The sequence below is a fragment of the Acetobacterium sp. genome (assembly GCF_030652775.1).
Taxonomy (GTDB): domain Bacteria; phylum Bacillota; class Clostridia; order Eubacteriales; family Eubacteriaceae; genus Acetobacterium.
Map to the genome: position 1 here is coordinate 1 of NZ_JAUSPS010000012.1, position 57,671 is coordinate 57,671.

The 57,671-nt window shown below is 44.8% G+C and carries 53 protein-coding genes and 3 tRNA genes; 49 read left to right on the forward strand and 7 right to left on the reverse strand.

All coding sequences use genetic code 11. The features are described from left to right. The 3 genes from dnaJ to Q7J41_RS02230 all read left to right on the forward strand — a co-directional run. A partial coding sequence (gene dnaJ, locus Q7J41_RS02220; RefSeq protein WP_304884805.1) for a molecular chaperone DnaJ occupies window positions 1-1,070 on the forward strand: 1,070 nt, incomplete at its 5' end. Window positions 1,071-1,322: 252 nt separating this feature from the next. Further along, window positions 1,323-2,255: a cysteine synthase A gene (gene cysK / locus Q7J41_RS02225; protein ID WP_304884806.1), complete on the forward strand. Its 933-nt coding sequence runs from the start codon at window positions 1,323-1,325 to the stop codon at window positions 2,253-2,255. Next, entirely contained in the window at window positions 2,252-2,686 is a 435-nt protein-coding gene (locus Q7J41_RS02230) for an Rrf2 family transcriptional regulator (RefSeq protein WP_026396114.1), read from the forward strand. The genes cysK and Q7J41_RS02230 overlap by 4 nt, the downstream gene beginning before the upstream one ends. 74 nt (window positions 2,687-2,760) lie before the next feature. Here Q7J41_RS02230 and Q7J41_RS02235 read toward each other — a convergent pair whose 3' ends face one another. The 3 genes from Q7J41_RS02235 to Q7J41_RS02245 are packed head-to-tail and all read right to left on the reverse strand — an operon-like array spanning window position 2,761 to window position 4,873. Beyond that, window positions 2,761-4,017, reverse strand: a complete 1,257-nt coding sequence (locus Q7J41_RS02235; RefSeq protein WP_304884808.1) for an S-methyl-5-thioribose kinase — start codon at window positions 4,015-4,017, stop codon at window positions 2,761-2,763. Window positions 4,018-4,051: 34 nt separating this feature from the next. Beyond that, on the reverse strand, window positions 4,052-4,498 hold the full coding sequence (locus Q7J41_RS02240) for a EutP/PduV family microcompartment system protein (protein WP_304885092.1): 447 nt from the start codon (window positions 4,496-4,498) through the stop codon (window positions 4,052-4,054). A 24-nt stretch (window positions 4,499-4,522) separates the two neighbouring features. After that, window positions 4,523-4,873, reverse strand: a complete 351-nt coding sequence (locus Q7J41_RS02245) for a BMC domain-containing protein (protein WP_026396110.1) — start codon at window positions 4,871-4,873, stop codon at window positions 4,523-4,525. 234 nt (window positions 4,874-5,107) lie between these two features. On the opposite strand from Q7J41_RS02245, the gene prmA reads away from it, so the two are divergent. The 15 genes from prmA (at window position 5,108) to Q7J41_RS02320 (ending at window position 18,383) form a co-directional block, all read left to right on the forward strand. Continuing rightward, on the forward strand, window positions 5,108-6,046 hold the full coding sequence (gene prmA, locus Q7J41_RS02250; protein ID WP_304884810.1) for a 50S ribosomal protein L11 methyltransferase: 939 nt from the start codon (window positions 5,108-5,110) through the stop codon (window positions 6,044-6,046). Window position 6,047: 1 nt separating this feature from the next. Next, the gene (locus tag Q7J41_RS02255) at window positions 6,048-6,794 is read left to right on the forward strand and encodes a 16S rRNA (uracil(1498)-N(3))-methyltransferase (RefSeq protein WP_304884812.1); all 747 of its coding nucleotides are present in this window, start codon (window positions 6,048-6,050) and stop codon (window positions 6,792-6,794) included. Between the two features lie 16 nt (window positions 6,795-6,810). Continuing rightward, window positions 6,811-8,148 carry a tRNA (N(6)-L-threonylcarbamoyladenosine(37)-C(2))-methylthiotransferase MtaB gene (gene mtaB / locus Q7J41_RS02260; RefSeq protein ID WP_304884814.1) on the forward strand — a complete coding sequence of 446 codons (1,338 nt, stop codon included), beginning with the start codon at window positions 6,811-6,813 and terminating at the stop codon, window positions 8,146-8,148. A 92-nt stretch (window positions 8,149-8,240) separates the two neighbouring features. Next, window positions 8,241-8,585 carry a histidine triad nucleotide-binding protein gene (locus Q7J41_RS02265; RefSeq protein WP_304884816.1) on the forward strand — a complete coding sequence of 115 codons (345 nt, stop codon included), beginning with the start codon at window positions 8,241-8,243 and terminating at the stop codon, window positions 8,583-8,585. A gap of 106 nt (window positions 8,586-8,691) precedes the next feature. Then, window positions 8,692-8,874, forward strand: a complete 183-nt coding sequence (gene rpsU / locus Q7J41_RS02270) for a 30S ribosomal protein S21 (RefSeq protein WP_013379247.1) — start codon at window positions 8,692-8,694, stop codon at window positions 8,872-8,874. Window positions 8,875-8,885: 11 nt separating this feature from the next. Continuing rightward, complete coding sequence (locus tag Q7J41_RS02275; protein ID WP_304884831.1) at window positions 8,886-9,329, forward strand: GatB/YqeY domain-containing protein; 444 nt, start codon at window positions 8,886-8,888, stop codon at window positions 9,327-9,329. 269 nt (window positions 9,330-9,598) lie between these two features. Further along, on the forward strand, window positions 9,599-11,989 hold the full coding sequence (locus Q7J41_RS02280; RefSeq protein WP_304884833.1) for a cation-translocating P-type ATPase: 2,391 nt from the start codon (window positions 9,599-9,601) through the stop codon (window positions 11,987-11,989). Between the two features lie 187 nt (window positions 11,990-12,176). Beyond that, window positions 12,177-12,253: transfer RNA gene (locus Q7J41_RS02285), tRNA-Pro, on the forward strand. Between the two features lie 21 nt (window positions 12,254-12,274). Then, window positions 12,275-12,351: transfer RNA gene (locus tag Q7J41_RS02290), tRNA-Ile, on the forward strand. 36 nt (window positions 12,352-12,387) lie between these two features. After that, window positions 12,388-12,463 (forward strand) — tRNA-Phe (locus Q7J41_RS02295). Between the two features lie 502 nt (window positions 12,464-12,965). After that, window positions 12,966-13,634, forward strand: a complete 669-nt coding sequence (locus tag Q7J41_RS02300) for an L-fuculose-phosphate aldolase (RefSeq protein WP_304884835.1) — start codon at window positions 12,966-12,968, stop codon at window positions 13,632-13,634. A 187-nt stretch (window positions 13,635-13,821) separates the two neighbouring features. Continuing rightward, a complete protein-coding gene (locus Q7J41_RS02305) occupies window positions 13,822-15,126 on the forward strand; it encodes an amidase domain-containing protein (protein WP_304884837.1) in 1,305 nt (434 codons plus the stop codon). Window positions 15,127-15,279: 153 nt separating this feature from the next. Then, the gene (locus Q7J41_RS02310) at window positions 15,280-16,650 is read left to right on the forward strand and encodes a M23 family metallopeptidase (protein WP_304884839.1); all 1,371 of its coding nucleotides are present in this window, start codon (window positions 15,280-15,282) and stop codon (window positions 16,648-16,650) included. Window positions 16,651-16,912: 262 nt separating this feature from the next. Continuing rightward, window positions 16,913-17,476 (forward strand): hypothetical protein, encoded by a 564-nt coding sequence (locus Q7J41_RS02315; protein ID WP_304884841.1) that lies wholly within the window; start codon window positions 16,913-16,915, stop codon window positions 17,474-17,476. A gap of 214 nt (window positions 17,477-17,690) precedes the next feature. After that, the gene (locus Q7J41_RS02320) at window positions 17,691-18,383 is read left to right on the forward strand and encodes a RecX family transcriptional regulator (protein ID WP_304884842.1); all 693 of its coding nucleotides are present in this window, start codon (window positions 17,691-17,693) and stop codon (window positions 18,381-18,383) included. Window positions 18,384-18,429: 46 nt separating this feature from the next. On the opposite strand, the gene Q7J41_RS02325 is transcribed toward Q7J41_RS02320, so the two are convergent. After that, window positions 18,430-19,281, reverse strand: coding sequence for a pyridoxamine kinase (locus Q7J41_RS02325; RefSeq protein WP_304884845.1), 852 nt, complete (start codon window positions 19,279-19,281; stop codon window positions 18,430-18,432). Window positions 19,282-19,378: 97 nt separating this feature from the next. Between Q7J41_RS02325 and Q7J41_RS02330 the strand changes: the two genes are divergently transcribed. From Q7J41_RS02330 to Q7J41_RS02375, 10 genes are all read left to right on the forward strand, one after another. After that, entirely contained in the window at window positions 19,379-20,776 is a 1,398-nt protein-coding gene (locus tag Q7J41_RS02330; RefSeq protein ID WP_304884847.1) for a PLP-dependent aminotransferase family protein, read from the forward strand. 111 nt (window positions 20,777-20,887) lie between these two features. Beyond that, window positions 20,888-21,271: a competence type IV pilus major pilin ComGC gene (locus Q7J41_RS02335; RefSeq protein WP_304884849.1), complete on the forward strand. Its 384-nt coding sequence runs from the start codon at window positions 20,888-20,890 to the stop codon at window positions 21,269-21,271. Between the two features lie 15 nt (window positions 21,272-21,286). Continuing rightward, a complete protein-coding gene (locus tag Q7J41_RS02340; protein ID WP_304884851.1) occupies window positions 21,287-21,784 on the forward strand; it encodes a prepilin-type N-terminal cleavage/methylation domain-containing protein in 498 nt (165 codons plus the stop codon). Then, window positions 21,774-22,184, forward strand: a complete 411-nt coding sequence (locus Q7J41_RS02345; protein WP_304884853.1) for a hypothetical protein — start codon at window positions 21,774-21,776, stop codon at window positions 22,182-22,184. Before Q7J41_RS02340 ends, Q7J41_RS02345 begins: the two co-directional genes overlap by 11 nt. Next, complete coding sequence (locus Q7J41_RS02350) at window positions 22,177-22,680, forward strand: prepilin-type N-terminal cleavage/methylation domain-containing protein (protein ID WP_304884855.1); 504 nt, start codon at window positions 22,177-22,179, stop codon at window positions 22,678-22,680. Before Q7J41_RS02345 ends, Q7J41_RS02350 begins: the two co-directional genes overlap by 8 nt. Continuing rightward, window positions 22,677-23,102 carry a hypothetical protein gene (locus tag Q7J41_RS02355; RefSeq protein ID WP_304884857.1) on the forward strand — a complete coding sequence of 142 codons (426 nt, stop codon included), beginning with the start codon at window positions 22,677-22,679 and terminating at the stop codon, window positions 23,100-23,102. Before Q7J41_RS02350 ends, Q7J41_RS02355 begins: the two co-directional genes overlap by 4 nt. 4 nt (window positions 23,103-23,106) lie before the next feature. Next, window positions 23,107-24,081 carry a hypothetical protein gene (locus Q7J41_RS02360; protein ID WP_304884860.1) on the forward strand — a complete coding sequence of 325 codons (975 nt, stop codon included), beginning with the start codon at window positions 23,107-23,109 and terminating at the stop codon, window positions 24,079-24,081. Continuing rightward, window positions 24,071-24,637, forward strand: a complete 567-nt coding sequence (locus tag Q7J41_RS02365) for a PilN domain-containing protein (RefSeq protein WP_304884862.1) — start codon at window positions 24,071-24,073, stop codon at window positions 24,635-24,637. Before Q7J41_RS02360 ends, Q7J41_RS02365 begins: the two co-directional genes overlap by 11 nt. A gap of 3 nt (window positions 24,638-24,640) precedes the next feature. Continuing rightward, the gene (locus tag Q7J41_RS02370) at window positions 24,641-25,342 is read left to right on the forward strand and encodes a hypothetical protein (protein WP_304884865.1); all 702 of its coding nucleotides are present in this window, start codon (window positions 24,641-24,643) and stop codon (window positions 25,340-25,342) included. 100 nt (window positions 25,343-25,442) lie between these two features. Beyond that, on the forward strand, window positions 25,443-26,801 hold the full coding sequence (locus Q7J41_RS02375; protein ID WP_304884867.1) for an HdeD family acid-resistance protein: 1,359 nt from the start codon (window positions 25,443-25,445) through the stop codon (window positions 26,799-26,801). A gap of 186 nt (window positions 26,802-26,987) precedes the next feature. Here the strand turns inward: Q7J41_RS02375 and Q7J41_RS02380 are convergent, their stop codons facing one another. Then, the gene (locus tag Q7J41_RS02380) at window positions 26,988-27,608 is read right to left on the reverse strand and encodes a MarR family transcriptional regulator (RefSeq protein WP_304884870.1); all 621 of its coding nucleotides are present in this window, start codon (window positions 27,606-27,608) and stop codon (window positions 26,988-26,990) included. A 236-nt stretch (window positions 27,609-27,844) separates the two neighbouring features. Here Q7J41_RS02380 and Q7J41_RS02385 point away from each other — a divergent pair, with 236 nt between their 5' ends. From Q7J41_RS02385 to Q7J41_RS02430, 10 genes are all read left to right on the forward strand, one after another. Further along, window positions 27,845-28,939: a BMP family ABC transporter substrate-binding protein gene (locus Q7J41_RS02385; RefSeq protein ID WP_304884872.1), complete on the forward strand. Its 1,095-nt coding sequence runs from the start codon at window positions 27,845-27,847 to the stop codon at window positions 28,937-28,939. Window positions 28,940-29,002: 63 nt separating this feature from the next. Next, window positions 29,003-30,541: an ABC transporter ATP-binding protein gene (locus Q7J41_RS02390; protein WP_304884874.1), complete on the forward strand. Its 1,539-nt coding sequence runs from the start codon at window positions 29,003-29,005 to the stop codon at window positions 30,539-30,541. Further along, window positions 30,526-31,590 (forward strand): ABC transporter permease, encoded by a 1,065-nt coding sequence (locus tag Q7J41_RS02395; protein ID WP_304884876.1) that lies wholly within the window; start codon window positions 30,526-30,528, stop codon window positions 31,588-31,590. The genes Q7J41_RS02390 and Q7J41_RS02395 overlap by 16 nt, the downstream gene beginning before the upstream one ends. Then, on the forward strand, window positions 31,591-32,523 hold the full coding sequence (locus Q7J41_RS02400; protein WP_304884877.1) for an ABC transporter permease: 933 nt from the start codon (window positions 31,591-31,593) through the stop codon (window positions 32,521-32,523). Between the two features lie 173 nt (window positions 32,524-32,696). Beyond that, complete coding sequence (gene aroB, locus Q7J41_RS02405) at window positions 32,697-33,764, forward strand: 3-dehydroquinate synthase (RefSeq protein WP_304884879.1); 1,068 nt, start codon at window positions 32,697-32,699, stop codon at window positions 33,762-33,764. Between the two features lie 189 nt (window positions 33,765-33,953). Next, window positions 33,954-35,255 (forward strand): 3-phosphoshikimate 1-carboxyvinyltransferase, encoded by a 1,302-nt coding sequence (gene aroA, locus Q7J41_RS02410; protein WP_304884881.1) that lies wholly within the window; start codon window positions 33,954-33,956, stop codon window positions 35,253-35,255. Beyond that, on the forward strand, window positions 35,233-36,312 hold the full coding sequence (gene aroC / locus Q7J41_RS02415; RefSeq protein ID WP_304884883.1) for a chorismate synthase: 1,080 nt from the start codon (window positions 35,233-35,235) through the stop codon (window positions 36,310-36,312). Before aroA ends, aroC begins: the two co-directional genes overlap by 23 nt. Before the next feature lie 11 nt (window positions 36,313-36,323). Beyond that, window positions 36,324-36,620, forward strand: a complete 297-nt coding sequence (locus Q7J41_RS02420) for a chorismate mutase (protein ID WP_304884886.1) — start codon at window positions 36,324-36,326, stop codon at window positions 36,618-36,620. Between the two features lie 2 nt (window positions 36,621-36,622). After that, window positions 36,623-36,952: a hypothetical protein gene (locus Q7J41_RS02425; protein WP_304884888.1), complete on the forward strand. Its 330-nt coding sequence runs from the start codon at window positions 36,623-36,625 to the stop codon at window positions 36,950-36,952. A 199-nt stretch (window positions 36,953-37,151) separates the two neighbouring features. Further along, a complete protein-coding gene (locus Q7J41_RS02430) occupies window positions 37,152-40,580 on the forward strand; it encodes a pyruvate carboxylase (protein WP_304884890.1) in 3,429 nt (1,142 codons plus the stop codon). A gap of 207 nt (window positions 40,581-40,787) precedes the next feature. Here Q7J41_RS02430 and Q7J41_RS02435 read toward each other — a convergent pair whose 3' ends face one another. Then, a complete protein-coding gene (locus Q7J41_RS02435; protein ID WP_304884893.1) occupies window positions 40,788-43,037 on the reverse strand; it encodes an Ig-like domain-containing protein in 2,250 nt (749 codons plus the stop codon). A gap of 623 nt (window positions 43,038-43,660) precedes the next feature. Here Q7J41_RS02435 and Q7J41_RS02440 point away from each other — a divergent pair. The 9 genes from Q7J41_RS02440 to Q7J41_RS02480 all read left to right on the forward strand — a co-directional run bounded on the left by Q7J41_RS02440 (window position 43,661) and on the right by Q7J41_RS02480 (window position 55,120). After that, on the forward strand, window positions 43,661-43,963 hold the full coding sequence (locus tag Q7J41_RS02440) for an STAS domain-containing protein (protein WP_304884895.1): 303 nt from the start codon (window positions 43,661-43,663) through the stop codon (window positions 43,961-43,963). A gap of 10 nt (window positions 43,964-43,973) precedes the next feature. Continuing rightward, entirely contained in the window at window positions 43,974-45,695 is a 1,722-nt protein-coding gene (locus tag Q7J41_RS02445; RefSeq protein WP_304884897.1) for a GH3 auxin-responsive promoter family protein, read from the forward strand. Further along, the gene (locus Q7J41_RS02450) at window positions 45,692-47,368 is read left to right on the forward strand and encodes a GH3 auxin-responsive promoter family protein (protein WP_304884899.1); all 1,677 of its coding nucleotides are present in this window, start codon (window positions 45,692-45,694) and stop codon (window positions 47,366-47,368) included. The genes Q7J41_RS02445 and Q7J41_RS02450 overlap by 4 nt, the downstream gene beginning before the upstream one ends. Window positions 47,369-47,371: 3 nt before the next feature. After that, complete coding sequence (locus Q7J41_RS02455) at window positions 47,372-49,111, forward strand: ABC transporter ATP-binding protein (RefSeq protein ID WP_304884901.1); 1,740 nt, start codon at window positions 47,372-47,374, stop codon at window positions 49,109-49,111. Further along, a complete protein-coding gene (locus tag Q7J41_RS02460) occupies window positions 49,108-50,880 on the forward strand; it encodes an ABC transporter ATP-binding protein (protein WP_304884903.1) in 1,773 nt (590 codons plus the stop codon). The genes Q7J41_RS02455 and Q7J41_RS02460 overlap by 4 nt, the downstream gene beginning before the upstream one ends. Window positions 50,881-50,911: 31 nt before the next feature. Then, window positions 50,912-51,835 carry a RimK family alpha-L-glutamate ligase gene (locus tag Q7J41_RS02465; protein ID WP_304884905.1) on the forward strand — a complete coding sequence of 308 codons (924 nt, stop codon included), beginning with the start codon at window positions 50,912-50,914 and terminating at the stop codon, window positions 51,833-51,835. Next, window positions 51,829-52,746, forward strand: a complete 918-nt coding sequence (locus Q7J41_RS02470) for a RimK family alpha-L-glutamate ligase (protein WP_304884906.1) — start codon at window positions 51,829-51,831, stop codon at window positions 52,744-52,746. Before Q7J41_RS02465 ends, Q7J41_RS02470 begins: the two co-directional genes overlap by 7 nt. Before the next feature lie 126 nt (window positions 52,747-52,872). Next, window positions 52,873-54,540 (forward strand): metallophosphoesterase, encoded by a 1,668-nt coding sequence (locus Q7J41_RS02475; protein ID WP_304884908.1) that lies wholly within the window; start codon window positions 52,873-52,875, stop codon window positions 54,538-54,540. Window positions 54,541-54,643: 103 nt separating this feature from the next. Beyond that, window positions 54,644-55,120, forward strand: coding sequence for a DNA-deoxyinosine glycosylase (locus Q7J41_RS02480; RefSeq protein ID WP_304884910.1), 477 nt, complete (start codon window positions 54,644-54,646; stop codon window positions 55,118-55,120). 28 nt (window positions 55,121-55,148) lie between these two features. On the opposite strand, the gene Q7J41_RS02485 is transcribed toward Q7J41_RS02480, so the two are convergent. Next, a complete protein-coding gene (locus Q7J41_RS02485; RefSeq protein WP_304884912.1) occupies window positions 55,149-56,312 on the reverse strand; it encodes a GGDEF domain-containing protein in 1,164 nt (387 codons plus the stop codon). Window positions 56,313-56,788: 476 nt separating this feature from the next. Between Q7J41_RS02485 and Q7J41_RS02490 the strand changes: the two genes are divergently transcribed. Both Q7J41_RS02490 and Q7J41_RS02495 read left to right on the forward strand, forming a co-directional pair. Continuing rightward, on the forward strand, window positions 56,789-56,959 hold the full coding sequence (locus Q7J41_RS02490) for a type II toxin-antitoxin system HicA family toxin (protein WP_186893716.1): 171 nt from the start codon (window positions 56,789-56,791) through the stop codon (window positions 56,957-56,959). Between the two features lie 48 nt (window positions 56,960-57,007). Then, window positions 57,008-57,427 (forward strand): type II toxin-antitoxin system HicB family antitoxin, encoded by a 420-nt coding sequence (locus Q7J41_RS02495; protein ID WP_304884914.1) that lies wholly within the window; start codon window positions 57,008-57,010, stop codon window positions 57,425-57,427. Window positions 57,428-57,671 lie beyond the last annotated feature (244 nt).

Sequence of the window (57,671 nt, forward strand, 5' to 3'; positions counted from 1 at the left end):
ATAAAAATCCGGGGGATAGTGCGGCTGAAGAAAAATTCAAAGAAGCCAATGAAGCCTATGAAATTCTAAGCGATGCCGATAAAAAAGCCCGCTATGATCAATATGGTCATGCCGGAGTTGACCCCAATGCTGGATATGGCGGCGGTGGCAGTTATGGCGGCGGCGGTGGCTTTGGCGGCTTTGAGGATATCTTTGGGGATATTTTCAGCGCTTTTGGCGGCGGCGGCGGATTTAGCGGCGGTCGGGGCGGTCGACGTTCCAACCGTGGCTCGGATATGAAGATCAGTATCAATCTGTCCTTCCACGAAGCTGTTTTCGGCGTGGAAAAGAAAATAAAGATCAAACGCAGCGAAGAATGCGGTAGCTGTGGTGGCACTGGTGCCGAAAAAGGATCAACCTCAAAAACCTGTGATCAATGCGGTGGCTCTGGTCAGGTTTATGTAAGACAGCAGACACCATTTGGTACGGTTCAACAGGTTCACACCTGCGACAAGTGCCATGGTGAAGGAAAAATCATTGATAAACCCTGTCACACCTGTCATGGATCAGGACTTGAATCCAAGGAACGAACCATCAGCATCAAAATTCCCGCCGGCGTCTATGACGGCTCAATTTTACCGTTAAGAGGTCAGGGCAATGCCGGGCCAAACCATGGTAGCACCGGGGATTTGCTCGTTTATATCAGTGTCCGTGAAGATCCGTTATTTAAACGCAGCGATGACGATGTTTACTATGAACTGCCCATTACCTATGCTCAGGCAGCCATGGGTGACAGCATTGTGGTGCCGACCATTGACCGTAAGATCAAGCTGAAAATACCAGAAGGTACCCAAAATGGCAAAGTTTTCCGGTTAAAAGGAAAAGGGATACCCAACGTCAATGGCCGAGGCCGAGGGGATCAGTTTATTACCATTAAGGTGGAAGTGCCTCGCAAACTTAACCGTGAACAGCGTCATGCCTTAAATGAGTATGCTAAGTTAGCTGGTGAAGATGCCCATCCAGAAGGGAAACGTTTCTGGTTGCGGGTAGAAGCCGAGGAAAAGGAAAGTCATCCTAAAAAAGATGCCTGATTGCTTTTAGGTTGCCTAATACCGACCAATTGTTAATCTGCTGTCCGCTCTGATGCGTACAACATGATGTAACAATTGTCGGTACTACGTTTGTATTTATCTAAAGTCTTAAATGCCGGAGAAATCCGGCATTTTTTTGTTGACAAAGAAATGCGTGAGGCATATAATGAACTTACTAAAACATATCGAAATGATATGAATTAAGAGAAGACGGATAAAAATAAAAAATTAAGAATAAAATGAGGTAGGAAGATGTCTAAAATAGCAAAAAGTTTAACTGATCTGATTGGAAATACTCCTCTGTTGGAATTATCGAACTACGAAAAGAGCCTGGAGCTGGACGCTAAGCTGGTAGCCAAGCTGGAATATTTTAATCCCTTATCATCAGTGAAAGATCGCGTTGGGTTTGCGATGATTGAAGCCGGTGAAAAAGCCGGGCTGATCAAAACAGGCACCGTGATTATAGAACCAACCAGTGGCAACACCGGAGTTGGTCTGGCATTTGTGGCGGCCGCCAAAGGCTACCGGATCATTTTAACGATGCCGGAAACCATGAGTATGGAACGTCGTAACCTGTTGTCGGCTTTGGGCGCCGAGCTGGTCTTGACGCCAGGGGCAACGGGCATGAAAGGCGCCATTGCCAAAGCCACTGAATTGGCCGAAACGATCCCCAATGCCTTTATTCCCCAGCAGTTTGAAAATCCCGCCAATCCGGAAATTCACCGTCAGACAACGGCTGTTGAAATCTGGAATGACACCGACGGTGAAGTGGATATTTTTGTTGCTGGTATTGGCACCGGGGGCACTATTACCGGGGTGGGTGAAGTACTCAAAGAAAAGAAACCCGGTGTTCAGATTGTTGCCGTGGAACCGGAAGCTTCGCCAGTGCTTTCCGGCGGCAGCCCGGGACCCCATAAGATTCAGGGAATAGGCGCCGGCTTTGTACCGGGGGTATTAAATACGGCCATTTATGATGAAATCATTAAGGTCAGTAATGACAATGCCTTTAAGACATCAAAAAACGTTGCCCAAAAAGAAGGATTGCTGGTGGGGATCTCTTCTGGAGCGGCGCTTTATGCGGCCACGGAACTGGCAAAACGGCCTGAAAATAAAGGAAAGACCATCGTGGTGTTGCTGCCGGATACCGGCGAACGCTACCTGTCAACGGGGTTATACACGTCATGAAAATATCAACAAAAGGGCGATATGCCCTGCGTCTGATGCTGGACCTGGCAATTAACAATACCGGGGAATATATTCCCATCAAACGGATTGCCGAACGTCAGGAGATTTCAGAAAAATATCTGGAGCAGATCATTACCCAGATTTCCCGAGCCGGTTTTGTCAGGAGTGTCCGGGGATCACAGGGAGGTTACCAACTGGCTAATCCGCCGGAAGAATATACCGTTGGGATGATTTTACGGCTGATGGAAGGGGAATTGTCCCCAGTAGCCTGTTTAGATGAGCCTGGTAGCTGTGATCGGGCTGATCGCTGCGTTACCGTTGATGTCTGGCGGCAAATAAAAGATGCCGTTGAAAATGTGGTCGATAATATTACCCTGGCTGATCTGGTGAAGTCTTATAATGAAAAGGGCACCTGCGAGTATTTCATTTAATCGCGCAGATTTATAAACAAAAAAGACCGAAGGTTTCACGGGTGTGAAACCTTCGGTCTTTTTGTTGTTAATGATTAACCGAGGTTTTTTAGTAACTGGGTGTAGTCGGTAATGTTGGTATATTTTCGATGGTTTTGCAATAACTCTTTGGAAATCTCCAGCCCCAGGAGCGAGGGAACCAATCGGCTTGCTTCCGGAAGACGGAGGAGATCGTGACAGATTCCCCGATTGGCTAACCGGGACATCACATTGACCCCGGTATAGGAGAGGGCATTTTGCAGCTGATCGATGAGATAAGCATCAACATCCAGGGTTTTTAAGCTGTAGCTTTCCTCCCGATGGGCTTCCACCAGCTGGCGGAATTCTTTTTGAAAGGTTGTATACAGATCTATGATGGTGTCCAGCAGGTAGGCCTGAAAATCGGCTTTTTCGGCGGCGGTTTGGGACTCATCGCCAAACCAGGAAATATAGTTTAGGGTAAAGCTAGCGGTTAGACGGCCAAAGTCCTGAGCCAGTGGCCCGAAACCGGCAAATTCGCCATCAATGATGCGCACGTCCGCGGCGCTAATCATGATGTTAGAACTATGAAGGTCGGTATGGATCAGACATTCCTTGTCATTCATGAATTTATTTTCCAGACGTTTGAATTCGGTCTGAACCTGGGGGTTATCGACCAGTTCAGCTCTTTTATCATCGGCGCCAGGAATCATCTCTCGTTCCCAGGAAATACCAATGTTTTCATGGAAAAGGAAGGGCACCAGGGCAGTATATTCAGGATTGACAAAAAAACGTTCAACCTCGGATTTTTTATAATTGGTGAGATGAAGATTGGATGAGAAAAATAGATTGCGGGCAAAAAAAACGCCAATCTTATCGGTGAAATGAGTGTGTTTAACCATCCGGCAAAGTTCAAATCTAAGCAGGCTCAAATCCATTAAATCTTCCATAACGATGATCCGGTTGGCTTCGTCAAAGAGATAAATTTCAGGACTGATGCCGGGATAAACGGAGTTCCAGAAAATAAGCGTGGCAATCTCAGAACGCATCCGCCCCAGATCCAGGGTCCAGCCAGCATCGGTTTCGTCTTCGACGCTATTGTTTTTTTCGTCTTCGATCCGAAATCGCGGCATCGAGAGCATCTGTTTCATAATCACAGATTTTCCGGATTGATCATAAACGTGATAGATTAAATTAACAAAGCCCTCGATACTTTCCTTAACGGCGTGTAGATCCACCACGGTCAGGTTAGCATCGGCGGAAAAGATTTCCTTTTCTTTAAGGTAGTCGGCAACGCCTGCCACTGTTAAATTGCCATAGCTGTCATAGGTCATTTTTTCACTTCCTTAATATGATAGTCTCTAAAATTTATTTATTGCGGTGGGGTTCCATATAATGATGGATGGCGGCTTCCAGCTCTGGGATACCTTCCCCGGAATAGGAGCTGATGACATAGATGTGTTTAGGATTGATGCCGGCATAAATAAGAAGATTCCGACTCCGTTTGATATTACATTCGGGCAGATCGGTTTTAGTGATCACCCCAATGGAGGGAATGTTGTAAGTATGGATAAAATTCGGTGGAAAGGCGTTTTGGGAGTCCATGCAGGAGCAGACCAGAACGACCAGTCCGGCATCCATCGTAATATTGATAGCCTGACGTGAAAAAAACGGGAGCTCGATGAACTCTCCCGGGGTATCAATAAAATCGTCGTAGTAACTGACCATCTGCGTTTTGGAATATTTAAGTTCTTCTTCGTTGAGTCGTTGCATCAGGGTGGTTTTTCCGCTGCCAATTTTTCCGATCAAGGCCACCCGTTTTCTATTGCTGGCCATCTATTAAGAGTAGGTGATTTTAGGAATGTCGAATCCTAAAATGTGGTTAAGGGTATTGAGGATTTCAGTAACGGCAGCTTTCACATCAGAGACTCGACCGGTGATTACCAGGGAACCGCTGAAACGATCAAGAAATCCGATTTCGACCGGGGCGGCTTTGGTAGCAGCATCAGCGGCGATAATGGCAGCTTCGCTGGGAGTGATGGTCAAAATGCCAATGGCATCGGCAGCTTCGTCATCCAGACCCAGTTTAATATAGATATCATTTTTAGGTTTGGCAATAATATGTGCCAGGGTTACCTGTTTACCAGGAACGTATTCCTGGATCGAGCGATTCTTCTTTTCAGTTTCCATCTTGGTCACCTTTTCTATGTGTATTTTGATGTTAATTAAATTTATTATAGCATTAATCTGGAACCCGTTACATCCATTAACGATATTTTACAGAAAGCCGGCAAAAAATTTCTGTACCAACTAATTACTCAAAAAATCTATTTCTTTTATAAGCAAGATGAGTTATAATGATCAATTGTTAAACACGCGGAAAAAGTGGTATAATACCACAACAATTAAACTGGAGGTAAGGGAATGCTTTGGAAAGAAGTTCAAATCACAACAACATTAGAAGCTGAGGAAGCGGTGGTCAATGCTTTTTATGACGCAGGGGCGGATGGCGTGGCCATTCAGACATTGCAGGATGCGCTTTTAATACAACAAGATCCCAAGGTTAATTTTGTGGATGAATCGCTTCTCGAATTAGATCCCAATGTTTCGATTGTGCGGGGATATTTCAGTGAGGTGGAAGATACGGAAGAAGCGGTGCATAAACTGATTACCTCAGTGAAAATGCTGCCCACCTTTGGTCTTGATCCCGGCGCCTGTGAAATGATGATTACGGAAGTGGAAGAGGAAGACTGGGCCAACTCCTGGAAAAAGTTTTACAAACCCACCAAGGTCGGCAAGAGCATTGTCATCAAACCAACTTGGGAAGACTATGTCCCGGAAAATGATGAGATTGTCATTAATATCGATCCCGGGATGGCCTTCGGCACCGGAACCCACGAAACGACTCAGCTCTGTGCCATTAAACTGGAAGAGTATATCAAACCCGGAGATGTCGTGTTGGATATCGGCTGTGGTACCGGGGTACTCTCTTTGATCGCCGGAAAGCTGAAAGCGAAAAAAGTGGTAGCAGTGGATTTTGACACCCTGGCGGTAAAAATTGCCCGCGAAAATGCCGAGCTTAACGATTTGGGCAACATGGTTGAAATCCGCGAAGGAAACCTGCTGGATGTCATCGATGAAAAAGCCGATGTCATTGTGGCCAATATTCTGGCAGCCGCAATTGTGGAACTGTCGGGCATTATCAAACCCTACCTGAAAGAAAATGGCATTTTTATTTCGTCAGGAATCATTATCGATCGGTTGGCAGATGTACTCAATGCCCTGGAAGCAGAAAACTTCAAAATCGTTTTTGTTCAACAAATGGGTGAATGGGTCGGGGTGGTCGCCCAGAAGAGGGACTAACATGCATCGATTTTTTGTCGAACCCGATCAGATTTCAGAGGCGTCCATCGTTATTGCCGGCGAAGATTTTAAACACATCACCAAAGTCCTGCGGTTGGGTAAAAACGATGTCATCGAGGTCTGCGATGGCCAGGGCAGCGACTACCAGGTTGTCTTGAACAGCCCAGGGGATCAGACGGTTTCCGGTAGCATTGCCAGGCAATATCCGTCCCGGGGAGAAACCCCAGAGCTTGTTATCACGCTTTTTCAGGGCTTGCCCAAGGGTACAAAAATGGAAGCGATTATTCAGAAATGCGTGGAACTCGGCGTTTATGAGGTGGTGCCTTTTTCTTCGCAGCGGGCGATTTCGCAGATTAAGGATAAAAAAGATAAGAAAATCGAACGCTGGCAGCGAATTGCCTATGAGGCGGCCAAGCAGTCCAAGCGGGGGATTATCCCGGCGATCAAATCACCGCAAACCTTAACGGCGATACTAACAGAAGCTACCCGCTTTGATTTGATGATTTTAGCCTATGAGGACGAAAACATGCTGACTTTGAAGGCGGCACTGGAAGAATTTGAAATAAATAACGGCGTCAATAAACCACTAAAAATTGGCGTGATCATTGGTCCCGAAGGGGGCTTTGATCCCCAGGAAGCGGCGGCCTGTAAAGCTGCGGGCGTGATCAGCGTGACCCTGGGTCAGCGGATCTTAAGAACCGAAACCGCCGGCATGGTGGTGCTCAGTCAATTGAATTTCTGGAAGTGAGGGGATCAAGTTAAGGATGAATAATGCGCATAGAAAAGTCGGGTTTATGACTCTGGGCTGTAAGGTCAACACCTACGACAGTGAAGCGATGATGGAAATTTTCGAGACCGCTGGTTATACCATTGTGGATTTTTCTGAGGTTGCTGATGTTTATGTCATCAATACCTGTACCGTGACCCATCTGGGCGATCAGAAATCCCGGAAAATGATGCGCAAAGCCAAGCGGATCAACCCTAATGCGATTATCTGTGCAGTGGGCTGTTACGTGCAGGTAGCACCGGACGAGGTCGAAAAAATAACCGAAGTGGATCTGATGATTGGCACCAAAAATCGGGGTGACATCCTGGCTTATATTGATGCCCATCTTCAGGATGTCAACCAGCGGGATTTTGTCTCGGATATTATGGATGAAAAAATCTTTGAACCGCTGATGATTTCCGAGGTCAAGGGAAAAACCCGAGCCTTTATCAAAATTCAGGAGGGTTGCAATCAGTTCTGTACCTATTGCATTGTCCCCTTTGCCAGAGGGCCGGTGCGAAGCCGAGACCAGCAACAGATTTTGGATGAAGTGAATCGGGTGGTTGAGATCGGCTATCAGGAGGTGATCCTGTCCGGTATTCACATCGCCTCCTACGGGGTCGATCAGGTCAATCAGACAGATCTGATTGACCTGATCGAAGCCCTGGATCGGATTGATAAGCTTAAACGGATTCGGCTGGGATCGATGGAGCCGAAATTTATTACACCCCAGCGGCTAAAGCGGTTGGCTGACCTGGAAAGCTTTTGCCCCCATTTTCACCTGTCCCTGCAAAGCGGCAGTGACACGGTGCTGAAACGGATGGGCCGCCGTTACACCACCGCCGAATATATGGAGATTGTCAGCCAGATCCGGGCGGTTTTCCCCCTGGCCGCCATCACCACCGATATTATGGTGGGCTTTCCCGGCGAAACCGCAGCAGAATTTGCTGAAACCCTGGACTTTGCCAGAGCCGTAGGCTTTTATCAGATCCATGTATTTAAATATTCCCGGCGTTTGGGAACCAAAGCGGCGGCGTTCAAGGATCAGGTTGATGAAGTTGTTAAAAATTCCCGCAGCCATGAACTTGGTGAATTATCTAAGGAATTGGAACAGGTCTTTATCAAAAAAAATGATGGCCTTATTGCTGAGGTTTTGTTTGAAGCAACCCAGGACGTCGCTGGCTATGAAGGCCATACCAAAAACTATGTGCCAGTGTTTCTTGTGACCGATGAAAAAATTAATGGTAGAATCATAAAAGTTAGGGTATCATATTCTAGTCGGTATGCTGATAAATTAATCGGAGAATCGATGGAGGAAATTGCGGCATTCGAATAAATCAAACAATGATTGGTTCCTGCCAAACTGAACATCAAGGTTACGACACTTTCGTAATAATCTGGCAAATTCTATAAATTCAGGAGGAAGATATGTCCCAAGACTGTATTTTTTGTAAGATCGTCAATAAGGAAATTCCCGCCGATGTGGTTTTTGAAGATGATCTGGTCATCGCCTTTAACGATATTGCCCCTCAGGCCCGGGTTCATGTGATCATCATTCCCAAAGAACATTTTGATTCGATTCTATCGGTTCCGGCAGGGAATGATATTATCTGCCATATGCATACTGTGGCCAATCGGATTGCCCTTAAAACAGGGATTGCCGAAACTGGTTTTCGGCTGGTAAATAATTGCGGCAAGGACGGAAATCAAACCGTACCCCATCTTCACTACCATTTATTAGGTGGTCGACCATTATTATGGCCTCCTGGTTGAAAAATAATTGACAGCGAAAGAAATAATGCGTATAATATAGTTTGACTCATACCATGTTGATTAACAGTACCGGAAATTAGCAACGGATTAGAGGGGGGGGTTGAAAATGTCTGAAGTAAAAATTAAAGAAAATGAAACACTCGAAAGTGCATTGCGACGTTTCAAAAGAAAAACTGCAATGGCTGGGGTTATGTCTGAAATTCGCAAAAGAGAGCATTATGAAAAGCCAAGCGTAAAGCGAAAACGAAAATCAGAAGCAGCTAGAAAAAGAAAGATGAAAAAAAGATAGGATGTGACCAATTGGCATTAAAGGATCAATTACAGGCTGACTTAAAAACAGCAATGAAGGACAAGGATAAGGTTAAGAAATCGACCATTACCATGATTCGGGCGGCTATTTTACAAGTCGAAAAGGATCAGAAAGTGGAACTGGGAGATGACCAGATTCTGGAAATTATTGCAAAACAGCTCAAACAACGTCGGGATGGCCTGGCCGAGTTTGAGAAAGCTCAAAGAGACGATTTAATCCAGCAGGCTCGCGAAGAAATAACAATCATCGAGGGCTACCTTCCTACACAATTAACGGTTGATGAAATCAAAGTGATTGTGACTGAAACGATAAAAGAAACCGGTGCAGTTGACGCAAAAGACATGGGAAAAATTATGAGTGCCCTGATGCCGAAGATTAAAGGTCGGGCGGACGGAAAGCTTGTTAATCAAGTGGTCAGAGAAAGTCTGGCATAGCAAAAAAAATTAATACTACACATATAAAGAGGTTTGTCCCTGGGGCAGGCTTCTTTTTTTGTTTAAAAACGAGGTTGGATTCCGTACCACCGTACCGAGCAATTGTTAGTCTGTTGTTCGCTCCGATGCGTACAACATGATGTAACAATTGTCGGTACTACGTTTGCTGTATATTTTGCGATCGGTATTCTAGGACATGGGTAGCTACAAGGTATTTTAAGATTATGGTGATATAATCTCACCAGTGAATAAATTACCGGGAGGAATCAATGGAAAATAATATCAACCTAGAAATTGGACTTACTCAAGCCCAGGTTGAAGAAAGGGTAGCGGCCGGAAAGGTTAATATCCAACCCCAATCCAAAACAAAAACCATCGGCAGAATTATCAAAGATAATAGTTTAACCTTATTTAATATGCTTAACATCATTCTGGCGTTGATGGTTATTTTTGTGGAGTCATTTCAAAATCTTCTATTTATTAACATTGTTATCATTAATACCTTTATTGGCATCATTCAGGAAATCAAGGCAAAAAAAACCATTGACAAGCTCTCGCTCATTTCTCAACCCCATGTTACCGTTTTACGGGATGGTAACCCTCAGGAAATTGTTTTTGAAAAAATAGTTTTGGATGATATTCTCGTTTTGAAAGCGGGCAAACAGATCCCTTCCGATTCTCAGGTGGTAAAAGGGGAACTGGAAGTCAATGAATCACTACTGACCGGCGAGTCGGATTCAATTATGAAATATACGGGGGATACTTTGCTTTCCGGCAGTTTTGTGGTATCTGGACAGGCTACCGTTCAGGTGACCCAGGTGGGTCTGGAAAATTATGCCTCAAAGCTGGTCGAAGCCGTTAAGGTTGCAAAAAAACCGAACTCAGAAATTATGAAAGCTTTGGGCTTTATTATGAAAAGCATCAGTATTGTAATTGTCCCTCTCGGTCTGCTGCTGCTTTACAAACAACTAATCGTCCAGGACTTGCCACTTCAGGCGGGCGTTACCCAAACGGTGGCAGCCCTGATCGGGATGATCCCAGAGGGGTTGGTGCTCTTAACCAGCGTAGCGCTGGCCGTCGGGGTGATCAGGTTGGGACAACATAAAACCCTGGTTCAGGAGCTTTATTGTATTGAGACCCTGGCCCGGGTAGATATGCTCTGTCTGGATAAGACCGGAACCATCACCGAAGGCAATATGGAAGTTTTGTCAATGGAGACCATTTGTCATGATAAAAATCCGGTACAGGCGATCAGAGCTTTGATTGCCAATCTGAAAGATGACAATGCCACCTTTCGGGCTCTCAGTGAAAGCTGTAAGGGCGAGGCGCCCAAGTGGCGATGTGACCGGGTGATCGCATTTTCATCGGATCGGAAGTGGAGTGGCGCTTTTTTCGGGGAACAGGGTACCTTTGTGATCGGGGCACCGGAATTTATTCTCGGCGACCGCTACCCGGAAATTCAGGAAAAGGTTGAACGGTATGCCAGTGAAGGCAACCGGGTTTTAATGTTGGGTTATGCTCCAGAACCTTTTAAAGAAGATGGCAGCCTGCCGGATAATATCAGAACTATGGCACTGCTGCCGATGGGCGACAAAATTCGTCAGGAAGCCAAGAAAACCCTGGAATTTTTTAGAAATCAGGGGGTTGAGATCAAGGTTATTTCCGGAGACAATCCGGTTACGGTTTCCCAGGTGGCCCACCGGGCGGGTTTGCTGGACTGGGACAATTATGTCGATGCCTCCACCCTCGCTGAAGATCAGGATGTGCGCAATGCGGCCCTGGCCTACTCGGTTTTTGGCCGGGTAACGCCGGGACAGAAACGACTTTTGATTGAATCCCTCAAAAGTCAGGGTCATACCGTGGCCATGACCGGTGATGGGGTCAATGATGTTCTGGCCTTACGAGAGGCTGACTGCAGTATTGCGATGGCCGAAGGCAGTGATGCCGTACGTCAGGTCTCACAGCTGGTTTTGCTGGACTCCAATTTTGCCAGCTTTACCCGGGTTCTGATGGAGGGACGCCGGGTTATTAACAATATTACCCGGGCGGCATCGCTATTTTTAGTGAAGACCATGTTTTCGCTGATGCTGGCCATTATTGTGATCATTGCCAATGAAGCCTATCCCTTTGTTCCGATTCAATTGACCTTGATCAGTGCGCTGACCATTGGTGCACCTTCTGTTTTTCTGGCCTTGGAACCCAACAAGAACCGGATCACCGGAAATTTTCTGGAAAAGGTTCTGAAAAAATCCCTGCCAGGTGCTTTAACGGTGGTCTTTAATGTGGTCTTGATTATGATCGTCGGATCTTATCTGTCGCTTGATCATCAGCAGATTTCCACGCTGGCGGTTATATCCACCGGTTTAATTGGCTTAGTTATTCTTTTTCGGGTGTGCCAGCCGCTGGATAATAAGCGCTGGGCGTTGTTTTTTGCGATGACCGTTTCGTTCTTATGTTGTGTGTTGTTTCTGGAAGATTTGTTTTTCCTGACGCCGATCCAGGATTTTCTGCCAGTGATGTTGATTGTGTTGGGAATTACCGTTTTGGATATTTATCCCTTACTCAGAATTTTCAGCTGGACAGTTAATCTGGCGGAGGGGCTTCTGAATCGCCGGGAAAAAGAAAAAAACACCGCCAAAGCTACCGTTTTGGAAGAATAACGAAAGATAAATTTTTTTCACAAAATAATCAAAAATTTGATTATTTTGTGAAAAAAAGACTTGCATTAGAGTATTTGATCGTGCTATAATAAGCAAGTCGTCAAAGATAAGCAGTGTCTGAAAGAAAAAAAGATAAAATGTCCTTGACAATGAGTAGAAAAACATTTATAATAGTCAAGTATTGTATCGAGGTGTAGCGCAGTTTGGTAGCGCACATGGTTTGGGACCATGGGGCCGGAGGTTCGAATCCTCTCACCTCGACCATTTTTTTTAAAAATTACTTGTGGGCCTTTAGCTCAGTTGGTTAGAGCAACCGGCTCATAACCGGTAGGTCCGGGGTTCGAGCCCCTGAAGGCCCACCATATTTTTTTGATTGAAATTAAAAAATAATTATATATGCCCAAATAGCTCAGTCGGTAGAGCAGAGGACTGAAAATCCTCGTGTCGGTGGTTCAATTCCGCCTTTGGGCACCACCACTTATAAAGATAACAGCGAAAGCTGTTTTTTTTATTTTTTGGATAAGCTTAAAGCTCAATCGGTAGAGCATAAGCAGAGAACCCAAATCTTTGATTTGGTGTGAATCGCTTAGTTAAGCAAAATTTAGTATTACACAGTCGTTTGAAATAGAAGTAACTGAATAAATTAGAGTGCAGTTTTATTAATTTGTAGAGGACTGAAAATCCTCGTGTCGGTGGTTCAATTCCGCCTGTGGGCACCACCACTTTAAAGATAACAGCGAAAGCTGTTTTTTTTTATTTTTTGGACAAGCTTAAAGATCGGTCGGTTAAGCATAAGCAGAGAACCCAAATCTTTGATTTGGTGTGAATCGCTTAGTTAAGCAAAGTATAGGATTTCACAGTCGTTTGAAGCGGAAGAAATGCTTGCCAAACTGGGCTTGGTGGACTATACTTTGTACATTCCCCAGCAAGTTAAATCGGATACGATTGCGGGATTGGTTGACCAGGAGGTGGCATAATGATCTTACAAAAAGAACGAGAAGATGTGGTGCGTTATTGTCAAAAGCTGATTGAAGCAGGATTAACCAAGGGAACCGGCGGTAATATCAGCATTTATAATCGGGAGCAAAAGTTGATGGCCATTAGTCCCAGTGGTATTGATTACTTTGAAACAAAGCCGGAAGATGTGGTAGTCATTGATATTGAGGGAAAGGTTGTCGACGGAAAAAGAAAACCATCAAGTGAGCATGAGCTGCATCGTATTTTTTATGTAAAACGCAATGATATCGATGCAGTTGTTCATACCCATTCAGTTTATTCAACTGTATTGGCCACGCTTAGAGAAGGATTGCCCGCCTCAAGTTACCTCATTGCGTTGGCGGGGCTGGATGTACGCTGTGCCGATTATGCGACCTTCGGCACGATCGAGCTGGCTGAGCTAACCTTTGATGCCATGGTCGATCGTTATGCGGTGTTAATGGCTAACCATGGTCTATTGGCCGGTAGTAAGGATATTTTAAATGCTTTTAATATCGCTGAAGAGATTGAACACTGTGCAGAAGTTTATGTCAAGGCCCGATCAATCGGAACGCCGGTGATTCTCAGTGAAGAAGAAATGATAAAAATGATCAGTATCTTTAATAAATCCTACGGACAAAAAAAGACAAAGGCTGACCTGGATAAATAAAAAAAACTGCGAGTTCAATCCTCGCAGTTTTTTTTATTTGTTGGCTAATATCTAAATGGTTCTGGGTACAATCTTTATATGGAACTAAACAAAAGACAGAAAAAAAAGCTTGAATCTTCAAGGCTTGTTCACAGAAAATACACATTGCGGATATATAATTGTTACAAATGCGGAAGAGGTGAGGAAGATGAAAAGAAGAAAAAAATCCATAAGACGCAAACGAAGAAGGACCTTGATTGGCCTGGTGCTGATGAGCTTTATGGTAATCGGTGTTGTTTGTGTGAGCGTGATGGGAAATCCAGATACCTTAACCACCAGCTCCGAGAGTGTTTTTGGCACCGCTGGAGAAAGTGACTCCGCAGAAACCGGCGGCCGAATAAAAATAAGAGATAGTGAAGAATTAGACGATGCGATGCTTGAACCGATTAATGATTATTTCCAAACCTATTTTCAGGCCATGGCAAATCTGGAATCGACGGATATCACCACATTGTTTGCGGATCCGTCCAGTGAAAATGCCTGGATCAATCAAAGTGCCATGGATTATCTGATTCAATTGCGACAAAGCCAGAGTAATGACCTGCAGATGATCGACTATCAATGCGGTTTGACGGTGACATCTGTTGATACGGAGTCATCTGAGATTGAAGTGCTTTTACTGGAAGACCACATCGTCAATTTTGCTTTTATTCCTGATGTGGATTCGTCCAGCTCCGGGATTGCCCATACCTTTTACCTAACCGAAACAGCCGATGGTTATGTGATTACCGAGCATTATAAAGAAGAAGACAGCTTTCTGATGCTGGTAGAAGCCATTGCCGACAGCGATGATGATCCTCAGGATATATCGGATGAACTGCTGAGCGATGCGTTGTCAGTAATTGAAGAATTATCATGGGAAAAGGATGACTTCAATTCTGGTGACTGGGAAAGCTGGGAAGCTGAAGCCGATAATGACTATGATGCTGCGGCAGCGGTGGATTATGCGATGACCTGGACAGATCTTATCGAAGTTGTTCGAAATGATGAGTATGGCATTTATGATGGCTATGGCGGCAATTGCAATAACTATATCTCCCAATGTCTCTTTGCCGGCGGAATACCCATGGATAGTGAGGGCGACAACAATTCTCAGTGGAAATGGTACGGCGAAGATGTCAATCAGGATGAATCAGAATCAGGGCGTAGCCCGGCCTGGACGGGGGTGGAGGAGTTTTACAGTTATGCTAGTGAAAATGAGGGCTATGGCTTGGCAGCAATTGTGGATGATAATGTCTTTTCCGGTTCAATTGGCGATGTTTTGCAATATGGCCACAATGGCGAGTGGCTCCACTCAGTTATTATTACCGATGTGATTAAAGATAGCGATGGAAATATGGCGGATTATCTGATCAATTCAAATACCACGGATCGAATAAACTACCCGGCCAGCGCCTATGGCTATTCGGAATTACGATTAATTAAAGTTTTGGGTTGGAATGACGGCGAATAGTTGAAGTAATTTTTAGTAACACTACTTTTCTTCCTGATTTATGAAATAAATACTATATGTGGACAAAAAAACGTTTAAACATACAAATGACTTGTAAAAAATAAAACCATGTGGTATCATAATTGTAAATAAAATGTAACAAGGAGGAGAGGCATGGAAAAAACTCAGAATTTTTTTGAAAAAATCCGAGCAAGATTAAAAAAGTACCGATTTAATTGGTCGACTCAACAAGTTGAACATGATGAATTCGTAGAGATTGAACATGTCAATCACGGAGAAACTTTAAACAAAGATAAGAGGCAGCTATTTAAAATGCGGGGATCTGCAGTGGTGGTCTGTACTTTTTTAGTATTGGCAGGGGCAGGAGTAGTCGATGCTCAAACCCGGGCGTATGAGGTTATTTACAAAGGAACCAGCATTGGCTGTGTTGACAATCTGAATGTGTTGGAAGCAGCTGTAAGCGATGCAAATGAAGGAAAAAGCGGCAGAAGAAACAGGGAAGGCAGCGATTATGAAATACGGGTTGCCCGATCAACCGATTTTTTAACTACCGAAGAAGTTGCCCAGGTCATTACCACAATCAGAGGCCAGGAAAAGAATAAAGATGCTGGTGTTCAGGTTGCCAGAGGTGGTAGCGTCCAGTCAACTGGTGCGGCGGTTCCACAAGAGACCCCGCTGGTTGCAGTAGATGTCGTTCAAACGGCATCGACAGAGGGTTTGGTTGAAGAAGAACCGATACTTGAGCCGATCAGAACCACCGCGAGTGCGGCAGAAACCCAAACCGCAGAAACGGCGGCAAAGGTCGTGACAGAAACGCCGTTAACCGCAGCAGAAGCGCCTGTGGTAGAGACGCCGCCAGCTGAAATACCGGTACCAGAAATCGTTGTTGAGGAAGTTCAGGCAGAAAAAGCTCCGGTAACAGAAGCATCAGTTACAGAAGCGCCGGTTGTGGACACTCCGGTGGTCGAAGTACCAGTGGTGGAAGCGCCGGTGGTAGAAACTCCAGCACCGGAACCCCCAGTGACGGCTCCCCCCGCAGAACCAGTGGCTGAGGCTCCGGTAGTGGAAGTCCCAGCAGTTGAAACCCCAGCGGAAGAACCGGCAGCGGAGACTCCTCAGGCACAGTTTATTCTTCCGGCCAGTGGCCGAGTGGGAGAAATCCTCCGAGCCTACGATGGTGGATATTACAGCAATCATTATCGGGCAGCGGCTGTTGATATCTTAAACAGCGAAGGAACCGCTGTTTATGCGGCAGCATCTGGAACAGTCACGCTATCCAGCTGGTATGGTGGTTATGGCAAGTGCGTGATCATTGATCATGGTAATGGTTACTCAACTCTCTATGGTCATTTTAGTTCGGTGGATGTATCTGAAGGTCAAACCGTAACCCAGGGTCAGCGGATCGGCGGAATGGGGTCCACCGGATCATCTACCGCCAACCATGTTCATTTTGAAGTGCGGGTGAACGATGAGGCGCAGCCGATCAGCAATTACTTTAACATCAGTTCCGGCGACTACATATAGAGTCTAATGTATGCAGCTCATCGGCAAACTGCCGTACCGACCAATTGTTAATCTGTTGTTCGCTGCGGAATCGGACAGGTTTATCAACCTGTTCGCTCCGATGCGTACAACATGATGTAACAATTGTCGGTACTGGGTTATACGCATAGTCTGAGACACCGTAAAAACGGTGTCTTTTTTTTCGAATAATCTTGCAGAACTTATTTAAATATGGTATCATTATGTAACGAAAACGTAACGAATAATAACAAGAGGTAAACATATGGATGATATTATAAAGATTGAAAGAGAAAAAAGACGAATCCAACGAAAGCGAAAAAGACAGCGCAGTAGCATTGTCGCATTCATGATTTTGTTTATCGTTACTTCAGCCGGGGTTGTTGGTGCGCAAACCCAAGGATATGAAGTTTTTTATCATGGCGAAAGTCTTGGCTATGTGCAGTCTTCCGGCCTTTTCAAATCAGCGGTTGATCGCATTGAAAACAATCTGATGGAATGTTACAATTACGATAATATTCATTTAGGTGATGGCTTTGAACTTATTCCGGCTCGGGTGGAGAATCCCATGGATTTGGATACCTGTGTTAAGGTATTAAACAGCAATGGCATTGAACTTTATGTTAGTGGTGCAGCTATTTTAATGGATGGTGAAAAAATCGGGACAGTAACATCATTGGATCAAGCGCAGGGTCTCATTGAAGCGTACAAGAATATCAGTAGCAATAAAAGAATCGGCGATTTTAAATGTGTGGAAGTAATGGTACCATTGTCTGAGACAAAAGACTTTGCGACCATGCTGTCGACCTTAAAAGCACATATAAAATAAAAAAATCAATCACCGGCTTAGGCTCTTGATTGAGGTTGTTGACATACTACCGTACCGACCAATTGTTAATCTGTTGTTTGCTGCGGGTTCGGACAGGCTACCGCCTGTTCGCCCCGATGCAAACAACATGATGTAACAATTGTCGGTACTGGGTAATCTTTATCAACACCTCAGTTGTTTACTTAGGCTGGTGTTTTTTTCAGGAGGAAGAGAGATGGCGGAAATCACTCGGGAGAAAGCCATGGATATGGCGGTAAAATATCTGTCGTTTAAGTCACGTACCAGCAGTGAAATGGTTGAATACCTGAAGAAAAAGAATGTCGATGATGTAATAATTAGCGATGTGATGCAAAAGCTTGGTGAATACCGGTATATTGATGATGTGGTTTATTTGAAAAACTATGTCGAAAACAATCGCCATCTGAATTACTATGGCTCCCGACGGATGATTCAGGATTTAAAAAAAAGAGGGATCGACGATCAGTTGCTACTTTCGCTGGAAGATCTTTTTTCAAAGGAAGACGAATATCAAGGCTGTGAGATGGTAGCAAAAAAGAATTTGCGGGCGTTGAAGGGACAAACCTCGGCACAGAAGAAAAAAAAGCTGTATGATAAGCTGGGAAGAATGGGTTACCCCACTGAAATGGTTCTAGAAGTGATTAAAACCCTGGTTCGGGAAGAAGAACCCCTGGAGCTAACTGAGGATGAGTTGGCCGATGAAGAACAGAAACTCAGTGAGAAGCTAAACCGTGATTATGAAAAATATCTGCGCGCTCACCAGCGAAAAGGGGCAGTCGGAAAAGAGCTGATGTTCCGGATCAAAAAGAGCCTGATGGGTCGGGGCTATCCCTATGCGTTGATAAATAAAAAGCTGGAAGCGAAGCGTGAAGAGCTGGGTGAAGAATAGAAGTACGGGCGATCACGGATGACCAAGGGGTCAGCGCCCCTCGCCCTTACAATCCCAACCGCTTTATCAGATAGGGAATGGCGCGTTCAAAACAGACCCCATAGCGTTTTTCCTGACCCAGTTCCACTGTTTTTAGAATACATTCTCTGGTGTAATCCACAGCAATCTGCGTGGATTCTTTTAAATTAAAGTCGTTTAGCAACCCGGAAAGAAGGGTGCTTCCAAAAATGTCACCGGTGCCATGGAAATAATCAGAAACTCGCTCATTGAAGGCATAGTCAAAGGTTTTGGTTTCGCTGTCGTAGGTGGCAGCACCGAGTTGTGAGGGGTCAAATGAAATGCCGGTGACCACTACTTTTTTAGAACCCAGCTGGGATAGTTTAACTAACAATTGCTCCACATAGTTTTGATCATAATCCTCGCCCACGTAAGGTTCATCCAGCAGGAAAGCGGCCTCGGTGAGGTTGGGGACAATAATATCAGCTTTGGCGCAAAGTTTGGTCATACCTTTGGCCATTTCGGCACTATAAATGGAATAAAGCTCACCGTGGTCAGCCATCACCGGATCTACCAGAATCAGGGTTTTTTCGGACTGGAAGGTGTCAAAGAGATTGGCGACCAGATCAATCTGTTCAAAGGAGCCTAAAAAGCCGCTATATAGAGCATCAAATTCCAGATTAAGCGATTGCCAGTGATCGGAAATGGGACGGATATCAGCAGTTAAATCCCGGTAGGTGAAATTTTCAAAACCGCCGGTATGGGTGGACAGAACAGCGGTTGGCAAGACGCTGGTATCAAACCCGGCGGCTGAGATAATCGGCAGGGCGACAGTCAGGGAACATCGCCCGACACAGGAAATATCATGAATAGCGGCAACCCGCTTTTGTTTGGTTTGCATTTGGATCTCCTTGTTTTAAATTATCTTATTATATGTTAAAATTGAACCTGTAAAAAGCCTCAGATAATCGAAAAACTATGGGTTCAGACAAGGAGAGATGATGATTACGATACCATTTACGAATAAGGGTGCCTTTCTTTATGTAGAGATCTATGAATTTATCAAGCAGAGTATTACCGAGGGCAGTTTGAAATATGGCGAGAAACTTCCTTCAAAGCGGAGTCTGGCCAGTCATTTGGCAGTGAGCGTGAATACGGTGGATGCGGCCTATGGTCAATTAGTGGCCGAAGGATACCTTGAGGCCATTCCCAAAAGAGGTTATTTTGTTTGTCAGATCGATACCTATTTATTAAAACAAAAGGATCAGATTCAGGAAGAAAGCATTAGAACAGCAACAGCGGAAACGATCAAAATCGATTTTTCACCCAATGCCATCGACCAGCGTATTTTTCCCTATGAAGCCTTTCGCAAAATATTCAAATCAACCTTTAACGAATACGACAGTAATTTATTAAATAAACCAGATATTCAGGGCGAACTGGAACTACGAAAAGCCTTGGTAGAGTTACTCTATCGATCCCGGGGAGTACGCTGCACTGAAGAGCAGATCATTATCGGATCAGGAACAGATCATTTGCTGCAAATTTTAGGTCTGCTTTGGGGTCGGAATAAATCGGTGGTGCTGGAGAACCCGGTTTATCTTAAAGCTTATAATATTTTTGAAAAAATGGGGAATCCGGTTATTTCCATCGACATTGATGAAAAGGGGATTCAAATCGAACCGATGCAAGCCTATTCGGATGTGGCAGTTTATGTGACCCCATCCCATCAGTTCCCGCTGGGAATGAGTATGCCCATTGACCGGCGGATTCGATTACTGAATTTTGCCAATCAGGAAGCGGAGACTTATATTATTGAGGATGACTATGACAGCGAATTCCGGTATAATGAAAAGCCCTTGCCGTCGCTCCAGAGTATTGATAATAACGGCAAAGTGATTTACATTGGCACCTTTTCAAAATCGATTGCCCCATCCTTCCGGATCAGTTATATGGTTTTGCCGGTCGAATTGCTAAAGGCCTATCGGGAAATAGCGGATGCTATCAGTTCACCGGTTTCCAGTCTGGAGCAGAAAATGATTGGTGCTTTTATTTCCAGCGGGATTTTCGAAAAACATGTTAATAAAATGCGAAAAGTTTATAAAGGAAAACGAATTCTCTTAATGAATGCCCTAAAAAAATGGGGAAAGCGGGTCAAAATTACTGGTGAAAATGCTGGCCATCATCTGCTGGTGCAGCTTGACAACGGCCTGACCGAGGAAGATATGTATCGCCGGGCTCTGGCACGGGACGTTCGGGTTTATCCGGTCTCGCCCTATTTTATTCATGGCGTGCCAGAGAATTATAAAAGCATGGTTTTGCTGGGGTATGGTTCGCTGACCGATGAACAGATTTACAGTGGCATCGGGATTTTAAAAGAAGCCTGGGAGTTATGATCGATTGGTAGGGATTCTGCATAAAGCTGAGAGTAAATAAACTGAATATTTACTCTTTTTTTTATTTTCCAAGAGTGGTAATATCAAGGAAAAAGAGATAGGAGATTGAAAGTGGGAAATAAAAGCAAATCGATCGACAGGCGAAAGATCAGCAAGCGACATAATGTTAGGGGTTTTACTCTGATGGAAATAATTGTAGTGATTGCGGTTTTAGGCGCCCTGGCGGCGTTGGCGATTCCACGGTTTACCGGTGTTCTCGAAAATTCTCAAAAAAATACTGATCAGGCGAATATCCGCATCGTTGAAAGTGCTGTAGAGTTGTACAAGGCCGAAGTTGGAGACATTCCTGCTGAAGTAAAGACGTTTAACGAACTTGTTGAGGAGTTGAATGATAAGGGTTATCTTAAAAATACCGAGGTGAAGGCGGTTACCAAGGGGAAAATATTCACCTATAATGCCGGGACAAAACAGATCAGTTTAACAGCCGGTCCATAGGGATGAACAGCCCTGATGAAAACGAATACAACTACCAAAAAAATTATGATGATGGATAATAAGTGTTTAAAAGCGATAGCCGGTTATACCTTGTTGGAGTTACTGATATCGCTTTCGGTTTTATCGCTACTCACAGTGATGTTGTTCAGCACCGGATTTGTCGGTCGAGATGCCTTTAGTGAAACGGCTTATGAAGTCGAATGTGAGAAAATATTATATGCTTTGCTCCAGTATCAAAATGAAGCAATTATGGATGGCTGGAAAAGGAGGGTTCACTTCTACGATCATGGGATGCAGGTTATCTGGACAATCGACGGGGTGGTTCATCGTGACTATATCCCAGTGGAAACCTTGACCTTTGACGGGAGTTATACTGGCGCAATCGATTTAATTCTGCATGAACATGGAACCGTGGCCCAGGCAGGAACAGTCAAGCTGATCAGTAACAATGGGGTGGTCAGAAAACTCATTGTTCAGGTGGGAAATGGAAGGATTTATTTAGATGAACCATAGCGGAAGAACTGGGTTCAGGCGGATCATAAAATCACCAGGAGGGTACACCATTATCGAAGCGATTATCGCTATTGCTGTCTGTGGAGCTGGTCTGGCGATGATTCTGGGGCTGGTTGGAATGGCGATAAAAACGGAGATGGTATCCAAAACTATTTTTGAACAGTCGCTTGAGATTAACTGCATTGCCGATACGATTAATCTCAGTTTACAGGAAGAATCAGCTCAGAGTCTTTCGGAAAGAGTGGATCAGGTTTTAGCCAGTAAATACCCGAACTATCAGCTGGCGGGAGTCAGACCGGGTCGTCAAACCAGTTTATATACGCTTGAGATTTTACATCGGGGCGGGAATCATATCGATAAGCGGTTCCATATTAAGGTGTTCTGGAGGCCGGATGAGTGATCGGGGAGGTAGAAAAAAAGACGGTTTTTCTCTAATTGAGGTACTGACCGCGCTGATGGTTATTTCGCTGGTGCTGATGCTGCTGCTGTCGGGTTTGATCTATATCAATACCATCAGTAAAAAGGCTGAGTCGAATCAGAAATTATTTTATTCGCAACGTTATATCGAGTTGTATTTTCAGAAACAGGTTTTAAGTTCAGAAAAAATATATTTTAAAAATAACCGGGTCTATCTTCAGGATCTGGAAAATCCAGATGAGTTCTACAACTATTATCGCTACAGCGTGGGCTATTTAAGACGATACAAGGTCTATAAAGACGGCTTGAACCCGATTGGAAAAGGCCAGAGCAGTCAGTTTAGCGATGGCATTGAGTATTTCTCGATGACCCTGGGTGCCAATCAGGAAATAATTCTAAAATACAGTCTGGTCGTTGAAGGAACGGTTTATTATCGGGAAACAACGATTTCCCATGGCAGAGTGGTGGAATTTGTATGAGAAAATCGAACCAAAATGAAAATGGTTTTGTGCTGCCCCTGGTTCTGGTTGCGATTGCGATTCTGGCAGCCGCTGCGGGTTACATGCTAACCCGGGGAATGGCCGAACTGCAGGCAAATGTCTTGAATCAGGATTATCAGTTATGTATTTTGACGGGAAAAAACGCCATGGCTGTTCTTCAAGCTGAGCTTGAGGAAGACGTCAATTATTCAGGCACCGGCGTTAAGGTCGCTGATGAAAATGGCGGATTTTATGAGATTGAGATCTTTAAAACATCGGAAAAGCTGCGATATATGGAAGTGAAAAGTGAATATCGTGCTTATCAGAAAAAATTCAGCGGTGAAATAGAACTGATACCTGACGCTGCCGCACCGTCGGGTCAGATTGTCAGGTTTAACTGGAAGATGTTAGGGGGCGTTTAATCCTTTGAAAAAGCGAAAAAAGCTCTGGATTGTCGATCTGGGCGAAGCATTAACAAAAATAGTCGTTGGGGTAATGGATGAGTCTGGAATGGTAGAGGTCAAGGATTTTCGGATTGTAGAAACACCGGAACAAGTTTGGCCGGAAGTAAATTCTGAAAAGAAGCCAAAGATCAGGGGCTTTTTGCGGCCGCTTTTAAAAGGATATCGCCGCAAAGATGAAGTGATGTTATTAATTAATCATAAAGAGATGATGGTGGCGGCATTTACCTTTCCAATGATGACCCTTCCAGAAGTGGAAGAGGCGGTTTACTGGCAGATGCAGCTGCTTACTTCAGAAAATCTGGAGCATTGGCGGATCGATTTTGTCGCTCGGGCGCAAACCCAATGGTTTGAATGCCTGGGGATCGACGAGAAGAAACTGGATGTGCTGGGAGTTGCGGTTGATAAAGCGCAGCTCGTCTGGTATTCCCGGATTTTCAAGAAGTCCGGATGTGATTTACAATCTATCGTTCCCCAGTTTTACACCTTTACCTGCCTCATGAATCAGGAGGTGAAACAACCGACGCTGATGATCGAGATGGGAAAAAGCGGCACCCGCTTTTTTTATTATTACGGGGGTTCGCTGATTGAAAATCATCGGCTTGAGCTGGAAAAGGATTGGGACGGAGAAACATATCTACAGCAGATTATAAAAACAGCTAAGGAGATTTTTATGTCACCGTTAAGGGGTGACATCACCGAAAAAATTGGCAATATTTACCTGCTGGGGGGAGAAAGTCTGCATGCTGGGGTGCTGGAGTATCTGGCGAAATGGATGGCCAAAGAAATCCGACCAGGCTATTCTCTTCTTGATGAGAAGGAGGAACTGGTTTTTTCCAGGCAAATGTCGAAAGCGGAACTTTGTTTGATCACGCCCTGTGTGTGTGGCTTGATCAAATGGGCTCAAAGCGGTCAGATGGGTGGGTCGTATGAAGCATGATATGAATTTACTGCCAGTTGTTCCGGAACCAAAGAAACGAGGGAATTTGTCTGGCAGAAAAGGATGGGTGGTTTTTAGTGTTCTGCTTGTAGGCGTGCTGGTAATTTATGGGCTGTTGTTTTTAGGGGATCTGTCCTGTCAGAAGGAGATCAAACAGATGGAAGCGAACATTGAAACGAAGTCGGACTATCAAGTTATCTATACCAATCTTTCCCATCAAAAAGCGGTGTTGGAACACCGCCAGCTTCTTTTAGAATCGATCAGCAAAGGCCGGGAGCTGCCGCTGCAAACGATGGTCGAAATACACAAGGTATTGCCAGCTGGGATTAAACTTTCGCACTATAATTTCCAGGATGGTCGACTGATTATTTCGGGCGAAACACAAAAAAAAGATGCGATTATGGAATTTAAAGAAAAACTCTCCAGTCTGGATGTTTTCCCGGTGATTAATATGGTTAATACCAATAAAATCGAAGAAACATCGGCTGATAACAAAACAGTGAGTAGGGAAGAAGTGTGGGAATTTACATTTGATATTCGAGTGACTGAGGTGTAAGAGGTGAACAGAAAAAATATCGGGCCGTTTGATGAAAAAGTCGCCAGATCCCCAGAGCAGCCTCCGCAAAACAAAAAAATAAGGATTGAAAAGGCAATTGTATCAGGAGCTTTGATTATCATTCTGATGGCTTTATTGGTGATTCCCAAATATGAAGCTTACTGCGAAAATAAATTGATTCTGGCTGAAAAAGTCAACTATAACCGGGAATTGCCGGACGAAATGACGGAGGAAAGCTATTTAAAGCAGCTTAACACAATTGGCCTGCAGCTGCATGAAAACCAGCGTAATCTGCCGGAAAGTCTGGATACTGTCAGCTTATATGAGGCAGTGGCAAAAATGGCGGAAGCGGCAAAGGTCGGCCTAACTTCACTGGAGTTTGATTCAGCCGATATTCAGATCGATGATCAGCTGGGAATGAAAATTGATGCGGCCTTTATGGAAAATGAAGAGAAAATAATCGTCGGCCCCGATGGCAAATATTTAGCGACCTGCGAATTTTCGGTGGTCTGTTCCGGGAATGATGAAACATTTATGGCTTTTCTCAATGAACTAAACCAATGTTCACCGATCATCCGCGTCATCAGTTACGAAATCAAAAAAGGAACGGCTGACGAAAAACAGCTGCGCCTGAAACTGGAAAGCTACGGAATGCAGGAAGATAACCAGACTAATAAGGAGAATGAAGCGGTCGATCAACAGTAAAAAAGGTTGGCACCGTAAATCGGGTATGGAAAGAAACGTCTTGCAGGCAGGGCCTGAATAAGGATAGAATGCTAAAATAGTCAATCAGAAGGGTGGTAAAATGAACGAGCAAAGAACGAAAAAAATCATGGGGACACTTTCGGGAGTTGGCGTCGGAGGGATTGGTATTTATATGATCACCCACCCCAGAACCTCGGTGGAACAGATTGTTGTTTTGTTAATGGCGGCATTAGTGATTTTTGCAGTAATAAATCTTATTTCGGTGTTCTTCAAATCTCAGGGTGACAGCAAAAAAATGAGAATGTTTGGCGCCGCAGTTAATTTAACATTTACGGTGTTGCTGTTTTATTTCAGGTTTACCGTGGCCGACCTGATTCCCTATATTTTTGCCGCCTATGTACTGATTAACAGCGTCGCCAAATTAATTTCGGCGCTGATCGATTGGCGGGATGGCGTTCCTAATTACGGTGTCTACTTTTTAAGTGGCTTACTGAGTTTTATTTTCGGTATCTATCTATTTATCAACAGTTATTTTAAGACTGCCAGTTTCGCTATTGTCGCCGGGATCTACCTAATCTGGTATGGGGTGACATTAGTATTTGACGCCTTTAACGATCAGGAAACGCAGGAAAAAATGAGCCAGACGGCGAAGCAATTTCAGCGAAAAATGCGGATTGCCTTGCCCTCATTACTGGGAGCTTTTGTGCCAATGACCTTATTAAAAAAATATGATAATAAAATTGCCTCGGAAGATGCTAATGCCTATATTCGATCCCAGGAAGTTCTGATTCCAGAAAAAGCGGGAATAAATCCCATGAATGTGGAAATTCTGGTTCATTTGTCTAAAAAATTTATGGAAGCATTCGGGCATGTGGATCTGATTTTTGGCAATGAAGCCATTTCTTATGGGAATTTTGACGCACACTCTTACCGCTTAGGCGGAGCCATGAGTGATGGCGTGCTTTTTATCTGTGATAAGGATCGCTATTTAAGAGAATCGGTTCTCAATGATGGAAAGGTGCTGATTTCTTTTAAGGTCGCTTTTTCCGACGATGAACTGGCGATCATCAAAGACAATTACGGTCGCTTTCAGGAAAACATGGTTGAATGGTTCTGCGATACCCAATTGGTTGAGCAGGGACTACTAAAACCAGGTGATTACACCGGCGTTGAAGATATTATCTACAAGGGCACCGGAGCCCGGTTTTACAAATTTAAAAAAGGTCCGCTAAAGACCTATTTTGCCCTTAATACCAATTGTGTCAAGGTCGCAGATTCACTTTTTGAGAACACCGGCTTTGAAAAGCCAGCCACTGGTAACATTGTTACCCCAGGAGCCTACTATCAATTTCTGATGGGCGCCCTGGAACGTCCGGGGACAAAAATCTATGAGAAAAAAATATATTCCCGGGAAACCTTCGGCAATCAGGAAGAAATCGCAACCCAGGAAGCATTATAAAACGGAACACATTAATCAAAAAAAGAGCCACTTGTTTTTGCCCAACTCCCGTACCGACCAATTGTTAATCTGTTGTTCGCTGCGGGATCGGACAGGCTTCGCCGTGTTCGCCCCGATGCAAACAACATGATGTAACAATTGTCGGTACTACTTTTTTTGTTGCGACAACAAGTGGCTCGTGTTAATTCAGACTTTATCAATAATCTCAGTGAGACTGGATTGAATGCTTAAAAACATGTGGTGGAGGTCGTTGATCTGTGAGGTTGATAATTCGTCCAATGCCTTGTTAAACGGTTCGAACAGGTTGGTATGAACCGTTGCCAGCTGATCAAAAATTGTCTGACCATCTGGAGTTAGGGTAAAGACCACTTCCCGGACGTTGACTGGCGACTTTTCTTTTTTGATCAGTTCTTTTTCCAGCAGTTTAGAGGTACACTTTGAAATGGCACTTTTCGAAATACCCAATTTGTTTGCTAATTGGGTCAGATTGATGCCTGAAAATTGTCCAATCATATCAAGGGCTTTCAGTTCAGAAGGATACAAGGAATAGTTTACTTCATTAACTGTAAAGGTTTGGGGTAAAACAAGAATATTCTGATAAAGAACGGCAGAATCGATCATCAGTTTCTTGAGAGCAGTATGATCAGCTACTGAATCAGGCGGAACAGGATTCGGAATGATTAATTTTTCTTTTTTGGGAACCAACCCTACTTTTTTTTCTTCGGCAGCACTTTTCTTTTTGGTTTCTTTTTTCGAATCCTTAACTTCTTTGATCTCCAGTTTCTTGCTTTTCTTCTCTTTTTTCAAAATGACACTCCTTTCAATACAAACTACATTTAACAGGGTGAAGAATCGGGTTCACCTCGGTTACATAATAATAATACCGAATTTACCGGTTTATTGCAATAAAAACATCGTTCGAACCGCCGATTTATTCAACTTTTTTTAGATTGCAATTTAGCTGTTTTTTAGTTAAAATATTAGTGTGGGTAGGACTGTTTATCTTAACGGTCAAAACTCAGATTAGAAATAGGAGGAAGAGAATGAAAAAAAGATTGGGAGTATTGATGCTGGCACTGGTTTTAGTGGTTGTAAGCGTAGCCGGATGCAGTTCGGGATCGACATCTAAAAAAGATGAGGTCACTAAGGTTGGTTTTATCTATGTCGGACCGGCAGATGATGGCGGTTGGTCACAGGCGCATGACAATGGTCGGGCAAAAATGGTTGAAAACATGGGTGGTAAAGTCGAAACCATCGTTAAAGAAAATGTACCTGAAGAAAAAAGCGCCGTTGTTTCGACGATCAGAGACATGGTTGATCAGGGATGTACCATTATTTACGGAACCAGTTATGGATTCATGGATGGAATGGTCGAAGCGGCAAAAGAATTCCCAGACGTAAAATTTGAACACTGTTCTGGTTATATGACAGCAGACAATTTAGGAACTTACTTTGGAAAAATTGAAGAACCCCGTTACCTTTCTGGTATCGTAGCTGGTTTAACAACCAAAACAAATAAAATAGCTTATGTTGCAGCAATGCCGATTCCAGAGGTTATCCGTGGGATCAACGCTTTTGCATTGGGAGTAAAATCAGTAAATCCAGCGGCAACTGTTAATGTGTCCTGGACCAACACCTGGTATGATCCAACCGTTGAAAAAGCAGCTGCCGAAGCGCTGATCCAACAAGGCTGTGACGTAACAGCTCAGCATCAGGATTCAACAGCAACCATGGAAGCCGCTAGAGAAGCCGGTAAATTATCGATTGGTTATGATTTAAGTGCAGCGACAACCATGCCAGAAGTATACATGACCGCACCGCTTTGGGATTTCAGTGGTTACTACACCGATTCAGTTCAATCAGTGATTGACGGAACCTGGAAATCGCAGCAATACTGGGGTGGTATGAATGATGGGATTGTTTTACTGGATGCTCTGACAGCCCTGGCTCCAGGAACTGCTCAAGGCCAAGTTGATACCGCCACTGAAGCGATCAAATCTGGACAGCTGAATATCTTCACAGGCGAATTAAAAGATCAGACTGGTGCTGTTAAAGTATCAGCCGGAACTAAGATGACCGATGAAGCACTGTTAAGCATGGACTGGTTTGTTGATAATGTTGTTGGTAGTTTAAAATAGTACAAATAGTATAACGGACAGAGTCGTACGGCTCTGTCCGCTATTTTTAGTAAAGGTGAAAACATGAACAATGATTATGTCGTTAAAATGGAGAACATCACAAAGGTTTTTGGTAAGGTCAAAGCCCTGGATCATGTGGAATTTTCATTAAAAAAGGGAGAAGTGCATGCCATATTGGGAGAGAACGGAGCTGGCAAAAGTTCACTGATGAATGTGTTGAATGGTATTTATATGCCAGATGAAGGACAGATTGAAGTGAAGGGTCAGCTTGTCAATATCAATTCCCCCAAGATTGCTCTGGATTTGGGTATTGGGATGTTGCCACAGCACTACAAACTGGTTGATGTTTTTTCAGCCATGGAAAATGTTGCTGCCGGCAGTCGTAAAACAACCCCTTTTTTAAATAAGAAAAAGATTTTAGATGAGATGGGGAAATTGATTACGCAATTGGGAATGGATATTAATCCCAATAAAAAGGTCTACGAAATGTCAGTTGCCGAGAAGCAGAGTCTGGAAATTTTCAAGGTTCTATATCGTGGGGCTGATATTTTAATATTGGACGAACCCACTGCGGTACTGACTCCTCAGGAAATTAAGAATCTCTTTGAGATCGTCAAAAAAATGGTGGCGACGGGTTGTTCGGTTATTATTATTACCCATAAACTGGAAGAAGTCATGGAAATCAGCGACCGGATTACCATTATGCGAAAAGGAACCACGATTCAGACGGTGAACAAAGAAGAAACCACCCCCCAGGAACTGGCCGGAATGATGGTTGGCGATGTGATGGAACTTAATATTCCCTATGTCCCGGTGGAGCGAGGTGGGAAATGCCTGGAAGTAAAAGACATCACCGCCGTCGACCGGAACAAGGTTCATATTCTGGATCATGTCAGCTTTGATCTTTATGCCGGGGAAATTCTCGGGGTTGCTGGCATTGCTGGCAGTGGCCAGAAAGAACTGTGCGAAGGAATCGCCGGACTCTATCATCTCAAATCAGGAGAAATTATCTTTGAAGGAGAAAATATTGTTGGCAAGAATCCTGAAAAAATCAGTCAGATGGGGATTAGCCTGAGCTTTGTTCCAGAGGATCGTTTGGGAATGGGGCTGGTTTCCTCTATGGATATTATTGATAATGTCTTATTAAAAGACTACCGTAACAAAAAAGGCATGGGCATTTCCCGGGAGGTTTCTAGGGATAAGGCGGAAGCGCTGGTTGAACGGCTCAATGTCTCGACACCGGCGATTGAAAATCATGCTGTCAGTCTGCTTTCTGGCGGTAATATTCAAAAGGTGTTGCTGGGTCGGGAAATTGAACTGGAACCGAAACTACTGGTGACCGCTTACGCCACCAGAGGTCTGGATGTCGGATCTTCCCAGATTATCTACGAATTGCTGAATGAACAAAAAGTGAGAATGAAGCCAATCATGTATGTGGGTGAAGACTTGGATGTACTGATGAGTCTTTGCGATCGCATCCTGGTTTTGTGTGAAGGACGGGTAACCGGGATTGTAGATCCCCGCAAAACCACCAAAGAAGCCATTGGATTAATGATGTCCGGGGTAAGAAGTGAAGGAGAAGAAGCATGCTCCATATCGTAAAAAAAGATGTTCCCAAAAATCGGGAAAAAATAGTTGTTCGACTTTCAGCCGTATTGGCGGCGTTGGCAGTGGCTTCGATCATTGTGCTGGTGGCCGGGGCTAACCCGATTGAATTGTATATTGGGATTTTTCAGGGCTGTTTTGGCTCGGTGTATCGATTTTCCGCCACGATCGAAAAAATGGTACCCTTACTGGTACTGTCTTTGGGGGTCATGGTCGCCTTTAAAATGCGTTTTTGGAATATTGGCGCCGAAGGGCAGTTTCAGATGGGGGCAGTGGGAACCACCCTGGTGGTGCGGCTATTGCCGGATTTGCCCTTGCCGATCATGTTAGTACTGATGATCGTGGCTTCTTTCGCATTTGGAGCCGTCTGGCTGATGATCCCGGCCTTTTTCAAGGCCCGTTTTGGGACGAATGAAACCCTGTTTACGCTGATGCTCAACTACATTGCCTTAACGCTGGTGACGGCTCTGCAATATGATTTCTGGAAAGATCCGGCCGCCAATGGCATGCCGAAAATTGCCAATCTTCCCGAAAATGCCTTGCTTCCGAGTGTCAGCGGCTTTAATTTAAGTATTCTGATGGCGGTTGTGATTATCCTGGCGATGTATTATTTTACAAATCGATCAAAAATCGGCTTTGAAATTGCCGTGTTGGGGGAAAGTGAAAATACTGCCCGATACATTGGCATCAATGTTACCAAAACGATTATTATTGCTGCACTTGTCAGCGGCGGCTTATGCGGAATCGTAGGAATGATGCAGACCACCGGTGTCAGCGGGGCATTGTCAACTGAAATTACCGGCGGGTTGGGCTTCACCGCCATTATCGTAGCCTGGCTTTCGGGGCTTAAGGTGCCGTTTGTGGTGGTCAATTCCTTTGCCTTTGCGGTGCTATTACAAGGGGCTTCTTATATTCAGACCGCTTTCCAGATTCCCGGCTCGGTAGCCGAAATGATCCAGGCGATTATCCTGTTTTTTATCCTGGGCAGTGAGTTTGTCCTGCAGTACCGATTTGTTTCCGATAAAACGAAAAGCGAGGTTGCATAAATGGAATTTGTTTTTTTCTTGGCGGCGGCTGTTAAAGCCGGAACCTGCTTGCTTTATGCGACTCTGGGAGAAATTATTTCTGAGAAAGTCGGTCACCTGAATCTGGGGGTCGAAGGGATGATGCAGATGGGTGCGGTAGTTGGTTTTATCGCCGGTTTTACCTTTGGTAATCCCTATGCGGCAGTTCTCTGCGCCGCCATTGCCGGAGCCGCCGGCGCCCTAATTTATGGGTTTCTGACCATCAGTTTAAAAGCCAATCAGGTTGTTACCGGGCTAACCCTCAGCATTTTTGGGGTTGGTTTCGCCGCCTTCTTTGGCAAGAACTTTGTCGGGAAGAAAGTGCCGGAGGCGATCACCACATTTTTTGCGCCAATTAAGTTGCCAGTTTTAGGAGATATCCCATACATCGGTCAGATCTTTTTTAACCAGAGCATTTATGTTTATTTTTCTTATTTTCTGGTGATTGCCATTTATATCTATCTCTATAAAACCAAGTGGGGATTAAATACCCGCATGGTCGGCGAAAATCCGGTGGCAGCGGATGCCAGCGGAATTCCGGTGGACAAGTATAAATATTTCAACATCGCTCTGTGTGGTGCCTTGTGTGGGCTGGGGGGCGCCTTTTTATCGCTGGTATATATCAGTATTTATCCGGTTAATGTGGTCAGTGGCCGGGGCTGGATTGCGGTGGCATTGGTTATCTTTGCGATGTGGAATCCGGGCAAAGCCTTACTGGGTGCCTACTTCTTTGGCGCCCTGGATATTGCCAGTTTCTGGCTTCAGCAATACACCTTGCCGGTTTCCATTTACCTGTTCACGGCGCTACCTTATCTGGCAACCGTTTTCGTGTTGATCTTTACCTCGATGCGCAAGAGCAGCAATAAAAAAGAACCGGCCTGGTTGGGCAAGAATTATTTCAAAGAAGACCGATAAGCAGTAAAGACCGTCTTATTAAAAGGCGGTTCTTTTATAAATAAATCTGTCTTTGTTTGAAAGACAGCTGTTACTAGTATGAAAGCATTTAAAAAGTCGGGAAAGTGCTTTATGGTTTTAAATTGAAAAAACTATGATATAATAGACGTTAAGATTTTAAAGGAGCCGAGAAAATGAAGGAATTAATTTGCAAAACAGAGAATACACACCAGTACCCCATTATCATCGAAAAAGGTATTAAAGGGCGGTTGTCCCAAATGAAGGTGCTCTTTTCCCAGTATCATAAGGTGGTGATCATCACCGACAAAAACGTTGCCAAAGAGTATCTAAGCGAGGTGGAACGGCAGGTTCGTCAGGCTGGCCCCAAGGTTTATAGCATCGTTATTCCTCCGGGCGAAGCGAGCAAGTGTCTGTCACAAACTGCCGAAATTTATAACGAACTGATTAAGTGCAACATCACTCGCAGTGACGCTATTCTGACCCTGGGTGGTGGTGTGGTTGGCGATTTGGGCGGCTTTTGTGCGGCAACCTATCTCCGCGGCATTGACCTGATTCAGGTGCCGACATCATTACTGGCTCAGGTTGACAGCAGCGTCGGCGGAAAAGTCGGGATTGATATGGATTATGGCAAAAACCTGGTCGGGGCTTTTCATCAGCCCAAGGCCGTTATCATTGATCCCTTATTCCTGGAAACCCTCGATGATCATTATATGGTTGATGGTATGGCCGAGGTTATCAAATACGGCTGCATCAGCAGTGCCCCGCTGTTTGTAAAACTGATGGGTTATGCCTATTACGAGGATCTGGTGGAAGATATGGAAGATATCATCGCCAAATGCTGTCAGATCAAGCGGGATGTGGTTCAGACCGATGAGCATGAACAGGGCTTGCGCCGGATTTTGAATTTTGGCCACACCATCGGTCATGTGGTGGAGACTTATTTTAAATTTAAAAAATATTCTCACGGCGAAGCGGTTGCCATTGGCATGGCTCAGATCACCAAGAAAACTGTAGAGGAGGGGATAAGCCAGAAGGACACCTACACCAATGTTATCGAAATACTGGAGAATTACGGATTGCCCACGGAGTTGCCGAAAATGCCGTTAGACAAGGTTCAGGAAATATTGTTCACTGACAAGAAGTTTGAGAATGATTCCCTCTACATCTGTGCCTTGGAAAAAATCGGCAAGGCGCAGATTGTCAAAATTCAGAAACCCCAGGCCATTGAACTGTTTAGATAATAGCTGCAAAAAAAACTGAAGTCTTGAATACCGTACCGATCAATTGTTAGTCTGTTGTTCGCTGCGGGATCGAACAGGCTATCGCCATGTTCGACCCGATGCGTACAACAAGATGTAACAATTGTCGGTACTGGGTTATTTGTTTATCTTAAGGTAGATTATTAGTCAATAGAAATTAAGAGGAAGAAAATGAGAACGATAGAGATTACACCTAAGTTATTAACGGGTAGTTTGGAAATACCGCCTTCTAAAAGTGTCAGCCACCGGGCAATTATTTCGGCGGCGCTGGCTAAGGGCGAGAGCGTGATTTCAAATGTGCTGATGTCCCATGATATGATTGCCACCTGTGATGCGATGGCAGCATTGGGCGCCAGCATCGAAAAGCAGGAAGAACAAAACGGGCGTTTTACCCTTACAATTAAGGGCTGCGACCCGCTGGCACTGAAGACGGAGACGATCGAGTGCAATGAATCGGGATCGACGCTCCGGTTTATTATCCCAATCGTGCTGCTCCAGCCGAAACGGGCGGTAATTACCGGAAAAGGTCGTCTGGTTACCCGTCCGATGAAGCCCTATTATGAAATATTTGCCGAAAAAGCAATTCGTTATGAACATTTAAATAAAGAACAGGATTTACCCCTGGCAGTGGAAGGGACTCTGACTCCCGGCGTCTATCGGATTGACGGCGGTGTTAGTTCCCAATTTATTACCGGGTTACTTTTTGCCCTGCCCCTGCTTTCTGGTGATTCGGTCATTGAACTGACGTCAAAGCTGGAGTCAAAACCCTATATTGACATTACCCTGGACATGCTAAAAGACTTTGGGATTGAGATTGTCAATGACAATGATCAGCGTTTTCTGATTAAGGGAAATCAGGCCTATCGCCCTTGTAATTACCGGGTCGAAGGTGATTTTTCCCAGGGGGCGTTCTGGCTGGCGGCAGGTGCCATTGGTGAAAGGATGGACTGCAAAGATCTTGATCTTTCCTCTTTTCAGGGGGATAAGGTGATGGTTGATCTGATCAAACAAATGGGTGGAGCGATCTGTGTTGAAGCAGATGGCCTGGTGGTAAAAAAATCAGCCACTTGCGGAATTGTCATCGACGTCTCTCAGTGCCCGGATCTGGTTCCGATTCTGGCGGTGTTAGGCAGCCTGAGCAAGGGCACCACCACCATTATCAATGGCGAACGGCTGCGTTTTAAAGAATCGGATCGGTTAATGGCTATTGCTTTAGAACTCAACAAACTGGGCGGCAATATTGCCGAAACAGCAGATGGATTGGTGATTCATGGGGTGGAAGGCTTCACTGGAGGTCATGTCCAAAGTCATAATGATCATCGGATTGCGATGGCTTTAGCGATTGCGACCATTCGGGCCTCGGGAAAGATTATTATGGACGGAGCCGAAGCCGTCAATAAATCCTATCCGCACTTTTGGGAAGATTTCACAGCACTGGGAGGTGAGTGGATTGGGCTCGACATGGGGAAATAAATTTAAAGTTTCGATTTTTGGTGAATCCCATGGCAATGGCATTGGCGCTGTTATTGATGGACTCCCATCTGGAATTGACATCGATTTGGAGCGGGTTCAGAGTGAGCTGAACCGCCGAGCCGCCCGGGGAAATCCCCTGGCAACGCCCCGCAAAGAAGGGGATCAAATCGAAGTCCTCAGCGGCATTTTCAATGGTAAAACCACTGGTGCCCCATTAGCGGGGTTGATTCGAAATGAAAATACCCGTTCCGGTGATTATGCTAAAACTAAAGACCTGATGCGACCAGGTCATGCCGACTATGCGGCCAACGCCCGCTACGGCGGCTTTCAGGACTATCGGGGCGGCGGCCACTTTTCTGGTCGGCTGACGGCACCGCTGGTTTTTGCTGGCGCCATTGCCAAAGAGATCTTAACAGCGATTAGACCAGAGCTGGGAATCGGTAGCCGCATTGTCTCCATTGGCGATGTAAAGGATGAGACGATTAGTGACTGGAAGGTCTATGAAACCTTGAACAAAAGCTTTGAAAACCCTGCCTTTCCGCTTTATCATGCCAATCTTGAAGACTCCATGAAACAGGCGATCATTGCTGCGGTGGCAGAAGAAGATTCTGTCGGCGGTTTGGTCGAGGGATTTATCACCGGTCTGGAACCGGGGATTGGTAATCCCTTTTTCGAATCGATCGAAAGCCGGTTATCGGCCTTATTATTTTCGATACCTGCGGTAAAAGGGGTGACCTTTGGGGCTGGTTTTGAAGTGGTCAGCCTGCGGGGCTCCCAAACCAATGATGCCTTACGGATGCATGACGGGCAGATCGAAACAGTCAGCAATTATAATGGCGGTATTAATGGCGGCATTTCCAACGGGATGCCCATCGTTTTTCAGGTGGCCTTTAAACCGACGCCTTCGATTGGCAAAGAACAGCAGACCATTAATCTGGCCGAAAGGAAAGATGCTAACCTTAAGATTCAGGGCCGTCATGACCCCTGTATCGTCGTTAGAGCCTTTCCCGTGGTCGAAGCTGCGACCGCCATCTGTATGGCAGATTTTTTACTTTAAGGAGGTTGCGATTGAAATCATTAGATGAAATCAGAAACAAAATAGATGAGATTGATGCTCAGATGCGGGTTCTTTTCGAACAGCGAATGGATTGTATCCAGGCAGTAGCTGAATATAAATTCAGTAATCACGGAAATATATTCGATCAAAGCCGGGAAGAAAAAATGTTGGAAAAGAACCTGATCCAGCTGCAAAACAAGAACTATGCCAAAGAATATGAACGGTTTCTGCAGGAAATTCTGGTTTCCAGCAAGGATTATCAGAAAGACTGGATCCAAAAAAAGGAAATGGGCGAAAGAGGCAAATAAATATGGATATCGGAATGCTTGTTATTGTGCTAGTTATTGTGATTCCCGGTTTTTTTATCGTTAGACGGCTCTCGCGCACCCTCTATTCGGACAATCAGAAAATGGAAGATGAGACCGAAAGACGCTATGGATTTCAACGTCTGGAAAATGAAATAATCGAAAAAGCCAAAGCAAAAGAAATAGATGAAACATCATTCAAGTCTGCCCCTCATAAACGCACCGCTAAGAAAATTGTTCGGGTCGCAAAAAAGACCGACAAGGCAGTGGTGATAAAATATCGCAGCCGGATTAAATCAGAAATGTTAAATAAAGAAAACATTAAGCAGAAGTGACGAAAAATCCATTTTTGATGCGAAATCGGGCAAAATCAGGCTGAATTAAATACGAATCCGCAGCAGCAAAAAATAATTTGTTATTCATGAAAAAATAGCTTTAATATTTCGATGCAATTTTATATAATAGCTACAATTAATTTTTTGCAGATGAGAATTATTTATGCATAAAAATGCGTATAAGAAAGTAGAAGGAAAGATGAAGAAGTTTAATAAAGTACTAATCGCAAATCGCGGCGAAATTGCCATCCGGATAATCCGGGCCTGTCAGGAGCTGGGCATTCATACCGTGGCAATCTATGCCCAAGAAGATAAGCTATCCCTTTTTAGAACCAAGGCAGATGAATCCTATCTGATTACCGGTACCAATGGTCCGGTGGAAGCCTATCTGGATATGGACAAAATTATTACCCTCGCCAAGAAAAAAGAGGTCGACGCCATTCATCCCGGTTATGGTTTTCTTTCCGAAAACCCGCTATTTGCAAAACGCTGTGAAGAGGAAGGCATTGTCTTTATCGGTCCAACTCACGAAATGATGGAAAAAATGGGGGACAAAATTCAATCGAAAATTGTCGCCAAAAGTGTCAACGTGCCCACCATTCCCGGGGTTGAAAAACCGATCACCTCGGATTCCGAAGCCATCGAGTTTGCCCTAAAAGCCGGTTACCCGATTATTTTAAAAGCAGCCGCCGGCGGTGGCGGCCGGGGCATGCGAATTGTCCGTGAAGAAAGAGACCTCTTAAAAGAGTTTCATTCAGCAACCAGTGAAGCAACCAAAGCTTTCGGTGATGGCACCATCTTTGTCGAAAAATATCTGGAAGAACCTAAACATATCGAAGTGCAGATTCTGGGCGACAACCATGGCAATGTCGTTCATCTTTTTGAGCGGGATTGCTCGATCCAGCGACGGCACCAGAAAATTGTCGAATTTACGCCATCATTAAGCATTAATGACGAACAGCGTCAGGCCATCTGTAAGGATGCCCTCAAACTGGCCAAAGAAGTGAATTACCGTAATGCCGGTACGATCGAATTTTTAGTTGATAAAAAGGGTGATCACTATTTTATTGAAATGAACCCCCGAATTCAGGTGGAACACACCGTCACCGAACTGGTCACTGGCATCGATCTGGTACAGTCCCAGATTTTAATTGCCCAGGGCTTACGATTAGACTCAGAAGAAATTGGGATTCCCAGTCAGGAGTCGGTTGAAACCCGGGGTGCGGCAATTCAATGTCGAATCACCACCGAAGATCCCAAAAACCATTTTATGCCGGATACCGGACGTTTGGATGTTTATCGAACCGGTAGTGGCTTCGGGATCCGTCTTGATGGCGGCAATGGTTTTACGGGTGCCGAAATTACCCCCTATTATGACAGCCTACTGGTAAAAAGCACCGCTTTTTCCAGAAACTTTGAAGATGCCCGCCGTAAAGCCGTGCGGGGACTTAAAGAAATGAAAATTGAAGGGGTTCAGACCAATAAGGATTTCCTCATCAATGTGCTTCAGCATCCCACCTTTATTGGTGGAAAATGCGATACAAAATTTATCGACGATCATCCGGAGTTGTTTGAAATCGAAGATCAGAAAAGTGAAGCTTCTAATGTGCTCAAATATTTTGGAAACATTATCGTCAATGAAACCTTCGGCAACAAGCCTGATTTTGATGAACCCTATATCCCAACGATTCCAGTAGATACTGAATTCCGCGGCAGCAAACAGATATTAGACGAACGGGGACCGGATGGTCTGGTAAAATGGATCAAGGATCAGGAGAAACTGTTGCTGGTTGACACCACCTTCCGGGATGCGCATCAATCCATCGCTGCTACCCGGGTTAGAAGCCGGGATATGATTAAGATCGCCCGCGAAACCGCCGCCCTGGCACCAGATCTCTTTGCCCTGGAAATGTGGGGGGGAGCAACCTTTGATGTGGCCTACCGTTTCTTAAAAGAATCGCCCTGGCGACGGCTGGATGAGCTGCGCAAACGGGTGCCTAATATTCTGTTCCAGATGCTTTTGCGGGGTGCCAATGCCGTGGGGTATAAAAATTACCCAGATAACGTGATCCGCGCCTTTGTTCAGGAAGCCGCCAAAAGTGGAATTGACATTTTTCGTATTTTTGATTCCCTCAACTGGATGGATGGGATGAAGATTTCCATTGATGAGGTCTTAAAAACTGATAAGATTGCTGAAGTCAGTATCTGTTACACCGGCGATATTTTAGACACATCGCGAACCAAGTATAATCTGGATTACTACCTGAGAATGGCCCGAGAAATCGAAAAAACCGGGGCTCATATCCTGGCCATTAAAGATATGTCCGGTTTATTAAAACCAGGAGCGGCCTATAAGTTGGTTGAAGCCTTAAAACAGGAAGTCAGCCTGCCAATCCATCTCCATACCCATGATACCACCGGCAATGGGGTGGCTACGGTGCTCTTTGGACAAATGGCCGGAGCTGATATCGCTGATGCCGCACTGAATGGTGTTAGTGGCTTAACCTCGCAGCCAGCCCTCAATTCAATTGTGGCGGCGCTGAAGAACACCCCTAGAGACACCGGTTTAAATGAAGATGAACTGCAAATATTATCTGATTACTGGGGCACCACCCGTCAGGTTTATAGCAAGTTTGAATCTGAAATGAAATCCGGTTCGACTGAAATTTATAAGCTGGAAATACCAGGCGGACAATATTCCAACCTCCGAGCTCAGGTGGAAAGTTTTGGTTTAGGTCATAAGTTTAGAGAAGTCAAAGAAAAATACATGGAAGCCAACCTGATGTTGGGTGATATTGTCAAGGTAACCCCATCATCAAAAACCGTCGGGGATCTGGCCATCTTCATGGTTCAGAATGATTTAACCGTGGGTAACATCAAAACTAAGGGAAAAGAATTATCCTATCCGGATTCGGTGGTGGATTTTTACAAGGGGATGATCGGACAACCAGAGGGGGGATTTGATCCTGAACTGCAGAAAATTGTCTTAAAAGGAATCGAACCGATCACCGTTCGTCCCGGGATCCTGCTACCTGACGAAGATTTTGATAAAATCAAAAAAGACTTCCAGGAAGAATTTGGTTGTGAGTTGGATGACCGAGAAGTATTAAGCGTGGCTCTGTATCCCAAGGTTATGAAGGAGTATGTTGAATTTATCCAGGAATGCGGTGATTTCATGCGGATGGAAAGCCATGCCTTCTTCTATGGTCTCAAGGTTGGCGAAGTCATCGATGTGGAAGTCTCCAAGGGAAAACGCTTTATCATCAAGCTGGTCAGCATCGGATTGCCAAACGATGAGGGGATGTGTCCACTGATGTTCGAAGTTGATGGTTTCCGTCGCGAAATCTATGTCGAAGATAAACGTAGCCTCTCTGCCAAGCAGAAGGTCACGATGTTAAAGGCCGATCCTAAAAATCCCAAACAGATCGGATCAGGGATTCCCGGAACGGTTCTAAAAGTTCTGGTTAATGAAGGCGAAGAAGTTAAACAAAACCAGGCTCTGGTTATTGTTGAAGCCATGAAAATGGAAACCGAAATGGTCGCCAGCGAAGATGGCAAGGTCAAACGGATCTACGTATCAGACGGACAAAGCGTCCAATCTGGCGAACTGATCGTTGAAATGGAATAAGATTTAGGTAGCTGTTAGATTATCGCCCAACTCCCGTACCGACCAATTGTTAATCTGTTGTTCGCTGCGGAATCGGACAGGCTCTGCCGTGTCCGCTCCGATGCGTACAACATGATGTAACAATTGTCGGTACTACTTGTTCCTAAATTTAAAGAAGTGATCATCTAAATAATGATGATCACTTCTTTTTTTATTTTTCTTAATTGGTTATACGACGGTGAGTGAAACAGGAAGACTGACAGCGGTTACTGGCAGGCAGTCCGCTTTGGTGTTGGTTATTTCGACATAGTAGTAGGTGGTAGCAGCCGGACCGGAAGCATCCGCCGCAAAGGTTTTAGCGGTGGCACCATCAATCGGTTTGCCATCAGCATTGACGGCATCGGCGCTGGCGAACCACTGGTAGGTCAGTTCGCCGCCGTCACTAACGCTGGCATTCACCGAAAAGGAAGCGATGGCAGCATCCGATTTAGGTGTGCCAAGAGCGGCCTGGGCAGTCCGGGTGGCCTGAGCTAAACTCGTTGCCAAAGCGACACCACTCAGTTGTGAAATGCTGGTCGGCTGCTCATTGATCGTTGGCATTTCCGATACTCCGGTTGGCGTGACGGGCTCAGTGGGACTGGTTTTATCAGTAGCATCAACGGGAGCTGCCGATTCCGGTAAAACAGCCGGTTCGGCGCTGGTCACAACAATGCCGGATAGGACGGTCACGGGCTCAGCATTTTCTGATGTAATTACGCAGGTATAATATACAGTGCCTGGGGTTGTCGATACCGGCGGGTCATAAATAGCGCCGGTTACCTCTGGCATTGGGGTTTCAACATCGCCGATTCGGGAAGACCATTGATAAGATAAGCTCTTATCTTCAGTCACCGTGGCCTCCACAAAAACGGCAGCGGGATCTTCATTTAAATAGATTCGCTGGGATGACAGCTCGGAACTGGTGCTAATTAGCGGTTGCGCCTGGACGGTTAAGGCAATCGTTGCCTGGACATTATTCAGGTTGACATAACCAGCCGGCATTACCAGGGTGCCGGTATAGGTTGTTTCACCGACTTTTTTCGTGTCCACGGTATTCGGTGTCCAAGTTACCGAACAAGGTAAGATTTCGCTGCCATGACCCTGAACAATCACCACAACTGGCAAGGTATAGTTACTGTCGTAGGCAATGGTTTCGGCAATGCCATTATTGATGGCGTCGATGGTATTGATCATGGTTACGGCGGCGATATTTGTTTTGACAGTAATTTTGCTGGTATCGGTTTTATTACCATCCTGAGTTCGGGCGGTGATGGTGGTTTCGCCATTAGCGACGGGTGTGACCACCCCATTGGTGACGGTGGCAACATTATTATTGGAAGATTCCCAGATAATCGTTTGATTGGTGGCATTGGCCGGGAAAATAACCGTGTTAAGTTTTAAGGTATTGCCCATAATGACATCCGCTTCAACCGGGGTCACCTGAATCGCTTCCACCGCAATATTAATCGGAGGGCTTGGTGGGGTTGGCGGCGATGGCGGTGATGGCGGATCAACCGGAGTCACTGGATTAAGGGGTGGCGCATCGTATTTTGAATTAATAAAGGTACCAGAACTGCTGGAATCTGAATACCAGGAGCTGCTGCCCCCAGCAGTGACTTCAGTGGGGCGGCTGGTATTGGTTGAGACCATTAATCCACCATTAGGATCACTGACAACCGGTTTGGTAGTAATATAAACTACTTCCGGGATAATGGTACCGGTAATGTTCAAGACATCGTTGGTGGTAGCGCTGGTGACGCTGCCTTCTCCGGTAATTTCGACCCGGGTTTCAGTGGCCAGGGATGCGATCACAGCATTGTTGCCGAGGACGATGCTGGTCCCTTCGCCAGTAGCGGTTAACAGGACGGTTCCGACATTGGCGTTAAGCGTCAGAGCGACCTTTGATTCAGCCACAATTTTATCAACGACGGCATTGGTCATCAGGGTTGAGCCGCCGGCATTGGTACCAAAGCCAACCAATTTGGCCGGTGTGTTCAGGACGATGTCGCTAATTCCCCGGGATTGGATGTTTTCAATGGTGCCATTTTCCTGGGTCGTGACGGCAGTCCGGCTGGCGGTTTTTTCAACATTCAGCGTTTTAATCTTACTTTGATTGTCAACAACGATGTTGGCCGCTGCTCTGGCGGTGAGGGTTTCAACCGTTGCTTCGCCAAGTAAAACAATTTTCACCCCCTGTTTCTCAAGGATGATGTTCTGGTAGGCACCGCCGTCCAGATAAACGGTACCGCCTCCTTTGATCAGCAAGTCCCCTTGGACAGCGGAGTTGGTCAACCGAATATCCCCATCGACAATCGCATCAACAACGGTCAGGGTACCCGTAAAGGTAGCATTCTCGATATTGACACCGGAAACCTGAATCTCCCCACTTTGATAGGTTGCTGTTTCGGTGTAGGTACCCGCCACGGTATAAGTTTTCATTTCGCTTCCTTCTTGGCTACAGCCGCGAACAAACAAAATGGCAGTAAGGAGGATAAGTAGGATAATAATAATAGAAATAATAGAGTTCTTTTTCATGACATTCCTTCCCTTTTTGTTTATATAATTTTTTAATCGTGATCATTAGTGCTCAGATTTGTTCTAAGTGTAGTAATTCTAACATAAATTATTCTTAATGTAAATAGATTGTAACGAAGATGTAAAAGAAAATTTGACTTGTAAATAAAAAGAAAAGTAAACATCGAAAATATTCATGCGCCTATTGAAGTCGATAGGGTCACGGTTCGTCTTCCTACTATAAAGAATAGCCAAAGTGACTTCTGATCAGCTAGTAACTTTGGTTATAAATACAAGTTTACATTTTGAACGCTTTTACAATTGCACATGGCAAATTATTGTGGTATGATCAATTAAAATTCAAAGTAAGAAATCTTAATCCATAGAAAAAATGACAATAAGAGTAGCGATGCATGGTTATGACGATGATGTGGCTGGCTTATTTTTGTTATCTCGGCGGAAAAATCAGCGTGTTCCTGGATTTTTGCAGATCAAAATGAAAATTAACGATCACGTTTTTTATTCCGAAAGAAAGAAAGGGTATTAAAATGAAAATTGAAGTAAAACAAGACGGCGAAAGATTTGTGGTTGAACTAGAAGGTCGAATGGACACCAATACCTCTCCCGAATTTCAAAAAGAAATGGAAGCATATTACAGTAAAGAAGGATTTAACATGATCCTGGATTTTGATCAGCTGGATTTTGTCAGCAGTGCCGGATTGCGCGTGTTACTCCTGATTCAAAAGAAATCCAAAGCACTGAGTGGTAGTCTGGTGATTAAAAATGTTAAACCGGAGATCCAGGAAGTATTTGATATGACCGGGTTTTCAGATATTTTAACCATCGAATAAGGGTGATAAAATGGAAAAAGATAGAATCCCGGAAGATATTTCCAGTGACATCTTTGCTGGTAATGAAGGCAAGAGCATTCCCGAATTATTAAAGGACATGCCCAATGAAAAATTAATCAAAAGCTTCTATTTAATAGAAAATACTCCTGAGGTCACACAACTGTGTGTGCTTCAGGATATTTTAAAATCCGCTAAAAATACCGAGTTTGGGAAGAAGTATGGTTTTGCTGAGATAGAAACGGTTGATGCGTTCAGAAAGAAGGTGCCTTTTTCGGACTATTCCCAGGTGAAAGCCGAAATTGACCGACTAAAAGCCGGGGCAGCAGATATTTTTTTTAACGGTTCCGCCGCCAGTTTTATTGCTACCAGCGGTTCCACCGGGGTTCCCAAGCTCCTGCCGGAAAGTAAAAACGGCGAACTGGTCAAGGGACTGATTTCCCAGATTCGGGCGATCCTGCTGTTAATGCTGGCTCCGGAAGTCATGGCTCCGGGGAAAAAGGTGCTGGCGATTGCCAATCCCTCAGAATATGGAAAGACTGAGGGCGGTATCCCGATTGGCTCGGCGTCTGGTCAGGCGGCCAAAGATATGCCAATCGAGATGCAAAAAAAAATGGTGCTGCCGCCAGAAATGATGATGGCTAAAGAACTGAGCAACGAGGCAACCGATTATTTGACGATCCGCTATGCGCTGGAAGAAAAAAATCTGGTTGGGGTAGTCTGCAGTAATATCGCCCACTTTAATATCTTGCTGAAAAAAATGAATGCTGCTGCCGTCGATTTGCTGGAAGATATCAGAGCTGGTCAAATATCACCAAAAATTAGTTTGGATGAAGACCTGAGACAAAGACTTGTTTCAAAATTATCGCCAAACCCGGATCGGGCCGAAGAATTAAAAACAATTCTGGCGAATAACAAAAGCCTGGATGTGGCGGGAATCTGGCCAGAGTTTTCGGTTGTGTCCTGTTGGATGTCTTCCAGTGCGGCAAAAATAGTCGCCGATGTCCAAAAGTGTTTACCCCCGACCGTGAAGTTTTTAGAATGGGGCTACGGGGCCAGTGAAGGAAAGTTCAATATACCAGATAAAGCCCAGGATCCGGCCGGATTACTCGCTCTTTTTGGTTATTTTTTTGAGTTTTTGCCGGTCGGAACAGAAAACAATGAAACCGTACTGGCTCATGAATTGAAAAAAGGTGGCTATTACGAGCTGATTATCACCTCCTATTCCGGGCTGTATCGCTATAATATGAAGGATATTGTCTATGTCGCAGATATCAATAATCAGATTGCCAGGGTTGTTTTTGTGTGTAAAGAATCCGAACGCCTTGACATCGAAAATCTGAAATTAATGATCTATGAAATCGAGGGATCGATTTTATCGGTGTCCGCCCAACAAAATCAGGAAATTCGCTTTTTTCAGATTCTATTGGATGCCAATCAGCGAAAACTGGTATTTATACTGGAACCCTGCTCAGAGACACTTGACGGTGAGTTGTTCAGAGCTGCCCTGGACAAAAGTTTGATGGCCGATAATTCCGATTATCGAAAATTACGCAACGACAATATATTGGCAGCGCCGGAGGTACTGGTGATGAAGGACGGCTACCGGGACTCGCTGTTTACCCGAGCCATTATGCCCGGGAAAAATGTCAATCAGACCAAGCTCCCGATCATAATAAAAGAATACCCGGAGAAAAGCAACATTATTCAATGGGCAAAGGAAGGCGAAAAATGATAAAAATAATTCCCCAAATGGTCTATTCCCTTAATATTAAGAAGGGCTACAAAAAAATTGAAAATTTTGATTACTTAACCGAAAATGCCCCGGAAATCAACAAACAACTGATGCTGGACATGCTGAAAAAAAATGCCGATACCGAATACGGAAAACGCTACCATTTTGACGAGATTACCACGATTGAAGACTATAAAAAAAAGGTTCCCTTTTCGATATATGATGACTATGCCCCCTATATCGAACGGATGATAGCTGGCGAAACGGATCTGCTGACCAAGGATCCCATTGTTCATTATGCGCTGACCTCGGGAAGCGTCGATAATCCCAAGAAGATCCCGGTTTCCGAGCAAACTGTTAAGCTTTATCGGGAATATGCCACCCAGTTCAGTTTTGCCATCATTGCCCGGGCCCTGGGGAAAAAGTGGAAACGGGGTCGCGGCCTGAATCTGATGGAAGTCAAATTTGAAACGCTGCCCAATGGTTTGTTTGCTGGGTCTATATCCGGGCGGGGTGTTTACAGTATCAAAAACCTTTTGTTTCTGATGTTCACTTCACCCAAGGAAATTGTTTTTCCGACCGAAATAATGGATACCAAGTATGCGCACCTTCGCTTTGCGCTGATGGATCGAAATCTGTCCTATATTGTGTCGGCCTTTATGACCGGTATTTCCGACTTGATGAAATATATGGAAATGAACTGGGAACTGCTCTTCGATGATATCGAAAAAGGCACCATTCATCCCGATATCAAAATACCCGATGATGTGAAGGCCCAGTTGCTGACTCAGATTAAGCCGAACCCCAAACGGGCGGCGGAACTACGAAAAGAATTTGAAAAAGGCTTTGATACTCCAATCATTCCCAGAATCTGGCCGGAGCTGGCGTTTGTTCACGCTATCGGCAGTGGGGGATTTTCGGTATATACTGATAAAATGCGCCATTATCTGGGGGATGTTCCCATTTATTTCAGTATTTATGCAGCATCTGAGTCGATCATGGCGATCTGTAATGAAATGGAAGCCCAGGAATTCGTGCTGATTCCGGACTCGGCCTTTTATGAGTTTATTCCCGCTGATCAGGAAGACTCGGAAGAAACTCTGACCATGGAACAGCTGGAAACCGGCAAGGATTATGAAATTGTGTTAACCAACACCTCTGGTTTTTACCGCTATCGGATCAAAGATGTGGTGCGAGTGGTGGGTTGGTATAAAAACTGTCCCAAGATCAAATTTGTCTACCGGCTCAATCAGATGGTCAGCATTGCCGGCGAAAAGACGACTGAAGAATGTATTTCCTGGGCGGTCAAGGAATTTGCCAAGGCCACCGATTGCGAACTGGTGGATTATTCGGTTTATGCCGATGTGGCGGTATCGCCGGGCCGTTATGTTATCTTTATTGAATTAGAAAAACCTTTAGCCAAGGAACGGTACGATGATTATCGCCAAATTATGGAAGAAAAGTTGGGGACGGCTAATCCTTCGATTGGGTCTAAAGTAAAAAGCGGTGTCTTGAGTCCCTCGGAGATTTCCTTTGTTCAGGAAGAAACCTATGCCCTCTATCGTGATCTGATGATTATGCGGGGAATTTCCGCTAATCAGCTAAAACCGGTCCGGGTGATTGACACGCTAGTCAAAGAAAACTTTTTCTTTGCCTTAGTGGATAAGGAGTAGCCGATGGTCAGTTTACTGTTACGGTATTTAAAAGATTACCGGCTCCAGATGATTCTGGTATTTGTATTTGTCCTCAGTCAGGCGGCGGCCCAGCTTTATCTGCCGACGATGATGGGGGATATTATTGAAAATGGAGTCGCCCAGGGGGATACCCCCTATATTCTGAAAAGCGGCGCAATGATGCTGGGGGTTTCGCTGGTGGCAGCGGTCTGTATGGTGGCGTCCAGTTATTATTCAGCTTATGTGACGGCGTCCTTTACCAGCCGGATTCGGGCCGATGTATTTGACAAGGTGAAAGATTTTTCCCAGACCGATTTTAATCGTTTTGGGGCAGCCACCCTGCTGACCCGATCTACAAACGATGCGACCCAGATGCAGATTGTTGTGATCAACGGCTTACGGTCACTGTTGCTGGTTCCGATCACGGGAGTTGGTGCGCTGGTAATGGCTTTTCGGGAAAACGTTACCCTGACGCTACTACTCCTGGGATCTTTTCTGATTACAACGATTATCATCGGTTTGACCACCGCCAGAAGCATGCCCTTATTTAAGATCATGCAGCAAAAAGTGGATCGATTGAACCTGCTGATGAAAGAAAAACTCACCGGGGTGCGGGCGATTCGGGCTTTTAACCGTCAGGATTATGAAACCGAGAAATTTGGTCAGGCCAATCAGGAAGGTATGAATGCCGCCGTCAAAGCAAACTATGCAGTAGCTTTTTTTGCGCCGTTGATGCAGTTGATGATGAATCTGACGATGGTGATTATTCTGTGGTTAGGGGCGGATGAAGTTCAGCAGCAAATCGTTAGTCTCGGCGGTCTGATGGTATTTATCCAATATGTATTAATGTTTATGTCGGCTCTGGGTCTGGTTTCGGCCTTATTAATGGCCTATCCCCAGGCGGCGGTTTCGGCCGCCCGGGTTAAAGAGGTGCTGGATTGTGAATTCTCGATTCAGGATAAGGAAAATCCCGCTGCGCTGGAAAACATTACCGGACGAATCGAATTTAAAGATGTCAGCTTTGGTTATACTGGCGCTGAAATTAATGTTCTGGAGCGTTTAAATTTTGTCGCTGAGCCGGGAAAAATCACCGCCATTGTCGGTGCCACCGGCTCTGGGAAAACAACTCTGGTCAATCTGATTTTACGACTTTACGAGGTCAGCGCTGGGAATATTGTAATTGACGGCATCGATATCCGGGATTGTACCCAGCATGATTTAAGAAATATCATCGCCTATGTTCCTCAGGAATCAGTGTTATTCAGTGGCACGGTGCTGGAAAATATCCGGGTCGGGAAGGATCAGGCGACTGAAGCAGAAGTGACTGAAGCCCTGGCGATTGCCCAGGCACTTGACTTTGTCAATGAACGGGAAGGGCAACTGGCCAGCACCATTTCTCAGGGCGGTAAGGATCTTTCCGGGGGTCAGCGGCAGCGTCTTTCGATCGCTCGAGCGGCCGTCAAAAAAGCGCCAATCACGATCTTTGACGATTGCTTTTCGGCGTTGGATTTTAAAACAGACTCGCTGGTTCGAAAAGCCGTTCGCGAAAAATTTGGTGATAAAACGGTGTTAATTGTCGCCCAACGGATCAGCACTATTAAACATGCCGACCGCATTCTGGTGCTCGACAATGGTGCCATTGTCGGCCAGGGTAAACATGATGACCTGATCCGCGATTGTCTGGTTTATCAGGAAATTCTGAAATCCCAATCCTATAGCGATGGGAAGGAGGAATCACTGTGAAAGCAAAAAAAAGAAAATACAGCTTTGGTGCCATCGGTAAGCGGCTGAGTCATTATTTAAAGGATAAAAAACATGTTATCTTTTTTGTGGCGCTGGCTTTGATTGCCAGTACCATCTTTGCGATTTTTGCACCGGTTGTGACCAAGGATGTGACCGATAGCATTGCCGACAGTATTGCTAAAAATACGGATATTAATTTTTCCTATATTGGGCAGCAACTGATTATCCTGGCCGCGCTTTATATCTTAAGTGCCGGGTTTGCCTATTACGCCACCATGCGCACGACTTATCTGTCGCAACTGGCGATCAAACGACTGCGGGCCGATATTCAGGAAAAACTGAATAAACTGACGCTGAATGTGTTGGATCAGAGTGAACGGGGGGATCTGCTTTCCCGAGTCACCAATGATGCCACAACCCTTTCTGGAGCGCTGCAAAGCAATCTGACCCAGATACTGGTTCAGGCAACCAGTATTATCGGGATCATTGTGATGATGCTGGTGTTAAATGTGTCATTGAGCCTGATCTTCTTTATTGCCATTCCGCTGTCTTATTTTGTGATGAAGCTGATTACCAAAAAAACCCAGGTGCTGTTCCGAAGACAGCAGCAGGAATTGGGGGCCTTAAATGGACTGATTGAAGAAGTTTATGACGGCCATTTAATTATTAAGTCGTTTAATCACGAAGCAAAATCAGCCCGAAAATTTGATGATATTAACCAGCGGTTCTTTAAATCGTATCTGAGTTCGCGGTTTTATTCGGGACTCAGTGCACCGCTGATGAAGCTGATCAATAACCTGGCCTATATTGGCATCTGTGTGGTGGGGGGGATTTTTGTCATTACCGGTACCCTGACTATCGGGGGGATTCAGGCATTTCTGATCTATGCCAATAATATTGCCAGCCCCACCGCCCTGATTTCCAATAACTTGAACTTTATCCAGTCTGGTGCGGCAGCAGCTGAACGAATCTTTGAATTCCTGGATCGGGAAGAGGAACAAGCAGATGTCGGCACCGAAGTTCTGGATGTTACCAAGGCCAAAGGCAGTATTGAATTTAATAACGTTGAGTTTGGCTATATTCCCGAACGAACCTTATTTCATGATGTGTCGTTAAAAGCCGAACCGGGAGAAATCCTGGCGGTGGTTGGACCCAGTGGTGCGGGCAAGACTACCCTGGTCAATCTGCTGATGCGTTTTTATGAAATCAATCACGGCAGCATTCTTTTAGAAGGCTTGAATGTCAAAGAGCTGACCCGACATAACTTGAGATCTGCTTTTGGCATGGTGCTCCAGGATACCTGGCTTTTTGATGGCACCATCGAAGAAAATATTGCTTATGGCAAAAGCGGGGCAACCCGGGAAGATGTTATCGCAGCGGCCAAAAAAGCCCAGTGCGACGAATTTATCAAAAAACTGCCCCTGGGCTATGAGACCCGGATCGGTGGCGATTTTACCACCCTGTCCGAGGGGGAATGTCAGCTTCTGGCTATTGCCCGAACGATTATTGCCGATCCCAAGGTATTAATACTGGATGAGGCAACCTCATCGGTGGATACCCGAACCGAAATACTGATCACCCAGGCCATGGAAGCGATGATGAAAGGACGAACCACCTTTATTATTGCCCATCGGCTCTTTACCATCAAAAATGCCGATAAGATTATTTTTATGAAAGAAGGCGACATTAAAGAGGTCGGCAGTCACGCCGAACTGATGAAGCTGGGTGGTTTATACGCCAATTTATATTTAAGTGCATCAGATAATTAAATTTCAAACAGATAAAATTCAGGAGGTTAAAATGAAAGGTTGGTTATTAAGAAATCCCGGCAAAATGGAAGATCCTTCGATTGTGAAAATTATGAAGGTGGTGGAAGAGCTCCATGTCGATCTGATGGTGGTTGATCCACTGCAGATCCATGTGGTCTGTGACCATGAATTTGACGGAAAACTTTATGTCGGTGACGAAATCATGGAGGTGCCGGATTATGTGGTGGCGGCCTTCTTTACGGAAAAAAACTACCATACTTCGGCAGCGTTGCGAATGCTGGAATCACTGGGCGTGCTCTGCATCAATTCGTATGATGCCATCAAAAATGTTGATGACAAGTTGCTGACCTTTCAGTTGGTGGCCGAGTCCATTGAAGCGGTCTGCTTTCCTAAAACCCTGCTCGTCACCGAGTACACCGAAGCATCCTTTGTCAGTAAACTGTTTAACTATCCGGTGGTGATGAAGGTTATGCATGGCAGTAAAGGCAAGGGGGTAGTGCTGGTCAACAATGAAAAAGAACTGGATAACCTGATCAGCATGAGTACCGCCAGCCAAATCGGCGATGAAATTATTATTCAGGAATGCATCAAAGCATCCTCCGGTCGGGATCTGCGGATGATTCTGGCCAACGGGAAGTTTGTCAAATCATTTATCCGTCAGAATGAAAAGAGTTTTCGATCCAATCTTGCCAAGGGTGGCCATATCGTCGAATATACCCCACCAGCAGCGGTAATTGAGGCCGCCGAAAAGGTCGCCCAGCTACTTAAAATCAATATGGGCAGCGTCGATTTTCTCTTCGGTGAAAATGATACCTTCTATTTATGTGAAGCCAATGCGATGCCGGGAGTGGCTTTTGACATCAAAGTGATGTTTGCGGATTTAATGAAACAGGTCAAAGACCGACCGGAACCGCTCTGGAAAAAACGATTGAGAGAAGGTGGCAAAACATGCTAGGCTGGCTATTAGTTAATCATGAAACCCTGGCAGAACCGTCGATCCAGACGATTATTGCGCTGATTGAAAAGATGGGCGTCAACATCCGAACCGTGGATGTCAGTGAGGTTCAGGTGATGTGCGAACCGGGGGACAGTCAGCATTGTTTTATCGGTGGTGAAGCGGTGGAGGTGCCAGACTTTTCGCTGTCAGCCTTTTTCGGAGGAAATAACTATCACAGCAAGGCCGTTGTTAAAATGCTGGAATCGTTGGATGTGCTTTGTGTCAACAGTTCCGAAAGCTTGAACAACACCGCCGATAAGCTGTTGACCTTTCAAAAACTGGGAGCCGCCAATCAAGGCTTTTTATTCCCTAAAACGGTGCTGATGACCCCGAAAACAAAGCCGTCCTTTATTGCCAGTGAGCTGGGACTGCCTTGCGTGGTCAAGGTGATGCATGGTAGCAAGGGCAAAGGCGTGGTTCAGATTAAAACCGAAAAAGAACTGGAGAATATCCTGGATATTTATGCCGCCATGAATTTTGATGACCATATCCTGATTCAGGAGTGTATCGCTGCCTCGAAAGGCCGGGATATGCGGATTATGTTAAGCGGCGGGAAATTCTCAACTGCTTATATCCGGGACAATGGCGACAATTTTAAATCCAACCTTTCCCAGGGCGGCGATCTGCAATTTATTACGCCACCATCTGAAGTTATCGAAATTGCCGAACAAGCTGCCGCAGTGCTGGATATCTACTTTGGCAGTATCGATTTTCTGTTTGGCGAAAACGACACCTATTACATCTGTGAAGCCAATTCCATGACCGGATTGACCTATTCCAAGGATGCCCTCAGTAATAGTCAAAACAATCCGCTGTTGCTGACGCTGAAGAATATTATGACAGAGGCGCAGAAGCGAAAGCAAAAATAATGGGGAAATAACAAGCGACAGTCGGTGAGCCCTTGGGTTAGTTCTGACAATTTTTCTAAAAACGCATATCAATGATCCGACCGTCAAAAATCAAATCCCAAATATATTATCGAGGAGTTGTGATTAATGAAACCCACTAAATATTTTAGCCTGGCCTGTTTAAAGATTGCCAGTTCTATTCTGGGCGCCTATACATCAATTCAGGATGGCTCAAAAGAGATGACCATCGAGTCTAATGTATTAATGTCCGATGAGCTGAATAACCCACCGGTAAATGATAAGGTTCAGACCATTTTGCTTAAATTCAGCGATGAGCTGGATCCGGGCACCATCGCTGATGCGGTGAAGCTGTATCGCCTCGATGGCACCGGGAATCCGGTCGAAGAAGCATGTGCGGTGAAAATCGATCTCAATGATCCCAAATCGATCCGCATCAATAATCAGGATATCACCCGGTTTGCCCAGGGAGAAGCCTATCAACTGGTGATAAAAAGCAGCTTGGGTGCAAAGACCAAAGCATCTCTGGGTTGTGATTATGTCGGCTATTTTGCCACCAATATTGATTTTGATTTATCCGGCAACCCGGAGTTAAGCAACGAACGTACCCAAATTATTATCGCCAGTGACTTTCATTTAGGCGTTGATTCAGCCTTTGCCGAGCTGGAAAAAAACAAACAGGCGCTGGTGGATTTCCTGAGCCAGGTCAAAAATTCGCCTAATGTCAAAGAACTGGTCATTGGCGGTGACTTACTGGACGAATGGTTTTTGCCTATGGATTATCAGATGCCGGATGAAAAAGCCGCCTTCTTTGATCAGGTGGCGGCCAACAACCAGGCCATCGTTGACGGCTTTAATGCCATCATCGAAGCCGGGGAAATCAAGGTGACCTATGTTCCCGGGAACCATGATTTATTGCTCACCGCTGCCGATGTGGCCCGGATTTTTCCCGGCATCAGCCAGGCCCGAGCAGAACTGCAGGGGCTGGGCAGCTATGTCACCGGTCCCAATTCAGAAATTGTCATCGAGCATGGCCATAAGTATAATTTTTTCTGTACCCCCGATCCGATTTCAAACCGGGCGATCACAAACGATGATACCACTATTTTACCACCGGGTTATTTCTTTACCCGTATCGCCACGACCTGTGTGATTGAGGGTCACCCTCAGTCAGATAATGTCTTCCCGGAAATGATTCCCAACAAAGAAGACCCCAGTCAATTTAACGCCTATTTATATTATCAAACCTGGAAAGCGATTTTGTCGGTGTTGCCAGTCAAGGAGAGCTTTGATGACAAGGTTTTAAAAACCAATATTGACGGATTCACCGAAAATTATTCCATTAATGACTGTATTCCCCAACAAGATAAAGAAACAGGGGCGATTAGCGCAGTGCTTTATCATAACATCCAGGATACCTGGGAGGAACGGCAAACCATCAATGGCGTAACGGTTAAAATTCCCGTCAGCGAAGCGATCACCCGGGCGGCAGTTCCGGCTTTTACCGATTATCAGGCGCAAACGCAGTTTTTTGATGTGGATGCTTCCAAACGGATTGTTGTTTTTGGTCATACCCATGTGGCGGATGTCATTGCTATGAGCAACCGCGACAATCAAAAAACCATTTACGCCAACAGCGGAACCTGGATTGACAATGCCCAGGGCTATCCCACCCGAACCTTTGTGGTGATCACACCACCTAAAGCCGATTCGGCCATTGAAACCGTCAATCTGTATCAGTATTCACCCGACCAGACCATTACCCAATGGACAGAGGCTCAGGCAATCCGAATTTAAAAAAGAAAAATCAAAACGCCCGTGAATCTGCACAGCAAATTCACGGGCGTTTTAAGATTAAATCTTTATGATCTTATCAAAGATGTGAAGGGAGAAAAAGACGATGATCCATACATTTGAACCAGTTTATAATGAGCATTCAAAAATTCTGATCTTGGGGACATTTCCGTCAGTAAAATCCAGAGAACTCAGTTTTTACTACCAGCATCCTCAAAACAGATTTTGGAAAGTCATTAGTGCTTTGGCGAGTTGTCCAACTCCTGGTACCATTGAAGAACAAAAGCTCCTGCTGTTAGAAAATCATATCGCAGTCTGGGATGTGATATACTCCTGTGATATCAATGGCTCGAGTGACAGCTCAATTAAAAATGTGGTGCCCAACGATATTCGATCACTATTAAATAACAGTGATATCGCAACCATTTATGCCAATGGCGGGAAGGCTTTTGAATTGTATAATCGATACTGTTTTGAGTCGACTAAGAAAGCAATTGTCAAACTGCCATCCACCAGTCCTGCCAATGCCAGCTATTCTTTGGAAAAGCTGGTGGCGTGCTGGGGTGAAGAAATACGTTTATAAATCTGGTTGTCGGGCCATTGCAGGCTACTTATTCTTGATAAAGTTTTATTTGGTTGCGGCCGTTTTCCTTGGCCTGATACAAGGCCTGGTCGGCCTTTAAGATGAAACTTTCAAGACCGTCAGGCAAGTTGACGTTACTTTTCCGATCGGTTTCATCCACTGAGTGGATAACATAGCCGATACTGACAGTGACAACCCCAAAAGCAGAGGCTTCATGCCTGATTTGCATAGCTTCAATTGATTTTCGAATGCCTTCAACCAGGGTGTCAGTGTCAGTCAGAGTGTCGAGTTTGATAATGGTGACAAATTCCTCACCACCGTAACGGGTGGTCAATCCCTCAAATGGATAGTGGGATAGACATTGGGCAACCTGAATCAGGCATTGATCCCCCTGTAAATGGCCATAGGTGTCATTATAGTTTTTGAAATAATCAATATCGACCATTAATAGCACAAATGAGGTATAGGGATGATTTAAATAATAGCTTTCCAGCTTGCGGCGGTTGGGAATCCGGGTCAGACCATCCAGATCGATGAGATATTCCAATTCTTTTTTCTGATCGAGGATTGTCTGGGTACTGGAGAGCTGCTTTAATTTTGAAGTTAATATTGTCTGGGCAATAACAACTGCGAAAGCCGTGCTGGCAATCACATTGATAAAATTACCCTGTGTCATCAGGATCGAACTGGGAGTAAAAATAATGGAAATGACAAGAACCAGAAAACTGGGGGCGATTAGGCAAATCATTTCCAGAAATGAAAGGTATAAAAAACTACCGATCAGCAATACATTAATGAGATATAAAAAGGTGGAACCCTGCTCCACGGATAACACGGCTGTAATCAAACTGGCAAAGAGCAGACAGAGCCCGGTGGCACCATAAAAAAAGATAAACTGTCTTTTTTTAACAGCGTCGGGAGAATGAGGGCTACCAACCCCGAAGATATAAATGATACTGGCCAGAATCCACGCGATTCGCAAGGTGGCCTCGATGGTGATAAGTCCCCCAAAGCCATCTTTCAAATAGTATAGCACAAGTAAAAGCAGATTAACTGCCGAGCCGATTACCCCAATAATTTTTAAACGCTTGATATTATCGCACATCAGGGTTTTTCGCAAGATTGCACTTTGCGCTTTATCGTAAGCGGCATAAGGGTTGAGTGATTGAATAACCGAATACAGAGATTTCATTAGACTCCTTCATTTGAACAACGTCTTTTTTAAGTTCATTTTAGCAGAAATCGTTGATGATTAGAAATGAAATATATGTTTGTAACGGATATTTTGCACTTATTTAAAAGAAATAAATAAATCTCAGTATTGAAAAAAAAGATCTGTAAAGATAAGAACACAATTTGAAAACCTTTGCTGGATAGGTGGTAGTGAATTTCAACAATGTTCCTAAATTTTTAGACGATTTAGACTTGATCCGCTGGGTTATACTCTGGCCATTGTCCCAAAAGAAAAGAGACCAGCAAAAAAATGAGCAGATATATTGAAATTAATGGCGTTATTGAATTGCCTGATAACGTGTATCATGACCAGTTTTGGACGGTTTTTTTATTGGAGCTGATTTACCCGCTCATTCATAGTAATGATCTGATCCATGTTGATGTTATTGACAAGTGTGTATCTAGTGTGTATAATATAAGCGTCAGGAGGATACTATGAAACGTAGAGACTTGATAAAAAAGCTGGAAAAAATTGGTTTTGAGTTTGATCGTCATGGAGGAAAGCATGATGTTTACCGGAGAGGTAAAGATTTAGAAGAAATCCCACGACACAATGAAATCAATGAACGTCTGGCAAAAGCAATCTTGAGGAAATGGGGCTTATAAAAGCCCCGCTTCCACTTGTATAATAAAGAAACCCAGGAGGATAAACAAATGAAAGCCATCTATCCCGTGATTTTCACACAAACAGATGATATTGTTCTGGTAGAGGTGCCAGATTTGGGAATTCTGACAGAGGGGGCCGATATGGCCGATGCCATTGATATGGCCCGTGATGCCATTGGATTAAAGGGGATCACGATTCAAGACGATGGTGAAGATGTTCCAGCACCTTCAAAATTCAATGAAATTGATCCTTTAAAGGGCACCTTTGCCACTGATGGAAGAGGCATTGTGTCATTGGTTGATGTGGACTTTACTGAGTACCGCCGCCGACTTGATAATAAAACAGTCAGACGGAATGTAACCTTGCCCAATTGGTTGAATCTTGAAGCAGATAAAGCAAACGTCAATGTTTCCAGGGTATTGCAAGATGCCCTTATGGAAAAACTACACGTTACCAACCGAATGTAAACCGATGAGCCGATACATTGAAATAAGCGGTGTTGTTGAACTGCCTGATAATGTGGATCATGACCAACTTTTGGATGAATTCATTGATTTCCTTGAAAGTAAAGGACTGGCAAGATCGGCGTAAAATCGCGCCGGTGTTCCTTGCCACAATTGGAAAGCAAGATTGGTTCACGTTTTTTCGGGAGCCAATTACCCTGGTACTTTTGAATATTTTTGAGCAAAAGTCTTTTTCTGATTTTTCAGA

What these genes read in the sequence shown, in the direction of transcription:
- Q7J41_RS02450 (WP_304884899.1), top strand. Translation starts at nt 45,692, where the DNA reads ATGATAAAAATAATTCCCCAAATGGTCTATTCCCTTAATATTAAGAAG.
- Q7J41_RS02340 (WP_304884851.1), top strand. Translation starts at nt 21,287, where the DNA reads ATGAAAACGAATACAACTACCAAAAAAATTATGATGATGGATAATAAG.
- Q7J41_RS02385 (WP_304884872.1), top strand. Translation starts at nt 27,845, where the DNA reads ATGAAAAAAAGATTGGGAGTATTGATGCTGGCACTGGTTTTAGTGGTT.
- Q7J41_RS02430 (WP_304884890.1), top strand. Translation starts at nt 37,152, where the DNA reads ATGAAGAAGTTTAATAAAGTACTAATCGCAAATCGCGGCGAAATTGCC.
- rpsU (WP_013379247.1), top strand. Translation starts at nt 8,692, where the DNA reads ATGTCTGAAGTAAAAATTAAAGAAAATGAAACACTCGAAAGTGCATTG.
- prmA (WP_304884810.1), top strand. Translation starts at nt 5,108, where the DNA reads ATGCTTTGGAAAGAAGTTCAAATCACAACAACATTAGAAGCTGAGGAA.
- Q7J41_RS02330 (WP_304884847.1), top strand. Translation starts at nt 19,379, where the DNA reads ATGATGATTACGATACCATTTACGAATAAGGGTGCCTTTCTTTATGTA.
- Q7J41_RS02395 (WP_304884876.1), top strand. Translation starts at nt 30,526, where the DNA reads ATGCTCCATATCGTAAAAAAAGATGTTCCCAAAAATCGGGAAAAAATA.
- Q7J41_RS02495 (WP_304884914.1), top strand. Translation starts at nt 57,008, where the DNA reads ATGAAAGCCATCTATCCCGTGATTTTCACACAAACAGATGATATTGTT.
- Q7J41_RS02490 (WP_186893716.1), top strand. Translation starts at nt 56,789, where the DNA reads ATGAAACGTAGAGACTTGATAAAAAAGCTGGAAAAAATTGGTTTTGAG.
- Q7J41_RS02300 (WP_304884835.1), top strand. Translation starts at nt 12,966, where the DNA reads ATGATCTTACAAAAAGAACGAGAAGATGTGGTGCGTTATTGTCAAAAG.
- Q7J41_RS02315 (WP_304884841.1), top strand. Translation starts at nt 16,913, where the DNA reads ATGGATGATATTATAAAGATTGAAAGAGAAAAAAGACGAATCCAACGA.
- Q7J41_RS02400 (WP_304884877.1), top strand. Translation starts at nt 31,591, where the DNA reads ATGGAATTTGTTTTTTTCTTGGCGGCGGCTGTTAAAGCCGGAACCTGC.
- Q7J41_RS02265 (WP_304884816.1), top strand. Translation starts at nt 8,241, where the DNA reads ATGTCCCAAGACTGTATTTTTTGTAAGATCGTCAATAAGGAAATTCCC.
- Q7J41_RS02320 (WP_304884842.1), top strand. Translation starts at nt 17,691, where the DNA reads ATGGCGGAAATCACTCGGGAGAAAGCCATGGATATGGCGGTAAAATAT.
- Q7J41_RS02390 (WP_304884874.1), top strand. Translation starts at nt 29,003, where the DNA reads ATGAACAATGATTATGTCGTTAAAATGGAGAACATCACAAAGGTTTTT.
- Q7J41_RS02255 (WP_304884812.1), top strand. Translation starts at nt 6,048, where the DNA reads ATGCATCGATTTTTTGTCGAACCCGATCAGATTTCAGAGGCGTCCATC.
- aroA (WP_304884881.1), top strand. Translation starts at nt 33,954, where the DNA reads ATGAGAACGATAGAGATTACACCTAAGTTATTAACGGGTAGTTTGGAA.
- Q7J41_RS02425 (WP_304884888.1), top strand. Translation starts at nt 36,623, where the DNA reads ATGGATATCGGAATGCTTGTTATTGTGCTAGTTATTGTGATTCCCGGT.
- Q7J41_RS02485 (WP_304884912.1), bottom strand. Translation starts at nt 56,312, where the DNA reads ATGAAATCTCTGTATTCGGTTATTCAATCACTCAACCCTTATGCCGCT.
- mtaB (WP_304884814.1), top strand. Translation starts at nt 6,811, where the DNA reads ATGAATAATGCGCATAGAAAAGTCGGGTTTATGACTCTGGGCTGTAAG.
- Q7J41_RS02305 (WP_304884837.1), top strand. Translation starts at nt 13,822, where the DNA reads ATGAAAAGAAGAAAAAAATCCATAAGACGCAAACGAAGAAGGACCTTG.
- Q7J41_RS02435 (WP_304884893.1), bottom strand. Translation starts at nt 43,037, where the DNA reads ATGAAAACTTATACCGTGGCGGGTACCTACACCGAAACAGCAACCTAT.
- Q7J41_RS02470 (WP_304884906.1), top strand. Translation starts at nt 51,829, where the DNA reads ATGCTAGGCTGGCTATTAGTTAATCATGAAACCCTGGCAGAACCGTCG.
- Q7J41_RS02280 (WP_304884833.1), top strand. Translation starts at nt 9,599, where the DNA reads ATGGAAAATAATATCAACCTAGAAATTGGACTTACTCAAGCCCAGGTT.
- cysK (WP_304884806.1), top strand. Translation starts at nt 1,323, where the DNA reads ATGTCTAAAATAGCAAAAAGTTTAACTGATCTGATTGGAAATACTCCT.
- Q7J41_RS02350 (WP_304884855.1), top strand. Translation starts at nt 22,177, where the DNA reads ATGAGTGATCGGGGAGGTAGAAAAAAAGACGGTTTTTCTCTAATTGAG.
- Q7J41_RS02355 (WP_304884857.1), top strand. Translation starts at nt 22,677, where the DNA reads ATGAGAAAATCGAACCAAAATGAAAATGGTTTTGTGCTGCCCCTGGTT.
- Q7J41_RS02245 (WP_026396110.1), bottom strand. Translation starts at nt 4,873, where the DNA reads ATGGAAACTGAAAAGAAGAATCGCTCGATCCAGGAATACGTTCCTGGT.
- Q7J41_RS02475 (WP_304884908.1), top strand. Translation starts at nt 52,873, where the DNA reads ATGAAACCCACTAAATATTTTAGCCTGGCCTGTTTAAAGATTGCCAGT.
- Q7J41_RS02445 (WP_304884897.1), top strand. Translation starts at nt 43,974, where the DNA reads ATGGAAAAAGATAGAATCCCGGAAGATATTTCCAGTGACATCTTTGCT.
- Q7J41_RS02310 (WP_304884839.1), top strand. Translation starts at nt 15,280, where the DNA reads ATGGAAAAAACTCAGAATTTTTTTGAAAAAATCCGAGCAAGATTAAAA.
- Q7J41_RS02440 (WP_304884895.1), top strand. Translation starts at nt 43,661, where the DNA reads ATGAAAATTGAAGTAAAACAAGACGGCGAAAGATTTGTGGTTGAACTA.
- Q7J41_RS02480 (WP_304884910.1), top strand. Translation starts at nt 54,644, where the DNA reads ATGATCCATACATTTGAACCAGTTTATAATGAGCATTCAAAAATTCTG.
- Q7J41_RS02465 (WP_304884905.1), top strand. Translation starts at nt 50,912, where the DNA reads ATGAAAGGTTGGTTATTAAGAAATCCCGGCAAAATGGAAGATCCTTCG.
- Q7J41_RS02345 (WP_304884853.1), top strand. Translation starts at nt 21,774, where the DNA reads ATGAACCATAGCGGAAGAACTGGGTTCAGGCGGATCATAAAATCACCA.
- Q7J41_RS02455 (WP_304884901.1), top strand. Translation starts at nt 47,372, where the DNA reads ATGGTCAGTTTACTGTTACGGTATTTAAAAGATTACCGGCTCCAGATG.
- Q7J41_RS02235 (WP_304884808.1), bottom strand. Translation starts at nt 4,017, where the DNA reads ATGACCTATGACAGCTATGGCAATTTAACAGTGGCAGGCGTTGCCGAC.
- Q7J41_RS02325 (WP_304884845.1), bottom strand. Translation starts at nt 19,281, where the DNA reads ATGCAAACCAAACAAAAGCGGGTTGCCGCTATTCATGATATTTCCTGT.
- Q7J41_RS02230 (WP_026396114.1), top strand. Translation starts at nt 2,252, where the DNA reads ATGAAAATATCAACAAAAGGGCGATATGCCCTGCGTCTGATGCTGGAC.
- aroB (WP_304884879.1), top strand. Translation starts at nt 32,697, where the DNA reads ATGAAGGAATTAATTTGCAAAACAGAGAATACACACCAGTACCCCATT.
- Q7J41_RS02375 (WP_304884867.1), top strand. Translation starts at nt 25,443, where the DNA reads ATGAACGAGCAAAGAACGAAAAAAATCATGGGGACACTTTCGGGAGTT.
- Q7J41_RS02365 (WP_304884862.1), top strand. Translation starts at nt 24,071, where the DNA reads ATGAAGCATGATATGAATTTACTGCCAGTTGTTCCGGAACCAAAGAAA.